At 62.7% G+C, this 52,416-nt stretch carries 50 protein-coding genes and 1 tRNA gene (1 of these 51 cut by a window edge); 35 read left to right on the top strand and 16 right to left on the bottom strand.

Annotation, left to right across the window (positions count from 1 at the left end; genetic code table 11):
• Positions 1–86: 86 nt before the first annotated feature.
• Together LQ956_RS10755 and grxD are read left to right on the top strand one after the other, a co-directional pair.
• Positions 87–1,868: an N-acetylglutaminylglutamine amidotransferase gene (locus LQ956_RS10755; RefSeq protein WP_238629939.1), complete on the top strand. Its 1,782-nt coding sequence runs from the start codon at positions 87–89 to the stop codon at positions 1,866–1,868.
• A gap of 189 nt (positions 1,869–2,057) precedes the next feature.
• The gene (grxD, locus tag LQ956_RS10750) at positions 2,058–2,378 is read left to right on the top strand and encodes a Grx4 family monothiol glutaredoxin (RefSeq protein ID WP_238622841.1); all 321 of its coding nucleotides are present in this window, start codon (positions 2,058–2,060) and stop codon (positions 2,376–2,378) included.
• A gap of 99 nt (positions 2,379–2,477) precedes the next feature.
• Here the strand turns inward: grxD and LQ956_RS10745 are convergent, their stop codons facing one another.
• Genes LQ956_RS10745 through pyrC form a run of 3 tightly spaced genes read right to left on the bottom strand, consistent with a single transcriptional unit; the run spans position 2,478 to position 5,176 of the window.
• Entirely contained in the window at positions 2,478–3,452 is a 975-nt protein-coding gene (locus tag LQ956_RS10745) for a GGDEF domain-containing response regulator (protein ID WP_238622840.1), read from the bottom strand.
• A 21-nt stretch (positions 3,453–3,473) separates the two neighbouring features.
• Positions 3,474–4,127 (bottom strand): ribonuclease T, encoded by a 654-nt coding sequence (rnt, locus tag LQ956_RS10740; RefSeq protein WP_238622839.1) that lies wholly within the window; start codon positions 4,125–4,127, stop codon positions 3,474–3,476.
• A gap of 5 nt (positions 4,128–4,132) precedes the next feature.
• Positions 4,133–5,176: a dihydroorotase gene (pyrC, locus tag LQ956_RS10735; protein WP_238629940.1), complete on the bottom strand. Its 1,044-nt coding sequence runs from the start codon at positions 5,174–5,176 to the stop codon at positions 4,133–4,135.
• Positions 5,177–5,484: 308 nt separating this feature from the next.
• Here pyrC and aceE point away from each other — a divergent pair, with 308 nt between their 5' ends.
• From aceE to LQ956_RS10695, 7 genes are all read left to right on the top strand, one after another.
• On the top strand, positions 5,485–8,148 hold the full coding sequence (aceE, locus tag LQ956_RS10730; protein WP_238622837.1) for a pyruvate dehydrogenase (acetyl-transferring), homodimeric type: 2,664 nt from the start codon (positions 5,485–5,487) through the stop codon (positions 8,146–8,148).
• Between the two features lie 105 nt (positions 8,149–8,253).
• Positions 8,254–9,582, top strand: a complete 1,329-nt coding sequence (aceF, locus tag LQ956_RS10725) for a dihydrolipoyllysine-residue acetyltransferase (protein WP_238629941.1) — start codon at positions 8,254–8,256, stop codon at positions 9,580–9,582.
• Positions 9,583–9,622: 40 nt separating this feature from the next.
• Positions 9,623–11,392, top strand: a complete 1,770-nt coding sequence (lpdA, locus tag LQ956_RS10720; protein ID WP_238629942.1) for a dihydrolipoyl dehydrogenase — start codon at positions 9,623–9,625, stop codon at positions 11,390–11,392.
• A gap of 57 nt (positions 11,393–11,449) precedes the next feature.
• Complete coding sequence (locus tag LQ956_RS10715; protein WP_238629943.1) at positions 11,450–12,298, top strand: OmpA family protein; 849 nt, start codon at positions 11,450–11,452, stop codon at positions 12,296–12,298.
• 68 nt (positions 12,299–12,366) lie between these two features.
• Positions 12,367–13,041: a methyl-accepting chemotaxis protein gene (locus tag LQ956_RS15015; RefSeq protein ID WP_274521514.1), complete on the top strand. Its 675-nt coding sequence runs from the start codon at positions 12,367–12,369 to the stop codon at positions 13,039–13,041.
• A 92-nt stretch (positions 13,042–13,133) separates the two neighbouring features.
• Entirely contained in the window at positions 13,134–14,348 is a 1,215-nt protein-coding gene (locus LQ956_RS10700) for an argininosuccinate synthase (RefSeq protein ID WP_238622833.1), read from the top strand.
• Between the two features lie 90 nt (positions 14,349–14,438).
• On the top strand, positions 14,439–15,194 hold the full coding sequence (locus LQ956_RS10695; RefSeq protein ID WP_238622832.1) for an MlaA family lipoprotein: 756 nt from the start codon (positions 14,439–14,441) through the stop codon (positions 15,192–15,194).
• 4 nt (positions 15,195–15,198) lie between these two features.
• Here the strand turns inward: LQ956_RS10695 and LQ956_RS10690 are convergent, their stop codons facing one another.
• Positions 15,199–16,422: a phospholipase D-like domain-containing protein gene (locus LQ956_RS10690; RefSeq protein WP_238629944.1), complete on the bottom strand. Its 1,224-nt coding sequence runs from the start codon at positions 16,420–16,422 to the stop codon at positions 15,199–15,201.
• 96 nt (positions 16,423–16,518) lie between these two features.
• Between LQ956_RS10690 and LQ956_RS10685 the strand changes: the two genes are divergently transcribed.
• From LQ956_RS10685 to LQ956_RS10675, 3 genes are all read left to right on the top strand, one after another.
• Complete coding sequence (locus tag LQ956_RS10685) at positions 16,519–17,040, top strand: hypothetical protein (protein ID WP_238622830.1); 522 nt, start codon at positions 16,519–16,521, stop codon at positions 17,038–17,040.
• A complete protein-coding gene (gene mpl / locus LQ956_RS10680; protein WP_238629945.1) occupies positions 17,037–18,398 on the top strand; it encodes a UDP-N-acetylmuramate:L-alanyl-gamma-D-glutamyl-meso-diaminopimelate ligase in 1,362 nt (453 codons plus the stop codon). The genes LQ956_RS10685 and mpl overlap by 4 nt, the downstream gene beginning before the upstream one ends.
• Positions 18,399–18,459: 61 nt before the next feature.
• Entirely contained in the window at positions 18,460–18,828 is a 369-nt protein-coding gene (locus LQ956_RS10675; RefSeq protein WP_238622828.1) for a hypothetical protein, read from the top strand.
• On the opposite strand, the gene cyaY is transcribed toward LQ956_RS10675, so the two are convergent.
• The gene (cyaY, locus tag LQ956_RS10670; RefSeq protein ID WP_238622827.1) at positions 18,812–19,141 is read right to left on the bottom strand and encodes an iron donor protein CyaY; all 330 of its coding nucleotides are present in this window, start codon (positions 19,139–19,141) and stop codon (positions 18,812–18,814) included. The genes LQ956_RS10675 and cyaY overlap by 17 nt on opposite strands.
• A gap of 243 nt (positions 19,142–19,384) precedes the next feature.
• On the opposite strand from cyaY, the gene LQ956_RS10665 reads away from it, so the two are divergent.
• Positions 19,385–19,867, top strand: coding sequence for a YajQ family cyclic di-GMP-binding protein (locus LQ956_RS10665; protein ID WP_238622826.1), 483 nt, complete (start codon positions 19,385–19,387; stop codon positions 19,865–19,867).
• Positions 19,868–19,869: 2 nt separating this feature from the next.
• On the opposite strand, the gene LQ956_RS10660 is transcribed toward LQ956_RS10665, so the two are convergent.
• Complete coding sequence (locus LQ956_RS10660) at positions 19,870–20,193, bottom strand: hypothetical protein (RefSeq protein WP_238622825.1); 324 nt, start codon at positions 20,191–20,193, stop codon at positions 19,870–19,872.
• Between the two features lie 53 nt (positions 20,194–20,246).
• On the opposite strand from LQ956_RS10660, the gene LQ956_RS10655 reads away from it, so the two are divergent.
• Both LQ956_RS10655 and LQ956_RS10650 read left to right on the top strand, forming a co-directional pair.
• Positions 20,247–20,825, top strand: a complete 579-nt coding sequence (locus tag LQ956_RS10655) for a Rieske (2Fe-2S) protein (RefSeq protein ID WP_238629946.1) — start codon at positions 20,247–20,249, stop codon at positions 20,823–20,825.
• A 310-nt stretch (positions 20,826–21,135) separates the two neighbouring features.
• Positions 21,136–21,915, top strand: coding sequence for a class I SAM-dependent methyltransferase (locus LQ956_RS10650; protein ID WP_238630375.1), 780 nt, complete (start codon positions 21,136–21,138; stop codon positions 21,913–21,915).
• Between the two features lie 15 nt (positions 21,916–21,930).
• On the opposite strand, the gene LQ956_RS10645 is transcribed toward LQ956_RS10650, so the two are convergent.
• The 3 genes from LQ956_RS10645 to LQ956_RS10635 form a co-directional block, all read right to left on the bottom strand.
• Positions 21,931–22,149 (bottom strand): SlyX family protein, encoded by a 219-nt coding sequence (locus LQ956_RS10645; protein WP_238622305.1) that lies wholly within the window; start codon positions 22,147–22,149, stop codon positions 21,931–21,933.
• Positions 22,150–22,157: 8 nt separating this feature from the next.
• On the bottom strand, positions 22,158–23,126 hold the full coding sequence (locus LQ956_RS10640) for a 2-hydroxyacid dehydrogenase (protein ID WP_238629948.1): 969 nt from the start codon (positions 23,124–23,126) through the stop codon (positions 22,158–22,160).
• 102 nt (positions 23,127–23,228) lie between these two features.
• Complete coding sequence (locus tag LQ956_RS10635) at positions 23,229–23,900, bottom strand: Bax inhibitor-1/YccA family protein (protein ID WP_238622307.1); 672 nt, start codon at positions 23,898–23,900, stop codon at positions 23,229–23,231.
• A gap of 239 nt (positions 23,901–24,139) precedes the next feature.
• On the opposite strand from LQ956_RS10635, the gene LQ956_RS10630 reads away from it, so the two are divergent.
• The 14 genes from LQ956_RS10630 (at position 24,140) to LQ956_RS10565 (ending at position 39,487) form a co-directional block, all read left to right on the top strand.
• Positions 24,140–24,227 (top strand) — tRNA-Ser (locus LQ956_RS10630).
• Between the two features lie 100 nt (positions 24,228–24,327).
• Positions 24,328–24,642, top strand: coding sequence for a quaternary ammonium compound efflux SMR transporter SugE (gene sugE / locus LQ956_RS10625; RefSeq protein ID WP_238622334.1), 315 nt, complete (start codon positions 24,328–24,330; stop codon positions 24,640–24,642).
• A 674-nt stretch (positions 24,643–25,316) separates the two neighbouring features.
• Positions 25,317–26,489 (top strand): methyl-accepting chemotaxis protein, encoded by a 1,173-nt coding sequence (locus LQ956_RS10620; protein WP_238629949.1) that lies wholly within the window; start codon positions 25,317–25,319, stop codon positions 26,487–26,489.
• Positions 26,490–26,502: 13 nt separating this feature from the next.
• Positions 26,503–26,871 carry a response regulator gene (locus tag LQ956_RS10615; protein WP_238622309.1) on the top strand — a complete coding sequence of 123 codons (369 nt, stop codon included), beginning with the start codon at positions 26,503–26,505 and terminating at the stop codon, positions 26,869–26,871.
• Complete coding sequence (locus tag LQ956_RS10610) at positions 26,868–27,263, top strand: STAS domain-containing protein (RefSeq protein ID WP_238622310.1); 396 nt, start codon at positions 26,868–26,870, stop codon at positions 27,261–27,263. The genes LQ956_RS10615 and LQ956_RS10610 overlap by 4 nt, the downstream gene beginning before the upstream one ends.
• Entirely contained in the window at positions 27,260–29,476 is a 2,217-nt protein-coding gene (locus LQ956_RS10605; protein ID WP_238629950.1) for a chemotaxis protein CheA, read from the top strand. Before LQ956_RS10610 ends, LQ956_RS10605 begins: the two co-directional genes overlap by 4 nt.
• Positions 29,460–31,115 (top strand): methyl-accepting chemotaxis protein, encoded by a 1,656-nt coding sequence (locus LQ956_RS10600; RefSeq protein WP_238622312.1) that lies wholly within the window; start codon positions 29,460–29,462, stop codon positions 31,113–31,115. The genes LQ956_RS10605 and LQ956_RS10600 overlap by 17 nt, the downstream gene beginning before the upstream one ends.
• A gap of 9 nt (positions 31,116–31,124) precedes the next feature.
• A complete protein-coding gene (locus LQ956_RS10595; protein ID WP_238622313.1) occupies positions 31,125–31,691 on the top strand; it encodes a chemotaxis protein CheW in 567 nt (188 codons plus the stop codon).
• Positions 31,692–31,714: 23 nt separating this feature from the next.
• Positions 31,715–32,539, top strand: coding sequence for a CheR family methyltransferase (locus tag LQ956_RS10590; RefSeq protein WP_238622314.1), 825 nt, complete (start codon positions 31,715–31,717; stop codon positions 32,537–32,539).
• Between the two features lie 73 nt (positions 32,540–32,612).
• The gene (locus LQ956_RS10585) at positions 32,613–33,695 is read left to right on the top strand and encodes a protein-glutamate methylesterase/protein-glutamine glutaminase (protein WP_238622315.1); all 1,083 of its coding nucleotides are present in this window, start codon (positions 32,613–32,615) and stop codon (positions 33,693–33,695) included.
• Positions 33,696–33,809: 114 nt separating this feature from the next.
• The gene (locus LQ956_RS10580; protein WP_238622316.1) at positions 33,810–35,456 is read left to right on the top strand and encodes a flagellar assembly protein A; all 1,647 of its coding nucleotides are present in this window, start codon (positions 33,810–33,812) and stop codon (positions 35,454–35,456) included.
• A gap of 122 nt (positions 35,457–35,578) precedes the next feature.
• Positions 35,579–36,154: an NnrU family protein gene (locus LQ956_RS10575; protein ID WP_238622317.1), complete on the top strand. Its 576-nt coding sequence runs from the start codon at positions 35,579–35,581 to the stop codon at positions 36,152–36,154.
• A gap of 114 nt (positions 36,155–36,268) precedes the next feature.
• Positions 36,269–37,849 (top strand): methyl-accepting chemotaxis protein, encoded by a 1,581-nt coding sequence (locus tag LQ956_RS10570; protein WP_238622318.1) that lies wholly within the window; start codon positions 36,269–36,271, stop codon positions 37,847–37,849.
• Between the two features lie 57 nt (positions 37,850–37,906).
• Positions 37,907–39,487 carry a methyl-accepting chemotaxis protein gene (locus LQ956_RS10565; RefSeq protein ID WP_238622319.1) on the top strand — a complete coding sequence of 527 codons (1,581 nt, stop codon included), beginning with the start codon at positions 37,907–37,909 and terminating at the stop codon, positions 39,485–39,487.
• On the opposite strand, the gene LQ956_RS10560 is transcribed toward LQ956_RS10565, so the two are convergent.
• The 4 genes from LQ956_RS10560 to LQ956_RS10545 form a co-directional block, all read right to left on the bottom strand.
• Positions 39,481–40,773 carry a RuBisCO large subunit C-terminal-like domain-containing protein gene (locus LQ956_RS10560; RefSeq protein WP_238622320.1) on the bottom strand — a complete coding sequence of 431 codons (1,293 nt, stop codon included), beginning with the start codon at positions 40,771–40,773 and terminating at the stop codon, positions 39,481–39,483. The two genes, LQ956_RS10565 and LQ956_RS10560, sit on opposite strands and share 7 nt — an antisense overlap.
• A 5-nt stretch (positions 40,774–40,778) precedes the next feature.
• Complete coding sequence (locus LQ956_RS10555) at positions 40,779–41,207, bottom strand: secondary thiamine-phosphate synthase enzyme YjbQ (protein ID WP_238622321.1); 429 nt, start codon at positions 41,205–41,207, stop codon at positions 40,779–40,781.
• Positions 41,208–41,278: 71 nt separating this feature from the next.
• On the bottom strand, positions 41,279–41,710 hold the full coding sequence (locus tag LQ956_RS10550; RefSeq protein WP_238622322.1) for a hypothetical protein: 432 nt from the start codon (positions 41,708–41,710) through the stop codon (positions 41,279–41,281).
• A 486-nt stretch (positions 41,711–42,196) separates the two neighbouring features.
• A complete protein-coding gene (locus LQ956_RS10545) occupies positions 42,197–43,567 on the bottom strand; it encodes an NAD(P)/FAD-dependent oxidoreductase (protein ID WP_238629951.1) in 1,371 nt (456 codons plus the stop codon).
• Positions 43,568–43,795: 228 nt separating this feature from the next.
• Between LQ956_RS10545 and minC the strand changes: the two genes are divergently transcribed.
• Genes minC through minE form a run of 3 tightly spaced genes read left to right on the top strand, consistent with a single transcriptional unit; the run spans position 43,796 to position 45,662 of the window.
• Entirely contained in the window at positions 43,796–44,551 is a 756-nt protein-coding gene (gene minC, locus LQ956_RS10540; protein ID WP_238629952.1) for a septum site-determining protein MinC, read from the top strand.
• 29 nt (positions 44,552–44,580) lie between these two features.
• The gene (minD, locus tag LQ956_RS10535) at positions 44,581–45,390 is read left to right on the top strand and encodes a septum site-determining protein MinD (RefSeq protein ID WP_238622325.1); all 810 of its coding nucleotides are present in this window, start codon (positions 44,581–44,583) and stop codon (positions 45,388–45,390) included.
• A 5-nt stretch (positions 45,391–45,395) separates the two neighbouring features.
• A complete protein-coding gene (gene minE, locus LQ956_RS10530; RefSeq protein ID WP_238622326.1) occupies positions 45,396–45,662 on the top strand; it encodes a cell division topological specificity factor MinE in 267 nt (88 codons plus the stop codon).
• Between the two features lie 32 nt (positions 45,663–45,694).
• Here the strand turns inward: minE and aat are convergent, their stop codons facing one another.
• Genes aat through trxB form a run of 3 tightly spaced genes read right to left on the bottom strand, consistent with a single transcriptional unit; the run spans position 45,695 to position 48,629 of the window.
• On the bottom strand, positions 45,695–46,426 hold the full coding sequence (aat, locus tag LQ956_RS10525; protein WP_238629953.1) for a leucyl/phenylalanyl-tRNA--protein transferase: 732 nt from the start codon (positions 46,424–46,426) through the stop codon (positions 45,695–45,697).
• 35 nt (positions 46,427–46,461) lie between these two features.
• A complete protein-coding gene (locus LQ956_RS10520) occupies positions 46,462–47,634 on the bottom strand; it encodes a GNAT family N-acetyltransferase (protein ID WP_238629954.1) in 1,173 nt (390 codons plus the stop codon).
• 47 nt (positions 47,635–47,681) lie between these two features.
• The gene (gene trxB, locus LQ956_RS10515) at positions 47,682–48,629 is read right to left on the bottom strand and encodes a thioredoxin-disulfide reductase (RefSeq protein ID WP_238622329.1); all 948 of its coding nucleotides are present in this window, start codon (positions 48,627–48,629) and stop codon (positions 47,682–47,684) included.
• 216 nt (positions 48,630–48,845) lie between these two features.
• On the opposite strand from trxB, the gene LQ956_RS10510 reads away from it, so the two are divergent.
• The 3 genes in view from LQ956_RS10510 to LQ956_RS10500 are tightly spaced (at most 22 nt apart) and all read left to right on the top strand, a layout consistent with a single transcriptional unit that may run on beyond the window.
• Complete coding sequence (locus LQ956_RS10510; protein ID WP_238629955.1) at positions 48,846–51,296, top strand: DNA translocase FtsK; 2,451 nt, start codon at positions 48,846–48,848, stop codon at positions 51,294–51,296.
• Between the two features lie 7 nt (positions 51,297–51,303).
• Positions 51,304–51,933, top strand: a complete 630-nt coding sequence (gene lolA, locus LQ956_RS10505) for an outer membrane lipoprotein periplasmic chaperone LolA (RefSeq protein WP_238622331.1) — start codon at positions 51,304–51,306, stop codon at positions 51,931–51,933.
• 22 nt (positions 51,934–51,955) lie between these two features.
• Positions 51,956–52,416 carry the start of a replication-associated recombination protein A gene (locus LQ956_RS10500; protein ID WP_238629956.1) on the top strand. 877 nt of this gene lie beyond the right edge of the window, so 461 of the gene's 1,338 nt are visible here — the first part of the coding sequence; its start codon is at positions 51,956–51,958; its stop codon lies off the right edge, out of view.

The following is a 52,416-nucleotide window of genomic DNA, read 5'->3' as shown; positions in this document are numbered from 1 at the left end:
TTGATCATGTTCCATTCGCCCCAATCTCCTGTATTGTGTGAAGATTGCGTCTGGCACCCCCACTCCAAGGACCCATACCGACCCCCATGTGCGGCATCTGCGGCGAACTGAATTTCAACGATTCCCTCCCCGATCTTGAATCCATCCGGCGCATGCTGGATCGGCTGCGTCGCCGTGGTCCAGATCATGAAGGCAGTTATTCCGATGGCCCCCTGGCCATGGGGCACCGTCGCCTGTCCATCCTGGATCTGTCCGACCGGGCCAACCAGCCCATGCTGGATCCCGAGCTGGGCCTGGCGGTGGTCTTCAACGGCACGATCTACAACTTCCGCGAACTGCGCCGAGAGCTTGAAGACCGCTACCGGTTCTTTTCCAGCGGCGACACGGAGGTCATTCTCAAGGCCTACCACGCCTGGGGCGAGGACTGCGTCAAGCGCTTTCACGGCATGTTCGCCTTTGCCGTCTGGGATCTGCGCCGGCGACGCCTGTTCATGGCCCGGGACCGCATGGGCATCAAGCCCCTTTACTACAGTCACACGGACCGGCGCCTGCGCTTTGCCTCCAACATCCAGGCCTTGCTGGCCGCGGGGGAGGTGGATACGGACATCGATCCGGTGGCCCTGCATCATCACTTCACCCTGCACGCGGTGGTACCCGCCCCCCGCACCCTCTTCAAGGGCGTGAGAAAACTCCAGCCCGGTCATACCCTCACCGTGGAGCAGGATGGCCGCACCCGGTTGCAACGCTACTGGCAGCTGGAGGCCACCCGCCCCGGCAAAGAGCAGACTCCGGAGGCATGGACCGAGGCCGTGCATGATGCCCTGCGGCGCTCGGTCAAGCGGCGCCTGGAGATTTCCGATGTGCCCGTGGGGGTGCTGCTCTCCGGTGGACTGGATTCCAGCCTGCTGGTAGCCCTGCTGGCGGAGTCGGGGGCCACGGGGCTCAAGACCTTCACCGTGGGCTTTGAGGACCAGCCCGAGGAGAAGGGCAGCGAATTCGAGTTTTCCGACCCGGTGGCCGAACGCTATGCCACCGACCATCATCGTTTTCATGTGCCCAACGACCAGGTTCTGGCCCGTCTGCCCGAGGCGGTGGACCAGATGGCCGAGCCCATGGTGGGGCAGGATGCGGTAGCCTTCTACCTGCTGTCTGAGCAGGTCTCGCGGCACGTGAAGGTGGTGCAGTCGGGGCAGGGGGCGGATGAGGTCTTTGCCGGGTATTTCTGGTATCCGCGGATGGCGGCGGAGACGGAAGGCACCTTGGTGGAGCGCTTCCGTCGACACTATTTCGACCGGGATCAGCCCGAGTTTGCCCGCATGGTGAATCCGGCCCTGGTGGGGGAGGACCATACGGCCCGGCTCATTGAGGCGGCCCTGAACGAGCCGGGCGCGGACACCTTCCTGGATGCGGTGTTGCGCCTGGATGTCACCACCCTGGTGGTGGATGATCCGGTCAAGCGGGTGGACAACATGACCATGGCCTGGGGGCTGGAGGCCCGGGTGCCGTTCCTGGATCATGAACTGGTGGAGCTGGCGGCCCGCATGCCGCCGGCGCTGAAGCTGGCCCAGGGCGGCAAGGGCGTGCTCAAGCAGGTTGCCCGGGGGCTGCTGCCGGATGCGGTCATCGACCGTCCCAAGGGCTATTTCCCGCTACCAGCCCTCAAGTACGTGCGGGGGGAGTTTCTGGACTTCATGCGGGACATCCTGGATTCCCGGGTGTGCCGGGAACGGGGGCTTTACCAGCGGGACTATGTGGAGACCCTGCTCAAGGCCCCGGAGCAACATCTGACCCGCATCCAGGGCAGTAAACTCTGGCATCTGGCCCTGCTGGAATTCTGGCTGCAGCGCCAGGGGATCCATGCCGGCTAGACGCCGTCGCCCGGGAACAAACCAATTTTCATGTTCTGATGTCCAATCACGTTGAATCGGTCAGTTGTGTTGAACCAAGTCATTTTTACGCTGAATTCACTTTCCATTTGAATTGAGTCACTCCCGCTTGCGCGGGCGTGACGGGATTTGCCCCGGCTGGGGCTTTTCATAAACACGAGGTCAAACGAAGTGGACGCTCTGGATCGTATCAGGCAGCAGGTCGAGGAAAACCCCGTCATCATCTACATGAAGGGAACGCCCCAGTTTCCCATGTGCGGTTTCTCCAACCGGGCTGCCACGGCACTCAAGGCCTGTGGGGCACCCTTTGCCTATGTGAATATCCTGGCAGACCAGGAGATCATGCAGGCGTTGCCCGGCTTTGCCGACTGGCCCACGTTTCCGCAGATCTATATCAAGGGTGAGCTGATCGGTGGCTGTGACATCACCCTGGAGATGTTCGAGTCCGGGGAACTGCAGACGCTGGTCAAGGAAGCCGCCGGGGAGGAATGACGCGGCAGCGTCCCGTTCGCCGGCAGGCCGGCTCCCACAGGCAAAGCCATCCCCGTGGGAGCGGCCCTCGGCCGCGAACAGGCCGCGGCACGTCGCCGGTCAGGTCACCACCACCCGGGCGCCGCTCTGACCTCGTGCCTGATTCAGGTTGCTCCGGGTCTGCTTCATCAGTTCCCGGATGGTCATCAGCGGCTGATCCGACCGATGGAAATGGGCGCCGATGGAGACCAGGATCGGGACCGACCCTTCCGAGGTCTGGATCCCGTCCCGGGTGATGCTGGCCAGGACCCGCTTGAAAAGATCCCGATTGAAACCCTCGGGAGAATGCACGTGCATCAACAGGGCAAACTCCTCTTCGGCAATCCTGGCGACCAGATCCGTGGGGCGTACGGCCAGGCGCAGACGCCTGGCAAAGCCCATCAGCACCTCCGAGCTTAGGTCCTTGTGCGGAGACACCTGTTCGTCGTCCTGCTGATCCAGGCTCACCAGGGCCAGGCAGAATCCACCCCCCCGGGCCTGGGTTTCCAGTACCAAGGCCTCCAGACGCTGATTCAGGGCCCGCTGGTTGGCCAGAGCGGTGATGGGATCCGTGGTGGACTGCTGTTCCAGCAGACGGTTGGCGGTTTCCAGCGCCGAGGAGGTTTCCATCAGGCGGTTCTGCAGCATGGCAACCCGACCGGCGGCATAGATCCGTGCCGCCAGCTGGACATCCTGAATCGGTTTGGTCAGGAAGTCGTCGGCACCCTCGTGGAAGGCCTGCAGCATGGCCTTGTCCTCATCCTTGGAAGTGAACAGGATGATGGAAGTATAGCGACCGGCCTCATCATCCCGCCGACGGATGGCCGCCGCGAGCTCCAGGCCGTTCATCTCCGGCATGACCCAGTCCGCGATCACCACGTCCGCACGTCTTTGCGCCAGCGCGTCCAGGGCTTCCGCGGCGGACCCCGCCAGCCTGACATCGTCATAGCCGATGCGCTCCAGGGTATTCCTGAGTACGGTCCGGCTGTACTGCATGTCGTCAACGACCAGAATGGACAGCGGCGGCGGCATCGGAGCTTCTCGTTGTTGATCCATGACCCGTTTCCTATAAGAAACTCATAAGGCCTTGTCCATGGCGGACCCTTCCGTCGGCAATATCCCGCGGTTCCAACGGTTCATGACGTCACAGAAGATGTCGGCCGTTTTTTCCGCATCATAGGTGGCGGAGTGGGCCTCGGCGTTGTCCCAGGGCAGGCCGGCCTCCTTCACCGCCTTGGCCAGCACGGTCTGTCCATAGGCCAGGGCCGACAGGGTCACGGTATCCAGATTGCTGAAGGGATGAAAGGGATTGCGCTTCACCTGGGCCCGCTCGGCGGTAGCGTTCACGAAGGCCAGGTCAAAGCCGGCATTGTGGCCCACCAGGATGGCTCGGGTGCAGTGATTGCGCTTGATGTCCTGGCGGACCTCGCGAAATACCCGCTGCAGGGCCTCGTCCTCGGGCAGGGCGATGCGCAGGGGGTGCCAGGGGTTGATGCCGTTCACTTCCAGGGACTTGGGGTCCATGTTGGCCCCCTCGAAGGGCTGGACATGGCAGGACAGGGTGTGGTCCCGCTGGATGAAACCGTCCTTGTCCATGCGCAGGAACACGGCCGCGATCTGCAGCAGGGCATCGGTTTTGGGATTGAAGCCGCCGGTTTCAACATCCACCACCACGGGCAGAAAACCACGGAAACGGTTGCCCATGGGGCGGAAGTTCAATTCGTCTGTCATGGGCGCTAGATTACCAGCTTCCAGTCCAGCGTGCCGCCGGCCCGCATGGGCACCACCGTGGCATCTGCAAAGGGATATGCCTCCGGCACCGTCCACGGTTCCCGCCGCAGGGTGACGAAGTCCTCGTTCACCGGCAGGCCATGGAAGGCGGGACCGAACAGGCTGGCAAACCCTTCCAGCTTGTCCAGGGCACCTGCCTGCTCGAAGGCCTCTGCATAGAGTTCGATGGCGGCCGGGGCGCTGAAGATGCCGGCGCAGCCGCAGGCGGATTCCTTGGCGCCCTTGGGATGGGGGGCGCTGTCGGTGCCCAGGAAGAAGCGGGGATGCCCCTGTGCCAGGGCTTCCATGATGGCCGCCCGGTGGGTCTCGCGCTTGAGCACCGGCAGACAGTAGTGATGGGGCCGCAGTCCCCCCTGGAACAGGGCGTTGCGATTCATGAGGATGTGCTGGGGCGTGACCGTGGCCGCGACCCGGTCCGGCGCCCGGCGTACGAAGTCCACCGCCTGGGCCGTGGTGATGTGTTCCAGAACCACCTTCAGGCCATGGAAGCGCTCCACCAGCGGTGCCAGGACCTGCTCGATGAACACCGCTTCCCGGTCGAACACGTCCACGCCCGGATCGGTGGCCTCGCCGTGGATCATCAGCGGCAGCCCCAGATCCTGCATTGCCTGCAGGGTGGGATAGATGTGGCGGATATCGGTCACGCCGGCATCGGAATGGGTGGTGGCACCGGCCGGATACAGCTTCGCGCCAAAGACCACCCCGCTGTCTACCGCCTTTTTGATCTCCTCCGGTGAGGTCTGGTCGGTGAGATAGATTGTCATCAATGGTTCGAATCTCATCTCTTTGGGAACGGCATCGAGAATGCGTCGGCGATAGGCGACGGCCTGTTCTACACTGACGATCGGGGGCTTGAGATTGGGCATGATGATGGCGCGGCCGAAACATCTGGCGGTATGCGGCACTGCACTATCAAGGGCGCTCCCGTCCCGAACATGCAAATGCCAGTCATCGGGGCGTCTGATGCGCAGTTCCTGGATTGTCGTCATTGTGTCGCTGTTTCCTGTTTTTATTGCAGAAATGTGTTGCAGTGAAGCATGAAAAGCCGCATTTCGATTCCTTGACCTGGTGATGCAAAAGCTAGAACATGATTCGGCAGATGGCGCCGCTCGGCGATGAGTTTCCTGCTCGATGTGAATCGGATGGTCGTGTTTCAGGTCGGGATTGATGTGGACATAAAAATAATAAAGTCCGGTCGGAATAATATCAGCAAGTATCCCGTTTTGTCTGAACTACACCCCCATGGGGTGCGCCTGTGTGCGCCCGCAGCGAAGGGGTCCTGGATGGAGAAAAAGTGATGACGGCGCAGCAACTGCCTCAAGACCTGGATACCCAGGAAACCCACGAATGGCTTGATGCCCTGGAAGCGGTCATCCAGGCCGATGGCCCGGAACGGGCCCATTATCTGCTGGAACGTCTGGTGGATCAGGCTCGGCGTTCCGGCGCCTTCCTGCCGTATTCTGCCAACACCGCCTACGTGAACACCATCCCGCCCCACCTGGAGCCTGAATTTCCCGGGAATGCGGAGCTGGAGCACCGGATCCGCTCCTACATCCGCTGGAATGCCCTGATGATGGTGGTCAAGGCCAACGGGATCAGTACGGAGCTGGGTGGACATATTGCCAGCTTCGCCTCCGCCGCCACCCTTTATGACGTGGGCTTCAATCATTTCTGGCGCGCCCCTTCCCATGAGCATGGTGGGGACCTGCTCTTCATCCAGGGCCATTCCGCCCCCGGGGTCTATGCCCGTTCCTTCCTGGAAGGGCGCCTCACCGAAGCCCAGCTGGATCGCTTCCGTCAGGAAGTGGGCGGCGGCGGGCTGTCTTCCTATCCGCACCCCTGGTTGATGCCCGACTACTGGCAGTTCCCCACGGTGAGCATGGGTCTGGGTCCCATCACCGCCATCATGCAGGCGCGCTTCATGAAGTACATGAACGACCGCGAGCTGGCCAGCAGCCGGGATCGCAAGGTCTGGTGCTTCATCGGCGACGGTGAGACCGACGAGCCCGAATCCCTGGGTTCCATCTCGCTGGCGGCCCGGGAAAAACTGGACAACCTGATCTTTGTGGTCAATTGCAACCTGCAGCGCCTGGACGGGCCGGTGCGAGGCAACGGCAAGATCGTGCAGGAGTTGGAGGCTGTGTTCCGCGGCGCGGGCTGGAATGTCATCAAGGTACTCTGGGGCAGCTACTGGGATCCCCTGCTGGCCAAGGACACCAAGGGTCTGCTCAAGCAGCGCATGATGGAGGCCGTGGACGGGGACTACCAGAACTACAAGGCCAAGGACGGCGCTTATGTCCGGGAGCATTTCTTCGGTAAATACCCCGAACTCAAGGCCATGGTGGCCAATATGTCCGACGACGATGTCTGGCGCCTGAACCGGGGCGGGCACGACCCTTTCAAGGTCCATGCCGCCTACCATGAGGCGGTCAATCATGTCGGCCAGCCCACCGTGATCCTGGCCCAGACCGTGAAGGGGTACGGCATGGGGACTGCCGGCGAGGGCCAGATGCGTGCTCACCAGCAGAAGAAGCTGGGCATGGACGAGCTCAAGACCTTCCGTAGCCGTTTCAGCATCCCGCTCACCGACGAGCAGGTGCAGCGGATGGAATACATCAAGCCGCCGGAAGACGCCCCCGAGATGCGCTACATGCATGAACGGCGCAAGGCCCTGGGCGGGTTTCTGCCGGTGCGCAAATCCTCGGTGGCGCCCCTGGAGATCCCCGACCTCTCCCTGTTCGACGGTGCCCTGGAATCTTCCGGGGACCGGGAGCTGTCCACCACCATGGCGCTGGTGCGCATGCTCACTCAACTGATCCGGGACAAGAAGATCGGCCGTCACATCGTCCCCATCGTGCCGGATGAGGCCCGTACCTTCGGTATGGAGGGACTGTTCCGGCAACTGGGGATCTACTCCTCCGTGGGGCAGCTCTACACGCCTCAGGACAAGGACCAGGTGATGTTCTACAAGGAAGACAAGAAGGGCCAGATCCTGGAGGAGGGGATCAACGAGGCCGGCGCCCTGTCGTCGTGGATGGCGGCGGCCACCGCCTACAGCGTGCACGGCGTGAGCATGATCCCCTTCTACATCTTCTACTCCATGTTCGGCTTCCAGCGGGTGGGGGACCTGATCTGGGCGGCGGGTGACATGCAGGCTCGGGGTTTCCTCCTGGGCGGCACCGCCGGACGGACCACCCTCTCCGGTGAGGGGTTGCAGCATCAGGACGGACACAGCCACCCGATGGCCGCCAATGTGCCCAACTGCATCAGCTACGACCCTACCTTCGCCTATGAGGTGGCGGTGATCCTCCATGACGGCCTGCGCCGCATGTACGTCAACCAGGAAAACGTCTTCTACTACATCACCGTCATGAACGAGAACTATACTCAGCCGGCGATGCCGGAAGGGGCGGCCGAGGGGATCCGCAAGGGACTGTACCTGCTCAAGGAAGGCGGGCAGGGCGAGCTGCGGGTCCAGCTCATGGGCTCGGGCACGATCCTGCGGGAGGTGATTGCCGCCGCCGATCTGCTCAAGGATGATTTCGGCGTGGAAGCGGACATCTGGAGCGCCACCAGCTTCAACGAACTGGCCCGGGACGGCCGTGATGCGGAGCGCTGGAATCTGTTGCATCCCAAGGCCGAACCCCGCCGGAGCTGGGTCGGCCAATGCCTGGGGGATCGCCAGGGGCCGGTGGTGGCCTCCACCGACTATGTCAGGGCCTTTGCCGACCAGATCCGGGCCTGGGTCCCCGGGCGTTACACGGTGCTGGGCACCGACGGCTTTGGCCGCAGCGATCTACGCGCCCGGCTGCGGCATCACTTCGAGGTGGATCGCTACTACGTGGCCCTGGCTGCCCTCAAGGCCCTGGCAGACGAAGGCCGGATCCCGGCGGAACGGGTCAGCGAGGCCATCGTCAAGTATGAGATCGATGTGGACAAGCCCAACCCTCTGCGCGCCTGAGGCGCCGGTCCGCATCCATTGTGACGTGCATCACCGGCCGGCGCGTCTGTCCCGTCCCGTCGCCTGCCGCCACCGGTGAACCCAATCTTTCAAAGGAGTTGCGCCATGGGCAACGTGGTTGAAATCAAGGTCCCCGACATCGGTGATTTCAAGGATGTGGAAATCATCGAGGTGCTGGTGGGGGAGGGGGATACGGTCAAGCCGGAGGATCCGCTGATCACCCTGGAATCCGACAAGGCTTCCATCGACATCCCTGCTCCCCGGGGCGGGACCGTGCGCGGCATGAAGGTCAAGGTGGGAGACCGGGTCTCCCAGGGGGTGGCCATTCTGGATCTGGAACCGGAAGAGGGGGGTAAGACGCCAACGCCTGACAAGGCCCCGGAACCGTCGCCGCAACAGGCAGCCCCCCCCCGGCCGGAAACGGCTCAGGCCCCGGCGCCCGAGCCGGAGAGGCCCCGGGAGGCCGTCCGGGACGAAGCGGTGCCCTCGCCCGGTCCGCGGCCTTCCCCCACGGCTGGGATGGTGGACGAGACGGCCTTTCGCAAGGCCTTGGCCTCGCCGGGGGTGCGTCGGTTTGCCCGGGAACTGGGGGTGGATCTGGGCAAGGTGGAGGGCAAGGGCCGCAAGGGGCGCATCCTCAAGGAGGACGTGCAGGCCTTCGTCAAGCACGCCCTGACCGCTGCACCGGCGGCCCTGCCGGGTCTTGCACCGCCGCCGAAGATCGACTTCTCCCGCTTCGGTCCGGTCAAGACCCAGGCCCTGACCCGCATCAACCGCCTCACCGGGGAGAACCTGCACCGCAACTGGGTGAGTATCCCTCATGTCACCCAGTTCGACGAGGCGGACATCACCGAGCTGGATGCCTTCCGCAAGTCCCTGGTGGCCGAATACAAGGACAAGGGGGTGAAGATCACCTTCCTCGTGTTCCTGATGAAGGCCCTGGTCTCGGCCCTGAAGGAGTATCCCCGGGTCAATGCCTCGCTGGATGCGGGCGGGGAAAACCTGATCCTGAAACAATATTTTCACCTGGGCATCGCCGTGGACACCCCCGATGGTCTGGTGGTACCGGTGATCCGGGATGTGGACCGCAAGAACCTGGTGGAGCTGGCCAATGAGATGGCCGAGGTCTCCGAGAAGGCCCGCAAGCGTCGTCTCAAGCCTGACGACATGCAGGGCGGGTGCATCACCATCACCAGCCTGGGGGGGATCGGCGGCACTCAGTTCACTCCCATCGTCAACGCCCCGGAGGTGGCGATTCTGGGGGTCTCGCGGGCCAGGATGCAGCCGGTCTGGGATGGCAAGGCCTTTGTGCCCCGACTGATTCTGCCCCTGTCCCTGTCCTATGATCATCGGGTCATCGACGGTGCCCTGGGCGCCCGTTTCACCAGCTGTCTGAGCGGTCTGCTGTCGGACATGCGGCGCATGCTGTTGTAGCAGGCCGACTCCCACCACTGCAGAAAGGAGTTTTGAATCCATGGCTCAGACACGCACCATCCAGGTCCCCGACATCGGCGATTTCAAGGATGTGGAAATCATCGACATCCTTGTCGCCCCGGGCGACACCGTCAGACCCGAAGACCCGCTTATCACCCTGGAGTCCGACAAGGCCTCCATCGACATCCCGGCCCCGGTGGGAGGGACCATCGGTAAACTGCTGGTGAAAAAGGGTGACAAGGTCTCCCAGGGTACGGCCATCCTGGAGTTGGAGGCCGAGTCCGCCGAGGCCTCCCGGCAGCAGGACACCGCCCCCCCGCAACCCCCCACACCGGATACCGAGAACGCATCCAGCGGTCCTGAGTCGGCTCCCGGGCCGACCCCTGAATCGACCGATGACGCGGACATCCGGTGCGGCCTGCTGGTGCTGGGCTCCGGTCCCGGGGGCTATACTGCCGCCTTCCGGGCCGCCGACCTGGGCCTGGACGTGGTCATGGTGGAGCGTTATTCGGAGATCGGAGGGGTCTGTCTGAACGTCGGCTGCATTCCCTCCAAGGCCCTGCTCCATGCCGCCCAGGTGATCGAGGAGGCGGAGACCTTCGCCCCGCATGGCATCCGCTTCGGCAGGCCGCAAATCGACCTGCCTGCGCTGGCCGCTTACAAGGATGGTGTGGTAGGCAAGCTCACCGGTGGCCTCAAGCATCTGGCTAAACAGCGCAAGGTGAGGGTGGTGCAGGGTGTGGGACGTTTCAGTTCGCCCCATCTCCTGACCGTGGCCGGGGAGGATGGTGAGCAGCGGATCCGTTTTGAGCAGGCCGTCGTCGCCGTGGGTTCCCGGCCCGTGCATCTGCCCGGTTTTCCCTGGGATGATCCGCGGGTGATGGATTCCACCGGTGCCCTGGAACTGCAGGATATACCCGGTCGTTTGCTGGTGGTGGGCGGCGGCATCATCGGGCTTGAGATGGCTTGTGTCTATGATGCGCTGGGTTCGAAGGTGACGGTCTGCGAGCTGTCGAAGGATCTGATGCCCGGTGCCGACCGTGACCTGGTCAAGCCGCTGGAAAAACGGATCAAGGACCGCTATGAGAATATCTTCACCGGTACCCGCGTGACCCGGGCGGAGGCCGTGGCCGACGGTATCCAGGTCTGGTTCGAGGGCGGTAATGCCCCGGTGCAGGATACCTTCGACCGGGTCCTGGTGGCGGTGGGGCGCCTGCCCAACGGCGGCCGGATCGATGCGGAAGCGGCGGGCATCGAGGTGGACGAACACGGCTTCATCAAGGTGGACCGGCAGATGCGGACCAACGTCGACCATATTTTCGCCATCGGCGACGTGGTGGGTGGCCCGATGCTGGCCCACAAGGCCAGCCACGAAGCCAAGGTGGCCGCCGAGGTGGCAGCGGGCCAAAAATCCCATTTCGATGCCCGTGCCATCCCCAGCGTGGCCTATACCCACCCGGAGGTGGCCTGGATGGGGCTCACCGAGACGCAGGCCAAGGCGGAAGGGATCGAGTACACCAAGGGGGTCTTCCCGTGGGCGGCCAGTGGTCGTGCCATCAGCGTGGGGGGCGAGGCCGGTCTGACCAAGCTGCTGCTGGATGATCAGCAGCGGGTGATCGGTGCCGGCATCGTCGGTCCCAACGCCGGGGAACTGATCGCCGAGGCCCTGCTGGCCCTGGAAATGGGGGCAGACGTGGAAGATCTGGGGCTGACGGTGCATCCCCATCCCACCCTGTCGGAAACCCTCTGTTTCGCGGCGGAGGTGGCCCACGGCTCGGTCACCGACATCCTGCCGCCGCGGCGGCGTTAGGGGGGAGGGGTGAGGGAAGTCCTCAACTTCCCTCACCCCCCGCCGATAAACCCAGGCATGAACGCTCGTTACGCCATCCTCTTGTTCTGCCTGCCGCCCATCAGCCTGTGGGCCGCCGACTATGGCCCTCGCATGGAACAGGCCCAGTGGATCGTGACCCAGGAGCCGGACCTGTGCGAACTGATCCAGCCCATCCCTCGCTACGGCATCGCCCGTTTCCAGGCCGGCCCGGGACGCACACTGAGTTTCCACCTGGATCCGCGTATCCCGCTGAATGCCCCCGATGTGGGCCTGTTATCCCTGCAGGCGCCGGACTGGCGCCACGATCTGGTTTCGCAGGACTTGGGGGCGGTGCCCGCCCTGGCCGGGGATAGCCTGCTGCGGCTGGGACGGGAGGAGGCCCTGACCCTCTACTATGGCCTGGAAACCGGCCATGAGGTCCTGGTGCAACACCCGGACCCCGGCCATGGTGCCCGAGACATTCGGGTGACCCTCTCGCCCCTGCGTTTCCGGGAGGTTTTGGCGGATTTTCGTGCCTGCCAGGGGGAACTCAGGGCACTGGACTTCGAGATCCTCGATGACTGGCGCATCCACTTCGATTTCGACGAGGCCCGTATCCGCCCGGATCAGTATGCCGAACTGGACCGGTTCCTGGCGGTGCTCAGGGACAGCCCTGCCGGCCGGGTCGTCCTTGGCGGTCATGCGGACGAGCGCGGCACCGAGGCCTATAACGACGCCCTGTCCCTGCGCCGGGCACATGCCGTGCAGGCCTATCTGCAAGGGCGGGGGATTGCGGCAGATCGGATAGAGACCCGTGCTTTCGGCCAGTCATGGCCCCTGGATACGGCCGGGACGGAAGCGGCCTGGGCCCTTAATCGCCGTGTGGACATCTGGCTGGCCCGGTAAGGGCTGAAATCCATCGTCTCTACAGGGCGCAGGGACTACACTACGATCCTTACTGCGGAGCCCCGAGCATGCCCACCCATACGGCCGATGAAAGCACTGAACTGGATGCCTTGAACAGCATCGCCAGTCGAATGAACGGATTCCTTTACCGGTGCCGCAACGATGACCAGTACACCATGCTGGTGATTTCCGGGCGTGCCCGGGATCTTACGGGCTATGGCCGGGATGAATTGCGACTGAACCGGTCGGTGTCCTACGCCTCCCTGATTCACCCGGAGGATTCGGCCGCCGTCGACGAGGCCATCAGCCAGGCCGTAGCCGCCGGCGGCCACTGGGACGTGGATTACCGCATTCGACACCGTGACGGCAGTCTGCGCTGGGTCAATGAACAGGGTGGCCCGGTGCTTGATCAGGAAGGGAAACTGCTGCATCTGGAGGGTGCGGTGACCGACATTCGACGGCGCAGGGAAATGGAATCCGCGCGGCATGAACAGATCGCCGCCGTGAACCGGCTGAGCAACTCGATCTTCGCGGAGTCCAACCAGATCCTGATCGTGCTCAAGGCCCTGCGCATGCTCAGCCTCAATGCCAGTATCGAGGCCGCACGGGCCGGAGAGCACGGACGCGGCTTTGCGGTGGTGGCCAAGGAAGTAAATCGTCTGGCGGATCAGACCGGCTTGTTCGCCGGCAATATCAGTGATCTCATGCTGGAGCTGGAGCAGGAGCTCAAGCGCAAGATCTGATCACCGAAGGTGTCGTCCATTCCTTACCCGGTCCCAGTTTCGTTATACTGCCCCCCCTGTACCACTTACGTCTTTCCCAGGGGTTGCCTTACATGGCCAATGATGTGAAAAAGGTCGTCCTCGCCTATTCGGGCGGGCTGGATACGTCGGTCATCCTCAAGTGGCTTGAGGATACCTATGGCTGCGAGGTGGTGACCTTTACCGCCGACATCGGCCAGGGCGAGGAGCTGGAACCGGCTCGAGCCAAGGCCCAGGCCATGGGCGTGAAGGAAATCTACATCGACGATCTGCGCGAGGAATTCGTGCGCGATTTCGTCTTCCCCATGTTCCGCGCCAATGCCCTCTACGAGGGTGAATATCTGCTGGGCACCTCTATCGCCCGTCCCCTGATTGCCAAGCGCCTGGTGGAGATCGCCAACGAGACCGGCGCCGATGCCGTTTCCCACGGCGCCACCGGCAAGGGCAACGACCAAGTGCGTTTCGAGCTGGGCGCCTATGCCCTCAAGCCCGGTATCCGGGTCATCGCCCCCTGGCGGGAATGGGACCTGAACTCCCGGGAAAAGTTGCTGGCCTACGCCGATCAGCATGGCATCCCGGTGGAGATGAAGCGAGGCAAGAAGTCCCCGTATTCCATGGACGCCAACCTGCTGCACATCTCCTACGAGGGTGGGCCCTTGGAAGATCCCTGGTTCGAGGCCGAGGAAGACATGTGGCGCTGGAGTGTCTCCCCCGAGGCCGCTCCGGACAAGCCGGAATACCTGGAAATCAGCTACGAGCGCGGTGATCCGGTAGCCCTCAACGGCGAGGCCATGAGCCCAGCCACCCTGCTGGCCACCCTGAACCGGATCGGCGGTGCCCACGGCATCGGCCGCCTGGACCTGGTGGAGAACCGTTATGTGGGCATGAAATCCCGCGGCTGCTACGAAACCCCCGGCGGCACCATCCTGCTCAGGGCCCATCGTGCCATCGAGTCCATCACCATGGACCGGGAGGCGGCCCACCTGAAGGACGAGCTGATGCCTCGCTACGCCAGCCTGATCTACAACGGCTACTGGTGGAGTCCGGAACGACTGATGATGCAGTCCCTGATCGATGCTTCCCAGGCCCATGTGAACGGCGTGGTGCGGATCAAGCTCTACAAGGGCAACGTCATCGTGGCCGGCCGCAAGTCCGAATCCGACAGCCTGTTTGATGCCCATATCGCCACCTTCGAGGATGATGCCGGCGCCTACAACCAGAAGGATGCGGAAGGCTTCATCAAGCTCAACGCCCTGCGCATGCGCATCGCCGCCCAGCGGGGACGGTAAGGGAAGGTACCCCTCTCCCCTCAGGGGAGAGGGGTTGGGGTGAGGGGAATAATACCCCCCACGTGTTCACCGTTGCCACAGGTATTGCCCGTGAAGCTCTCCAAGCCCCGTCACCCGATCTGGTTGTTGCTGCTGACCGTCCTGCTTCTACCCGCCTGTGCCACCGTCCCTCCGGAGTCCCGTGACCCGCGCGACCCCTGGGAGGGCTACAACCGGGCCATGTTCCAGTTCAATGACGCGGTGGACTCCGCCGTGATCAAGCCCGTGGCCGAGGGCTATGAGCGCTACGCCCCCCAGCCGGTGCAGACCGGTGTCACCAACTTCTTTTCCAACCTGCGGGACGTGGTCAACATGGCCAACAACACCCTGCAGTTCAAGTTCCACGATGCCGCCTCGGACCTGACGCGCATCATCATGAATACCAGTTTCGGGGTGTTCGGGCTGTTCGACGTGGCCAGTCCCATGGGGCTGGAAAAGAGCAACGAGGACTTCGGGCAGACCCTGGGGCGTTGGGGGGTATCCTCCGGGCCGTACGTGGTGCTGCCCTTCCTGGGACCCAGCACCCTGCGGGATGCTCCGGCCCGGGTGGTGGACGGGGTGACCCATCCGCTGTACTACTACGATGAGACCGGCGTTCGCAATGCCCTGCTGGTGGTGGACATCATCGATATGCGAGCGGGCTTTTTGCCCACCGAGCGTGCCCTGGAAGACGTCGCCACTGACCGCTACATGGCCTTGCGCAATGCCTACCTGCAGCGGCGGGAGTATCTGGTGCGTGACGGTGCCCCCGGCGAAGACCAGTACGACTTGCTGCGGGAACTGGAAGATTGGGACGACGATTTCTGAGCCGTCACCTCGCCCTGGAGGCGGGGTTCGACGCCGGCAGCGCATGGATGCCCCGGCGCAACGCCTTGTCCGCCTCCCGCACATCCCGCATGTAGCTGAGTTGCATCAGCCATTCATCCAGGGCACCAAACAGGCGCTCCATCAGACGATGCCAGCGGCCTCGTGCCTGCCACTCCTGCAGGGTCCATTCCCGGGCCTGCGCCAGATCGCCCGCAAACAGGCCGGCCAGTTCCGCCACGGTGTATGGGGCGGTCACCACCTGATTGGCTTCCAGATTCCAGCGCAAGGTCCAGTGATCCAGGTTGCTGGAGCCCACGCTGCCCCAGTCATCACAGACCACATACTTGGCATGCAGGCAGCGCGGTTCGTACTCAAAGATACGGACTCCCGACCGCAGTAGCCGCCCGTAGAAGCGCCGCCCCGCATGCCTGACCGCCGGCTGGTCCGTCTTCGGACCTGGCAGCAGCAGCCGTACATCCACGCCGTTGCGGGCGGCCCGGGCCAGCACCCGGCGCAGACGCAGGGTGGGCACAAAATAGGCCGTGGTGATCCACACTCGCCGCCGTGACTTCTTGACGGCGGCGATCACCGACCGCATCACCGACCGTCCCCCCAGGACGCTGTTACCCACTACCCGTCCATCTGCCGGGCCGTGGTCACCGGCCCGGGGGGCCGGCAACGTCAGGGGGTAGGCATGCCAGCGGGCCCAGGTTCTGGCGAACAGCTGTTCCCAATCCGACACGCAGGGTCCACGGATCTCCAGCATGACCTCATGCCAGGCCAGGTCGCCGGCAAAGCGGGGATCAAAATCATCGGTCAGCCCGGCACCGCCCACGAAGGCCACCCGGCCATCCACAGCCAGCAGTTTGCGGTGGTTCCGGAACAGGGACAGATGGAGTCGTTTCAGACCCAGCGGGTTATACATGCCCAGTTGCACGCCATGGGCCAGCAGGCGCCCCCGGTCGCCACCGGAGAGGGCCAGACTGCCGAAATCATCCAGCAGGACGCAGACCTCCACGCCACGGGTTGCAGTCAGGCACAGGGCATCGATGAAACGGGTGGTCAGTGCACCGGAGCTGCACAGATACATCTCCAGCAGCACCCGCTCTCGGGCCGATTCGATGGCGTCCACCATGGCGGGAAAGAAATCATCACCATCGACCCTGAGCCGATAGCGGTGAGGTCCCCGGGCCGGCGGGGAGCGGCGTGTCTTGAACGGCGTGTCCATGTCGGGTTCTGCTGTGTACCGGGAGGGACATGATATCCTTGCACGAATCTCAAACGACCGTCAGCGAATCATCAGGACGTCATCCAAGGGCCGTGCATGTACGCGTTGATCAAACCCTTCATCCAGTTGACCTTCATGCAGAAAGGCCCCGAGGACCTGCCGGCCTCCGCCATGCTGCTGTGGCTGTGCGTCATTGCCTACCTGCTGGTGGGCCTGATTGTGGCCCTGCCGTTCTACCCCTTCCAGCTGGCCATCCTGCAGACCGGCCTGGAACTGGCCCTGCTGGCGGGCTATACCGCCCTGCTATTGTCCTGGCGGGGGGTGCCGGGCCGGTTCAACCAGACCTTGAGCGCCTTGCTGGGTGTGGGTGTGATCCTGGGGCTCCTGATGCTGCCCCTGGTCTACAACCTGCGCGGGGCCGAGACTCCCACCGAGATCCCGGTCTACATCACCGTGGGCTATCTGGTCCTGCTGGGCTGGCTGCTGACCACCTACGGCAATATCCTGCGCAGCGCCCTGGGCCTGCAGACCGTGGCCGGGGGCGTGGCACTGGCGGTACTGTACCTGATGCTGGCGGCCATCGCCGGTGAAATGCTCTACACGGCGATCATGCCGTGAGTCACGTCCATATCCTGGGTATTTGCGGCACTTTCATGGCCGGCGTGGCCCTGCTGGCCAGGGCCGCCGGTCACCACGTGACCGGTTCGGACCAGCAGGTCTACCCGCCCATGAGCACGCTACTGGCGGCCCATGGCATCTCCGTCAGCGAGGGCTACGATCCCGCCCACCTGGACCCGGCGCCGGATGTGGTGGTGGTCGGCAACGTGATGACCCGCGGTAATCCGGCGGTGGAATACGTGCTCAACCGCGGCATTCCCTACACCTCCGGCCCCCGGTGGCTGGCTGAGCATGTGCTCAAGGATCGCTGGGTGCTGGCGGTGGCCGGAACCCACGGCAAGACCACCACCGCGAGCCTATTGGCCTGGATACTGGAGGATGCGGGACTGTCTCCCGGGTTTCTCATCGGCGGAGTGCCGGATAATTTCCAGGTCTCGGCCCGGCTGGGGGAGACGCCCTTCTTCGTGGTGGAGGCCGACGAATACGATACCGCTTTTTTCGATAAGCGCTCCAAGTTCGTCCATTACCACCCCAGGACCCTGATCCTGAACAACCTGGAATACGATCACGCCGATATCTTTCCGGATCTGGCCGCCATCGAGCGTCAGTTCCATCATCTGGTGCGTACCGTGCCGAGCGAGGGGCGCATCCTTTGCCAGGGCACCGATGCCGCTTTGGCGCGGGTGCTGGCCATGGGGTGCTGGACCCCGGTGGAGCGTTTCGGGTCTGATGGCGGGCTGGAGTGGCGGGGAGAGGCCCTGAGTCCCGACGGCAGTCGCTTTCGTCTCCATCACCGGGACACCCCGGTGGGCGAGGCCCGTTGGTCCATGCCCGGCCATCACAACATGAGCAACGCCGTGGCGGCCCTGGCAGCGGCCAGGCATGTGGGGGTGCCGGTTGAGGCCGGTTTGTCGGCGCTGTCACGCTTTGCCGGGGTCAAGCGGCGGTTGCAGGCGCGGGGCACGGTCGGCGGGGTGACGGTCCATGATGACTTTGCCCATCATCCCACTGCCATCGCCGCCACCCTTGAGGCCCTGCGTGGGCGGGTGGGGGAGGCCCGCATCCTGGCGGTGCTGGAACCCCGTTCCAACACCATGCGCATGGGTGTCCATCGACAGACCCTGGCGGCCTCGTTGGCCGGGGCGGATCAGGTGTTCGTGTTCGCGCCACCGGATCTGGGCTGGGACGCGGCGGCGGTGACGGGCGAACTGGCGGGGCGGGGGGAGTCCGCGGCGACCCTGGATGCCCTGCTGGCGCGCCTGGTGGCGAGCGCCCGGCCCGGTGACCATGTGCTGATCATGAGCAACGGAGGCTTCGGCGGGCTGCACGAGCGGCTGTTGGGAGCGCTTTCAGCCTGAATGAGCGCGCCGCCCCCATGGATTACACTATGGCCGCCAACCCAACCGGAAACCGTCATTCATGATCTCCCAGGAAGAATTCGCCACTCACCGCGAAGATTTTGCGTCCTTCGTCGCCACCATCCATCGCTTTGCCACCCTGCTGTTCATCATCAGCTTCATTGGTTACGGGGCGGCCGTCTGGGTCTGGTTCCAGGGCGCCACCTGGACGGCGCTGATCGTGGCCACCCTGTCCTACCTGTTCTTCCGCCAGTTCCGGCGCCTGTCCCTGAACATGGCCCGCATCAAGTACACCCTGCAGCCCCGTTATCATCCCATGCTGCTGCTGGTGGACCGGATGTTGGAAGACCACAAGCCCGCCGTGGTGGTGGGGCAGCTCGAATCCCTGCTGAAAAAGCCGGAAGAGACGCCGTCTAGTCCGGAATCCTGATCGCCTCACCGAGCTTCTGGCTCAGCACCCGGTTCAGGGTCTCCAGCAGACCTTCGCCGGTGCGGTCGTTTACCCAGCCTGCGCCGCCGGTGCCCTGATTGAAATGGGCCGGCCCCTCCGGTGAGGCCAGCCAGAGCTGGCGCACCGGCTCCTGCCGGTTGATGATCAGCTTGCTGCCGTCATCAAATTCCATTTTCAGCACCCCGTCCACCAGATCCATGTCCAGATCCGCCAGCGCGTCCACTTCGCTCATGCGTTCCACCAGGGATTCCAGGGCCTGTTCCGCCTGCACGGCAAAGGAGACTGGGTTCATGGCAAGGTTCCTCGGAAGAGATGGAAAGCCCGGACGGTATTGGATTGTCGGGCCAATAGCAAATCCTCCGGAACCGCCGGGCAGGGCATGCTCCCTTCGCGCCTGTGGGCCTGATTGGATTCCCGCTTTCGCGGGAATGACGGCAATGATGCTCCCTTCGTGCCCGTGGGCCTGATCCCGATGGAGGCGTCCTGCGCGCATTTTGATAGACTTGCGCGCTGATTCAGCAAAGCGGAGAAGACCATGCCTTCATTCGACGTGGTGTCCGAAGTGGACATGCAGGAACTGCGCAACGCCGTCGACCAGACCAAGCGCGAAGTGGAGAACCGTTACGACTTCAAGGGCAGCCCCGCCGACGTGGAACAGAGCGAGGCCGAGTTGACCCTGTTCGGCGCCTCCGAATTCCAGGTGGACCAAGTGATGGACATCCTCACCCAGAAGCTGGCCAAGCGGGGCATCGACGTAGGCTGTCTGGAATCCGGCAAGCTGGACGAGGGGGGCGGCAAGGTCCGTCGCGTGGTGACCATCCGGCAGGGCATCGACCAGGATCTGGCCAGGAAGATCATCCGTCTGATCAAGGACAGCAAGCTCAAGGTGCAGGCCTCCATCCAGGGCGAGAAGATCCGGGTCACCGGCAAGAAGCGTGATGACTTGCAGGATGCCATCGCCCTGCTGCGCAAGGCTGAGCTGGAGCTGCCCCTACAGTACGATAACTTCAGGGACTGAAGTTACTGTTCCATGCTGCCGTCCACATCCATGCCGGGGACCCAGCCCTCGGCCTTGGCGCGGGCTATGGCTTCATCGTGGATACGGGTATGGCGTTCCCGCAGCTCAGGTGGTAGCCGACTGACCAGCAGGCCATGCTGATCCCACGCGGCGGCCACTTTGTCATGGAGCATCTGGATCTGGGCATGGGTCCAGCCCTCGCAGGTCTCCGTCTCGGGGATCAGGCCGAACACCCAGGCATCCTTGATGATGCCGCCGATGGGCGTCATGCCGCCGTGAAGGTCGTTGTGGATGCCGACGTAGGCTTGTCTGGAAGGGGTGTTCATCGCATGTTCCCGGATCATTGTGAAATTCCTCATTATTCCCGGATGGATCGCTCATGACCACTGAAGAATCGGATGCTCGCGTCTACTACCGGGTTGCCCTCAAGCTCATGGCCCTGCTGGGGATACTGGCGCTGGTCTATGCCATGATCTCCGGCTTTCTGAGCGAGCCGCGTACCAGTCATGTCCTGACCAAGTCCGTGGACATCACCGCGCTGGCGCCGGGGGAGATGCTGGAGGTGGAATGGAGCGGTCGTCCCGTACTGGTACTGCGCCGGAGCGAGGCCATGGCGGCAGCGGATGCGGCCTTTGTCGAGCGCCTCTATGATCCGGGTTCCCGTTTCAGCCGCCAGCCCCGTGCCTATCGCAACGATCATCGCTCCGCGGCGCCGGACGTATTCGTGGCCTTTGCCATCGGCACCGACCTGGGTTGCCGCCTGGATCTGGTGGTCCCCGAGATCGCGACGGAGCAGGGCTGGGGTGGGGGGATTGTCGACCGCTGCCGGGGAGGGCGTTACGACTTCGCCGGCCGGGTCCATGACGGCCAGGCCGCCCGGCGCAACCTGGAGGTGCCGGATTATCGACTGCATCCGGATGGCCGGGTGATCCTGGGCGAAACGCCTGCTTCCGACTGAACCTTTCCCGTGAGTCATTTCTCGCGTTCGAGATCGTCCTCCGTCATTCCCGTGTCCAAGATTGTCCACCGTCATTCCCGCATAAGCGGGAATCCATTTTTCACCGGGGCAGTTCATGGATGGTTCCCCGTCATTCCCGCGTAAGCGGGAATCCACGTGCAGGCTGGGTATTCTGGATTCCCGCCTTCGCGGGAATGACGACAGGGGTGGGCAAATGACGCCGGGGGAGTTCCAAGCGACGCCGGGGCTTTCCAAACGACTTCAAATGACGGCAGAGCGGCTTTCCACTTTGGCAACCGAGACAGATCCTGTGAACGGCCTTTCCATCGACTACGACACACCCGACACCCGGGACCGGGCCGAGCACCTGGCTCGGCAACTGGGCCTGCCCCTGCAGGGACCGGAACACCCGGGGGGGCAGGTCCTGGTGGTCACCCCCGAGCGTCTGGAACTGCGCCAGACCGGCCCGGGCGCACCGGGACCCGTCTACGTGGATTTTGCCGGTGGACGCCTGGGCTATCGCGATCGCCAGTCCAGCCCGCGCAACGAGCCCTTGGCCCGTGCCGCAGGACTCAAAAAGGGTCATCGCCCCGACGTGGTGGACGCCACCGCCGGCCTGGGCCGGGATGCCTTCATCCTGGCCGGCCTGGGCTGCCGGGTCACCCTGCTGGAGCGCCATCCGGTTATTGCCGCCCTCCTGGCCGATGGTCTGGCTCGGGCCGCCCGGGTGCCCTCGCTGTCATCGACCATCGGGCGCATGACCCTGATTTCGGGCGATGCCGTTCAATGGCTGAGCAGCCATCGGACCGACGTGGTCTGCCTGGACCCCATGTACCCTCACCGGGACAAGCAGGCCCTGGTCAAGAAGGAAATGCGGGTGTTTCGTACCCTGGTGGGGGATGACAAGGACGCCGCCGCACTGCTGGAGGCCGCGCTGGGGGCGGCCCGGGAGCGGGTGGTGGTCAAGCGGCCGGCGAGGGGCGAGCACCTGGGGGGCAGGGCACCCAGTCACACCCTGCCGGGCAGCAGCACCCGGTTCGACGTCTACCTTACCCCCTTCTCCCCTCCGGGGGAGAAGGGCCGGGGATGAGGGGGCGAGTGGATGTCAGTAATGGGGCGGGGGCGGCTCCGGTAGCTGCGCTCCGGAGGACTGATGCTCCATCAACTCCAGCAGCCGCAGTCGCAGCCCTTCCACCTGCAACTGCAGACGATCGATCTCCTGCTGCTGCCTGGTCACCACGTCATTGAGATCCTGGCACAGGGCCTCCTGATGGGCCATGCGGATCTCCAGTTCCACCATTCTTTCGCTCACGGCATCCGACATGTCCGCCCTCACCCGTTCACCTGATTGATGATCTCACCGGCCACAAAACCGGCAATGTTCCGCGCCAGCGCATCCACCATCCGCTGCCGGGCCTCCACCGCCGCCCAGGCCACATGGGGCGTGATGATCAGATTCGGGATATCCCCCGCCAGCAGCGGGTGATCCGCCGGGGGCGGCTCCTGTTCCAGCACGTCGATGCCCGCTCCGCCCAGTCGTTTTTCCCGCAGGGCCTGCGCCAGGGCCTGGTTATCCACCACCGCACCCCGGGCCGTGTTGATCAGCAGGGCATCCGGCTTCATCCGGGCCAGGCGCCGGGCATTCATGAGTCGCTCGGTCCGGGGCGTGAGGGGGCAGTGCAGACTGATGATGTCCGAGTCGGCCAGCACATCATCCAGCGGCAGACGCCCCGATTGCGGTGGATCGCCCCGCAGACTCTCCGCTACCAGCACCCCCAGGCCGAAGGCCCTTGCGGCATCGGCGGTGGCCCGTCCCAGCACCCCGTAGCCGATGATCCCCAGTTGGCGTCCCGCCAGCTCACGGATGGGATGGTCGAGGATGCAGAACTGACGGCCGGCATGCCAGCGTCCCTCCCGAACATCCCGCTGATAGGCGTCCAGGCGGACGGTCAGGGCCAGGATCAGGGCAAAGACATGCTGTACCACGGAGGCGGTGGCATAGTCCCTGACATTGCAGATCACAATGCCCCGTTCAGCGGCGGCTTCCAGATCCACGTTGTTGGTGCCCGTGGCCGCCAGGCAGACCAGCTTTAGCCGCGGCGCGGCGGACAGGGCCTGCCTGTCCAGCACTACCTTGTTGGTGATGATCACCTGGGCCTCCCGGATCCGCTCGGCCACCTGTGCCGGCGTGGTGTAGTCATGGAAGTTCCAGTGGGGCAGGGCATGCTTCAGGGGGGAGAGATCCAGGTCGCCCCGATCCAGGGTTTCCAGGTCCAGGAATACGCCGTGTTCGATCTGCATGTGCACCGTTCCATTCTTGGGTCTTCAGGCGAGGCAAGCAAGAAGGCCCCGGGGCGATGCCCGGGGCCTTCGGTCACGTGTCCGCAATGGCTCGAACGGTGATCAGTTATCGCCGGTGAGCATGGCAAACAGGTTCATCAGGTGCAGGAACAGCACGTAGATGTTGGCGAACAGGGAGACCGTCATCACCACGTAGTTGGCCTCACCGTCGTGCACCATGCGGCTGGTGTCCCACAGGATGGCCGCCGACACCAGCAGCACCACGGCCGAGGAAATGGCCAGGGACAGGGCTGGAATGGCCAAGAACAGATTGGCCACGATGGCCGCCAGGACCACCAGGAAGCCCACGAACACGAAGCCGCCCAGGAAGCTGAAGTCCTTGCGGGTGATCAGCGCATAGGCGGACAGGCCCACAAACACCAGTGCCGTGCTGGCCAGTGCGCCACCCACTACGCCCGGACCGTTGGGCAGGCTCAGATACATGCCTACGATGGGGCCGAGGATATAGCCCATCACGCCGGTGAACACGAACACCAGCGGCAGGCTCCAGATGCTGTTGCGCAGATAATTGATCAGGAAGGGGAAGCCGATGAAAAAGGCCAGCATGAACAGCCAGTGAACCGGCTGGGCGCCCACGGCCATGGCCACGAAGGCCATCACGGCGCTGAAGGCCAGGGTCATGGACAACAGCATGTAGGTGTTGCGGATGACCTTGTTGGAGGCCAGGACGCCTTCGGCCGGACGGCTGACGGCGGTGACGCGCTCGGTTGACATGGTGGATGCTCCTCTTTGACGGGATGGAATGACGAACATCAAGTGTGTCCGTGATGGCGCTAAGGTACTTGATTGGCGGCGCAGGATCAAAACCGGCGACGGTCGCCGGAATCTGAGACCGGCAGGTTTCGTGCCTTGTTCCCGTGGGACCGTTGCGCCGGGTTGCCCGAGTTGTCGCTTTTTCTCCGGACGGTTAAACTAGCGCGCTTGAAGACCCCTCGCCTGCAAGGCATCCCCGCGGAAGGGTGGCAGAGTGGTCGATTGCACTGGTCTTGAAAACCAGCGACGGGCGACCGTCCGTGGGTTCGAATCCCACCCCTTCCGCCATCCCCTTGATTAAAAATGTCATTTCTCCGCGCAGGACGACCTGCGTGTGCCTGCCAAACCCGGGGACGACCCCGCCGATTCGTGGAGATTCATCATGAACATGGCGTGGATTGCCCTCACCATCGCCGGCTTGCTCGAAGTGGTCTGGGCCATCGGCCTCAAGGCCAGCGAAGGCTTTACCCGTCTGTGGCCCAGTGTGATGACCCTGACGGCCATGTCCGCCAGTTTTTGGCTGCTGGCCCAGGCCATGAAGACCATCCCGGTGGGCACGGCCTACGCCATCTGGGTGGGCATCGGTGTGGTCGGCACCTTCATCCTCGGCATCCTTTACTACGGCGAGACCCTGTCCCTGCTGCGGGTACTGAGCGTGCTGCTGATCGTCGCGGGATTAGTGGGGCTCAAATTGGCCGGGTGAATAAAGTCGGCTTTTCCCTCGTCTGAATCCGGTGAATGGAATCCGTCATTCCCGCACAAGCGGGAATCCAGTCTGAGTCTCGAACCTGCCTGTGAAATTGCCGAAGTCATTCCCGCGCAGGCGGGAATCCAGTCTTGAGACAGAGCGTGCTCATGGGCCTGGCCCCGTCATTCCCGCGTACGCAAGCGGGAATCCAGTGGCAGACTGGAAATTCTGGACTCCCACTTTCGCGGGAGTGACGGGGAGGTTTCGCGGGAGTGACGGGGAGGTTTTGCGGGAGTGACGGAGAGGTTTTGCGGGGGTGACGGAGAGGTTTTGCAGGGGTGGCGAAGAGGTTCCGTGGGGGTGGCACAAGGGGGGGGATGAGTGATGAGGGGCTTTTTGGGAGGGCGGAGAGTGGCTTTTCGAGGAATGAGGGAGAGGGACGAGGGAGCGACGGCAAAGCGCTTCTTCAATGGGTTTCCGGGTGCCAAATGTTGACGGTCTATGTTTTTTTCTGTATTGGATAGAGGCAAGGATGGTGGTCGATGCGCATCATTGAGGCTCGCCGCCCTATTTTTTTGCCGCCGGCCATCGGGCGATCCCATGATTTGCGGCATTAGGTGATGCCTGTCGTGTTTTGGTTTTCAGCTCAAGGTACGGGCGTCTTGCCTTGAGCTCCTCCGGAGAATCCTATGACTATGGACGTGTCTGGTGTTCAAGGAAAATGGATTGCTTTGATGCCGGCACTCACCGGTGGTCTTGGCGGTTTTCTCCTTGCCTTGTTAGGGGATGGTCCCTTCGTTCTCTGGGCGCTTTTACTCCTTTTTTTGATTTCGCTCCTGACGTCCTGGGCGCTCTTTATTTGGCTATCCAGGCTTGTGAAGGCCGAGGCGGCCAATCTCAAGGAGATTCAGGAAAATTCCTCGCAGAGGCCGGATTCCCGGCGTTTGTCTCCGGTGGAAAAGCTCAGTGCCTCGGTGGTTCCCATCTGGAGTCGCCAGGTTGATTCGGCTCGGACTCACACCGAAACCGCCATTCATGATCTGGCCCGTCGCTTTGATGATATCAATCAGCGTCTTACTCACGCATTAGAATCCTCTCATGATCACAGTGGTCAGCAGGGGGAGAGTGTGCTCGGCACACTGGGCAGCTGTCGACAGGAGTTGGACCAAGTGCTGCAGACGCTCTTCAAGGCCCTTGAAACCAAGAAAGACCTGCTGGCAAGGATCAGCGATCTAGCTGATTTTACGAAGGAAATGGAAGGCATGGCCGACTCCGTATCCGCCGTGGCGTCTCAGACCAATCTGCTGGCGTTGAATGCGGCGATCGAAGCCGCCCGAGCCGGGGAGCAGGGCCGAGGATTCGCGGTGGTGGCCGATGAGGTACGCGCACTGTCTTCCCAGTCGGGAACGGCCGGCCGCAGCATTGCCGAGAAGGTCCACGCCGTGAACGCCGCCATTCACGAAACCCGCAAGGCCGCCGAAACGTTCTCCACGCAAGACAAGCAGTTGGTTGAACAGGCCGAGCGCTCAATCCGCTCGGTGATGGATCGTTATCAGAAAGTCACGGAAGGTCTTGAGGCTTCCACCCGGTTGCTGCGCACGGAAAGCGATGAAGTGCGCGAGGAGGTCTGCGGCGTCATCGTATCCCTGCAATTCCAGGACCGGGTCTCTCAGATCCTCAGCCATGTCGTTGCGGACATGGAACGGCTTGCATCCCGTATCAAGGCTGGTGACTGCGATCAGGTGGATATGCAGAAATGGCTTTCTGCGCTGGAGCAGGGGTATACCACGCCCGAGCAATTGAGCAATCACCATGGACGAAAGTCCCGCTCACCGGCACCCACTGAAGTGACCTTTTTCTAGGAGATATTAGGCCATGGGCAAAACCGTCATGATCGTGGATGACTCTGCCTCCATTCGGCAAGTAGTCGGTATGACGCTGCGGGGGGCCGGTTATACCGTCATAGAGGCTTCTGATGGCAAGGATGCACTCGCCAAGTTGAATGGCGCGCGAGTCAACCTGGTGATCAGTGATGTCAATATGCCGGGGATGGACGGTATCAGTTTCCTGAAGGAATTCAAGGCTCGCCCGGAGTACCGATTCACACCGGTCATCATGCTGACCACGGAAGCCGGTGACGCGAAAAAGTCCGCCGGCAGGGAGGCTGGTGCCAAGGCCTGGATCATCAAGCCCTTTCAGCCGAATCAGATGCTGGACGCAGTGGCGAAACTCATGGGGCCGTGACCCCGGCCGATTCGGAAGGCGACGGAGACTACTGGCCGGGAGAGCTGCGCATGGAAATGGTACTGGAACAGGATGCAGGGCGTTGTCTCCTGAGGCTGGAAGGGGAGATGACCATTTATCATGCCATGGAGATCAAGCAGAAATTCATGGAGATCCTGCATGAATTTGAAGCGCTGACGGTAAGCCTGGCCAAGGTCACAGACATGGACACCAGCGGCGCTCAGTTGCTCATTCTGATCAAGAAAGAGGCCCTGGCGATGGGACGTCACCTGACCCTGGCTGATCACAGTCCACCCGTACTGGCATTGCTTGAGTTGTATGACCTGGCCGGTCAGTTGGGTGACCCCATGTTTATCCCGCATGACTGCAACGGTTCCGGAGGTCGGACATGAGCCTGTCCGATGCATTGCCCACCTTTCTGGCGGAAGCCAGGGGACTGTTGGAGGAAATGGAAGATTCCTTGCGTATTCTCAAGCAGATACCGTCGGATACGGATGCCATCAACGCCCTGTTTCGTGCGGCTCATACCATCAAAGGCTCCGCCGGGCTGTTCGGCCTGGATGTGATCGTCACCTTCACCCACCACGCCGAGAGTGTCCTGGACCGGGTCAGGGATGGCCTTTTACCCATGGATTCCGTACTCATTACCCTGTTCATGGACTGTCGGGATCATCTTGAAAATCTCATTGATGCCGTGGAGCGGGATGAATCCCCCGACGGTCCCACCCTGGGGCAGGGAGCCGCATTGGTCGCTCGACTGGCGCATTACTTGGGAAGTGACCTGGACGCCGAGCCGCCGCCTGGCGTCGGGGCGGTCCCGCTGGTCCTGGAAGATCCGGTGGTCAATCTGGGGCGGAACGGGGAGAGCGATGACGATGTCTGGCATCTGTCCCTGCGTTTTGGTCCCGATGTCCTGCGCCACGGCATGGACCCGCTCTCGTTCATTCATTACCTCACCAAAATGGGCGAGATCGTCCACCTTTTCACCCTCACCGACGCCATTCCGCCGGCCGCGGAGATGGACCCGGAGCAGTGTTATCTGGGATTCGAGATTCGCCTGCGCAGTGAAGCGGACAAGGCGACCCTGGAAGGCGTGTTCGATTTTGTCCGCGAGGACAGCCGGATTCGCATCCTGCCTCCCGGTAGTCGTTTGGCGGATTTCCGGAAGCTCATGGAATCACTGCCCGAGGGTGTCCAGCGTTTGGGGGAGATCCTGGTGGGTTGCGGTGCCATTACCCAGCGCGAACTGGAGGATGTGCTCGACTTGCAGGCCGGACAATCGACGGATCCACCCTTGTTGGGCGAAGCCCTGGTCAGGGAACAATGCATTCAGCCGGAGGTGGTGGCCGTCGCGCTGGATCGCCAGCAGGAGGTACGCAAGCGCCAGACCCAGGATGCTCGTCTGCTCAGGGTAAGGGCAGACAAGCTTGACCTTTTGATCGACCAAGTGGGTGAGTTGGTGATTGCCAGTGCCGCCTTGCGCGTCCAGTCCAAGGAGACGCAAGACAGTGTACTGATGGAATCCATCTACGAAGTTGCCCGTCTGGTGGATGAAATACGCGACAGCGCGATGAATCTGCGCATGGTGGAGATCGGTGAAACCTTCAACCGGTTCAGACGCGTGGTGCGCGATGTGTGCAAGGAAACCGGCAAGGACATCGAACTGGTTGTTCATGGCGCAGATACCCAGTTGGACAAGAGCGTGGTGGAACGTCTCTCTGATCCGCTGACGCACCTGATCCGGAACGCGGTGGATCACGGTATTGAGTCTCCGGCGCAACGCAGGGCGAAGGGAAAACCGGATCAAGGTCAGGTGCGTCTAAACGCTTTGCACGATGCAGGCAGTGTCCTGGTGGAGGTCTCCGATGACGGCGGGGGGCTGGATCGTGAGCGAATCCTGGCCAAGGCCCGGGAGCGGGGGGTGATCCCGGAGGATAGGGAACTGGACGATAACGCAGTATGGAACCTGATCTTTGAGCCTGGCTTTTCCACCGCCCACAAGGTCAGCAACCTGTCCGGCCGCGGGGTGGGTATGGATGTGGTCCGCCGTGACATTGATGCCCTGAGGGGCAGCGTTGAGATCGAGAGTCGACCGGGGGAAGGTACGACATTTCGTATTCGTCTGCCCCTGTCGCTGGCCATCATCGACGGCTTTCTGGTCAGCGTCGCGGGTAATGATTACGTGGTGCCGCTGGATACCGTGCTGGAGTGCCTGGAACTGCCGGCCACTGCTCAGGCAAGAGGGGATGACCAGCTCAGTCTGAGGGGTGAGATCCTGCCCCTGTTGCGGCTCACGGAGTTGTTCCGGCTCCAGGGGCCGCGCGGACGGCGTCGCAATGTGGTGGTGGTGCATTGGGCGGGGCGCAAGGCGGGCTTGCTGGTGGATGACCTCAAAGGGCAGTTACAGGCGGTCATCAAGCCTCTGGATTCCCTGTTTGCCGGACTGCCGGGTGTTTCCGGGTCCACCATCCTGGGTTCGGGGGAGGTGGCGCTGGTGCTGGATGTGTCAGGGCTGATGGACCTGGCGCTGAGGGAAGAGACGCAGAGCCGTACGGGTTCGCGCAGTCATAACAATGGGAGCAGGATACATGGCTTGGTTCAATAATCTGCGGGTAGGTGTAAAGCTGGTTTCAGCCTTCATCCTGATGGCGCTGTTCACTGCCACGGTCGGTTGGGTGGGGATCAGCAATATGAACCGCATCGACAGCCTCGCGGACCAGATGTACGAGGTCGAGTTGCGTGGGGTTTCCGAGATCAAGGAGGCCAACGTTCAACTGCTCAACGGTAGCCGGGCCATACGCAACCTGCTGCTTGCGGAGACATCGGCGGAACGCCAGCGTCATATACAGAATATCCGGGCTTTTGGTGCCGAGGAGGCTGCGCACATACAGCAGGTCCGAACGCTGTTTTACACCGATGAGTCACGTCAGTTGTTCGCCCGTTACGACAGCCTGACGGCCGAGCGGGCACGAATGATCGATACGCTGGTGGCGATGGTGATGAGTGAGGATGAACAGCAGCAGCTGGCTACAAGGCAGTTCGTTGCCGGGGAACTCCGTCCCTTGGGGGATGAACTGGATCAGTTGCTGACCCAGCTCAGTCGCATCAAGGAGTCCAATGCTGAACAGCTGAGTCTGGCCGCGAACGGCATCCATCAAAACACACTCCTGTTCACTTCCGTTTTGATCATTGTGAGCGTCCTGGTGGGGTTGGCCCTGGGGTTTTTCATCGCCCATGCCATTGCCGGTCCTTTGCGCCGCGTGGTGGGCATTGCCGGCCAGCTCTCCGAAGGGGACATGCGGGTCCATATTGATCCGCAGCCCCGCGACGAAACCGGTCAGGTGCTGACGGCCATGGGGAGGATGGTGGAGAAACTCTCCCAGGTCATCACCGAGGTGCGGGCGGCTGCCGATGGCTTGGCATCGGCTTCCGAACAGGTCAGTAGTACGGCCCAGTCAGTCAGTCAGGGCGCCACGGAGCAGGCCAGCAGTCTTGAGGAGACAAGTGCCTCGGTGGAGCAGATGAGTGCCTCGATCAGTCAAAATACGGAAAATGCCCGGGTCACCGATGGTGTGGCCGGTAAGGCGGCTCAGGAAGCCGTCGAGGGAGGGGAGGCGGTCAAGAAGACGGTGATTGCAATGAAGAGCATCGCCGACAAGATCGGCATCATCGATGACATTGCGTATCAGACCAATCTTCTGGCACTCAACGCCGCCATTGAGGCAGCCCGGGCGGGTGACCACGGCAAGGGGTTTGCCGTGGTGGCCACCGAGGTGAGAAAGCTGGCCGAGCGTAGCCAGGTGGCGGCCCGGGAGATCGGAGAACTGGCCGGCAACTCGGTGGACATGGCCGAGCGGGCGGGACGTTTGCTGGAAGAAATGGTGCCGTCCATCACCCGTACCTCCGACCTGGTGCAGGAGATCTGCTCTGCTTCCGAGGAACAGGCCAGCGGCGTGAGTCAGATCAACGTCGCTATTACCCAGCTCAACACGGTGGCTCAGCAAAGTGCCGCCGCTTCGGAAGAGCTTTCAGCCACCGCCGAGGAAATGAGTAGTCAGGCCGAGGAACTGCAGAGCAGCATGGGGTTCTTCCGACTGGGTGACGATCGTTCGGAGCGGGTTCAGAGTCCACGCAAGACCGCCCGCCCGGTGTCATCCTCGGGCAAGCCGCCCCGTTCCAAGGAATCTCGTCATCATCGTGATCTGGAGAAGCCTGTCGATGAAAACGAGTTCGTGCGTTTTTAGGGGGCCAGGATGAAGGCACTTAAACCAAGGGAACAGGCGCCGGATCCGGCGGGCGACGTCCTCAGGCAATATCTGTCGTTCATGCTCAAGGGGGACACCTACGCGATCGGCATTTTGCACATCAAGGAGATCATCGAGTACGACAAGGTGACCTCCGTACCCATGGTGCCGGACTTTATTCGCGGGGTGATCAATTTGCGCGGTGCCGTGGTGCCGGTGATTGATCTGGCCCGTCGTTTCGGCAAGAACGCCAGTCAGATCAACCGACGCACCTGTATCGTTCTGGTTGAACTGACGGATGCCCAGGAAGAGACCCATGTGCTGGGGCTGGTGGTGGACGCGGTCAACGAAGTGCTGGAAATCACCGATGCCGACGTCCTGGCGCCGCCGACTTTCGGGGCTCGGATACGGACCGATTTCATCCAGGGCATGGGCCGCGTGGGAGAGGATTTCGTCATCATCTTGCGGCTGGATCAGATTCTTTCCAGCGAAGAGATGCAGCTGCTGTCCCAGGTGGGAGAGCTGCCTTCTCTACCTTCCGGGGCTACTCATTTCGGGCCGGATAGCCGGGCATAGCCTGGTTATCCCCGGTGTTTGTCATGGCTGATATTGAACTTAAGGATCATGAGTTCGGCCAGTTCCGGCGTTTGATTTTCCAGTTGGCGGGCATCAGCCTGTCCCCCGCCAAGAAGGCGTTGGTGCAGGGACGGCTGTCCAAGCGGCTGGAGCATCATGGTGTGGCCAGCTTCACGGCGTATTATCGTTTCCTGCAACTGCATCCAGCCGAGCGCCAGTTGGCGGTAGACCTGCTCACCACCAACGAGACGTACTTCTTCCGTGAGCCGCGCCACTTCCATTGGCTCCAACAGCATGTGCTGAGCCCCCGTCGTGATCGAACCAGCCGCCCCTCGCCGCCGTTGCTGAGGCTTTGGAGCGCAGCGGCCTCCAGCGGCGAAGAGGCCTACAGCATGGCGATGTCCTGTGCGGACATCCTGGGCTGGCAGGGTTGGGAGGTGTTGGGTTCCGACATCAGTCACCGTGTTCTGGACAAGGCCCGTCGGGGACTTTACGAAATGACCCGTACCGATGGTATTCCCGAGCATTATTTGAAGACATTTTGCCTCAAGGGAACCGGGCAGTATGCGGGGCACTTGCTGGTGGACCCGAAGCTCCGTGAAAAGGTACGGTTTGTGCCGATGAATCTCAATGACGTCCTCCCTGATGTGGGAGAGTTTGATGTCATCTTTCTGCGCAATGTGTTGATCTATTTCAGCATGGAGACCAAGCAGCAGGTGCTGGACCGGTTGATCCGCCGTCTGCGCACCGGTGGATGGCTTTTTGTCGGTCATTCCGAAACCCTGAACGGTATCGACCACAAGCTGGTGCAGAAGGCGCCGGCGGTTTATCAGAAAGTCTCCGCATGATGATCACGAAAGAAAACGCCGGCATGCAGGATGTTTACGTTCACCCCGGTAAAGTACGCCTGGGATTCGAGAAATGATGAAGACAATCCGGGTGATGGTGGTGGATGACTCCGCCACCGTCAGACAGGTCCTCTCCGAAGTGCTGTCCGCCGCACCGGATATTCAGGTGATCGCCACAGCCGCCGATCCCATTTTTGCCCTGCAGAAGATGAATCGGGAGTGGCCCGATGTGCTGGTGCTGGACATCGAGATGCCTCGGATGGATGGCATCACCTTCCTGAAGAAACTGATGATCGAACATCCCACGCCGGTCGTGATCTGTTCGAGTCTGACGGAAAAGGGTGCCCGGGTGAGCATGCAGGCCATGGCGGCCGGTGCCGTTGAGGTGGTGACCAAGCCCACCGTTGGACTCAAACAGTTTCTGATGGGCGCGGGGGACTCCTTGATCCGCTCGGTGAGGGCGGCGGCCAATGCCCGGCTGCGCAAACCGATGGTGTCGCAGGGGGGATCTCAAAAGCCGCCCGTGGACGCGGCCATGCCCGCGAATGAGTCCGCTCATCTGTACAAGACCACCGACAAGGTGGTGGCCATCGGTACCTCTACCGGGGGGACTCAGGCCCTGGAATCCTTGCTCACACGTCTTCCCCGTACCACACCGGGTTTGGTGGTGGTCCAGCACATGCCGGAAAAATTTACCGCCGCCTTTGCTGCCAGGCTAAATAGCCTCTGTGCCATCGAGGTTCGCGAGGCGCAGGATGGCGACCGGGTCATCCCCGGATTGGCCCTCATCGCCCCCGGCGGTTTCCATCTGGCGCTGCAGCGCAGTGGTGCTCAGTACCGGGTCAGCGTGATCCAAGGGCCGGTGGTGAACCGTCATCGTCCCTCCGTGGATGTTCTGTTCCGGTCCGTGGCTCGCTGTGCCGGGGGCAACGCCTTGGGTATCATCATGACCGGCATGGGCGATGACGGGGCCAGGGGGCTGAAGGAGATGCACGAGGCGGGGGCGCTCACCCTGGCTCAGGACGAGGCATCTTGCGTGGTCTACGGCATGCCCAGAGAGGCGGTCAAAATGCAGGCGGTGGATCGCAGCGTATCGCTGCAGGCCTTGCCGGATGAGATCATGGAGTTCGGGCGCGGCCGGGTGCGCCGCTCCTGAGTATGCGAATCGATGATCATCTGGTATTCAGGTTACTACGTCCGACAGGTCATGGACACGTTGCCTGGAGGGTGTTAAGACTCATTCCATAAACACGGGCTCACAGGACAAGATATGACTTCGGCCGGACTGGCGTTTCGCGTGGACGATGCAACGGGTCGTCTCTTTGTGGGCGGGATCGATCCAGGGCGTTGGCACGATGGGGATGAATCCCGGCTGACCGCCGCCCTGGCGGAGGCCGGTTTTGGTGAGTGGGCCATTGACCCACGGGAAATGGCCGTGTTGCTGGAAGCCATGGGCGATGCGGAGGCTGAACTCACCGAGCGGGAGTTTCCCATTGCCCGCCGCATGGACGGCAGTTTCAGACTGACCCTGGACGCCCGCAAGCACACGGCCACCTTGCTGATTACGCCACCCAGGGGAGGGGCGGCGGTCAACGAGGAGGTTGTCCGCCAGGCCATCGCCCAGCAGTCCATCGTCCATGGCCTGGATGAGGGTGCGTTGGTTGCAACCGTGCAGGCGGGCCGCATGGAACGTAGCGAAGCGGTCATTGCCCGGGCCACGCCCCCGATCCATGGGCGCGACACGGAGTTTGAATCCCTGATCCCCGAGGCCCGCCGACGCATGCCCCATATCGACGAGCGAGGGCGGGCCGATTACCGGGACCTGGGCGAGGTACCCCAGGTCAGCCCCGGCACACCCCTGATGCGCAGACATCCGGCCACCTCCGGGACTCATGGCACGAACCTGCTGGGTCAGGTCATTCCGGCCCGCCCCGGCCGGGAGTTCCCGTTTGCTGCGGTATTGCGCAATGTCGCACCCACTCCCGATGATCCCGCTCTGCTGGTGGCCACCATCGCCGGGGCACCCGTGGTGGTGCCTCGTGGCGTCATCGTCGAAGAATCCCTTCAGGTCGACAAAGTGGACCTGTCTTCGGGCAATCTCAGTTTTGAGGGCAGTGTACTGATTCGCGGTGATGTGGTGTCCGGCATGAAGGTGACCGCCAGCGGCGACATCATCGTCAACGGCATGGTGGAAGGCGCCGTTCTGGAGGCCGGTGGGGATATCCAGGTCAGGCATGGCGTGGTGGGTCAGCTGCATCTGAACGAACAGCAGGACGGCAAGGCCGGACCCACGGCATCGCTCAAGGCCGGCGGCACGGTCACTGCCCATTTTCTGGAGAATGCCCGGGTCCAGGCAGCGCAGGTGGTGGTCCAGGAGCAGGTCTTTCATTGCCGGATCAACGCTACTTATTCCATCGTTGTGGGTAGCACGGCGGCGCGCAAGGGACAGATCGTGGGCGGTGTGGTGCGGGCCGGGGAACTGATCGAGTGCCGCCTGCTGGGATCACCGGCCGCCCCTCATACCCAGGTGGTGGCGGGGGTCGATCCTGAGTTGCGGGATCAGTTCCGTGCCCTGGAACAACGCATTGAGCAGCAGACCCACTTGGCGGAGGAATTGTCTCGCAGCCTGCACTTCGCCAAACTTCATCCGGAGCGGGTGGCGGCGGATTTCCTGCGCAGGGCCGACAATACCCTGGTCGAGGCCCAGGGTCATATCCGGGAATTGGAGCTGGGAAAGGAAAGCCTGTTGGCCCAGATGGGGCGCAGTGAGGGTGCCTGCATCCTGGTGAGACAGCGCATCTACCCCGGCGTGGAGGTCTGGATCGGAGACAGGCCGCGGCGCATTGAGTCGGAATCGGTCGGGGGCGTTTTCCATCTGCGTGAGGGCGAACTGTTTCTGGATCACACGCCCTCGTGATCAGGACCGTTTGATCACCCTTCCGTTTGGTGTCCACCGGGCATGGTCCCATGCCCGGTTGCCGTCTCGGTTAAAATACCCCGGCTTTCATCCGTCAACATCCAACAAAGGAAGGATTAACCGTGATCGTACTTATCCTGGGTCTGGTGATGTTTCTGGGGATTCATTCCCTGCGTATCTTTGCCGACGACTGGCGCACTGCCCGTGTCCAACAATGGGGTGAAAAGGGTTGGATGGCCTTTGCCGGTGCAGTCTCCCTGATCGGCTTCATCCTCATCATCTGGGGCTACGGCCTGGCCCGCCTGAGCCCCATCGTCATCTGGTATCCGCCCCAGTGGCTGACCCACGTGACGGCCCTACTGTCTTTGCTGGCCTTCATCATCCTGGCGGCGGCCTTTGTGCCGGGCAATCACATCAAGGCGGCCGTGAAGCATCCCATGGTCATCGCCGTCAAGGCCTGGGCCTTCGGGCACCTGCTGGCCAACGGCATGCTGGCGGATATTCTGCTGTTCGGTGCCTTCCTGGTGTGGTCCGTGCTGTGCTTCCGTTCCCTGCGCCGGCGTGATCAGGCTCAGGGTTCCACGATCGCTGCCGCTAACCTGAAAGGAACCGCCATCACGGTCGCGGCCGGTCTGGTGGGTTACCTGATCTTCGCCTTCTTCCTGCACGAGTGGCTCATCGGCGTTCCCGTCAAGTAATACCCGGTGTCATGGCATCGTCTCCGGCATCGGGTAGTACTCGACGGTCCCGGAGGCGATCCTTGAGTTGTACTGATTGTAAGCTGGTCTTCCGCTACGGAATCCGAACACACAATGAAAAAAAATTTCCCTATCACCGGCAGGGAACAGTCCTTCGGGGACAAGGCCAATATTCTTTCCACCACGGATCTCAAGGGTGCCATCAGTTACGTCAACGATGACTTCATCGCCATCAGCGGTTTTACCGAAGATGAGTTGTTGCGTAAAAACCACAACATAGTGCGCCATCCCGAGATGCCCCCGGAGGCGTTCACGGACCTGTGGTCCAGCCTCAAGGCCGGACGGGCGTGGATGGGGATGGTCAGGAATCGATGCAAGAACGGCGATCACTACTGGGTCAGCGCCTTCGTGATGCCGATCCTGCAGAAGGGGGTGGTGCAGGAGTATCAGTCAGTCAGGACCCAACCCCAACGGGATCTGGTGAGCCGGGCGACGGCAATCTATGCCCGTGTCCTGGCCGGCAATCCCCCCGTTGCCTTGAAAATTCCCGTGGTGGGTGTGCGTCTGCGCCTGCTCGTGGGCATCGCCCTGGCCGGCGTGATGGCACTGCTGGGTGCCCTGTGGCTGGGGACGCCGATGTCGATCGCTCTGTTCACGCTGGGGCCGGCCACGGTGCTGGCCCTCATGCTGGCCGGGTGGCAGGTGCAGCCCCTGTCGGCACTGCAGGAAAAGGCCCGGGCCATCGCCGTCAATCCTCTGGGCCAATATATCTACACCGGTCGCCGGGATGTCTTTGGTGAAATCGAATTTGCGCTGCGCATGCTGGCATCCGAGCGCGGCGCGGCGGTCGGTCGGGTGGCGGATGCCGCCACCCGCCTGGCAACTCAGGCCGACCATATGGTCAGCACCGTTCAGGCCGCCTCCGGACAGATCCTGCGCCAACAGGCGGAAACGGATCAGGTGGCGACGGCGGTGAACCAGATGGCCGCCAGCGTCCAGGAGGTTGCCCACAATGCCCGCAGCACCGCCGAGGCGGCGGATCGGGCGGACGGCAATTCCACTCATGGTGGGCAGGTCGTCGCTTCCACCGAGGACTCCATCCGTCATCTGGCACAGGAAGTCAAGCGCGCCACCTCGGTGATTCAGGCCCTGGAGCACAGCAGCAGCCAGATCAGTGCCGTGCTGGAGGTCATCCGGGGGATTGCAGAGCAGACCAATCTGCTGGCCCTGAATGCGGCCATTGAGGCCGCCCGTGCCGGCGAGCATGGCCGGGGGTTTGCCGTGGTGGCCGATGAGGTGCGCAGTCTGGCCACCCGGACCCAGAACTCCACCCGGGAGATTCAGGTCATGATCCAGAAGTTGCAGGCCGGTGCTCGTTCGTCGGTGAGCGTGATGCAACAGGGCCTTCATCAGGCGGAAAAGAGCGTGGATCAGGCCCGCGAAGCCGCCGTTTCGCTGGAGGCCATCAGTCGTGACGTGAAGTCAATCACGGACATGAGTACCCAGATCGCCACAGCGGTGAATGAGCAAAGCGTGGTCAGTGAGGAAATCAATCGCAGCATCACCCGTATCCGGGAGGCCGCCGACAGCAATGCCCGGGACAGCCGCAGCATTGAAGCTCTGGCGGTGGGGGTGGCGGGGCTGGCCTCGGAGTTGCGATTGCTTGCGGCGCATTTTTGGAGCAAGAAACAATAAACAGGCGATAGTTCCAGGTTTGCCGAGCCGACCTCCATTACATCACCGAGCGCTTCCATGAAGAAGAATCTACCGGTTACAGGAAGGGAGAAGACCTTTTCCAGTCAGGTCAATATCCTTTCGACCACCGATCTCAAGGGGATCATCACGGACGTCAACGCGGACTTCGTTGAGATCAGTGGGTACACCGAAGCCGAACTGCTGAACAAGAACCACAATATCCTGCGCCATCCCGACATGCCGCCGGCGGCGTTTCAGAATCTGTGGGATTCACTCAAGGCCGGCAAAAGCTGGATGGGGCTGGTCAAGAATCGCTGCAAAAATGGTGATCACTACTGGGTCAACGCCTATGTCACCCCGATCCTCAAGGATGGCCGGGTAGTGGAATACCAGTCCGTTCGCACCAAGCCCGGCAGAGACCTGGTGGAACGGGCGGAAGCGGTCTATGCCCAGGTCATGGCCGGCAGTCTGCCCCCGGCACTCAGGTGGCCGTTGCCCGGGGTGCGGGTACGTCTGCCGGCGCTGATTGCCGCCGCTGCGGTGGTGGGAGGGGGGCTGGGGCTTTCCCTGGGTGGGTCGGGCATGCAGGTACTGGCACCGCTGGCCGGATTCGGCGTGCTGGCCGGGGGATGGGCCTGGGTCACCTTTACGCCCCTGGCCCGTCTGCAGCAGCGTGCCCGTGCCGTGGTCCACAATCCGCTCTGCCAGTTTGTCTACACCGGCCGCACGGATGAATACGGTGAGATCGACTTTGCACTGCGCATGCTGTCGGCCGAGACGGGGGCGGCGGTGGGGCGTGTGGCGGAAGCCGCTAAGCGTTTGTCCGAACAGACCCGGGAGATGGTGACCAGTGTGGAGAAGTCCCGGAAAGGGATCATGGCGCAGCAGGCCGAGACGGAACAGGTGGCCACCGCTGTGAACCAGATGTCCGCCAGTGTGCAGGAGGTGGCTGCCAGTGCGCGCCATACCGCGGAATCCGCCGAACACGCCGATCAAGGCGCCGCCTCCGGGCGCCGATTGGTGGTGGAAACCGGTGCCGCCATCGGTCATCTTTCCCGTGAGGTGGACCGGGCAACCCAGGTAATTCTTGAACTGCAGGCGCGCAGCAATGAGATCAGCACGGTGGTGGAGGTGATCCAGGGCATCGCCGAACAGACCAACCTGCTGGCCCTGAATGCGGCCATCGAGGCAGCTCGGGCCGGAGAAGACGGGCGGGGTTTTGCCGTGGTGGCCGATGAAGTCCGCAGTCTGGCCTCACGGACGCAGAAGTCCACCCAGGAGATCCATGACACGATCGAGAAATTGCAGGCCGGCGCCGAGTCATCCGTACAGGCCATGGGGCAGAGCCGGGAGCAGGCTGAGCGCTGCGTGATCCAGGCCGAAGAGGCCGCCGAATCCCTGGAAGCCATTACCCGCAGCGTGGGGGCCATCACCGAGATGAGCATCCAGATCGCCACGGCGGTGAATCAGCAAAGTACCGTGAGCGAGGACATTAACCGCAGCGTCACGAACATCCGTCACAGCGCCGAAGAAAGCGCCGATGCCATCCTCAAGATCGAACAGGCCGCGGGGGAACTGGCGGACCTGTCACAGCACCTGGAGTTGCTGGCGATGCAGTTCTGGGACCGGATTCACTGAAACTGCTTGAGTGCCGCCGCCAGCTCCGGGTGTTGCCGGGCCTGCTCCGGCACGGGCATCCCCCGGGCCAGGGCATCCCAGGCCTGCCGGATGCTGGCGGCACCGCCGCGGGGTCCCATGGTATGGCCGAATACCCCGCGTCCCGGCACGAAGCCGAAGTCCACGCTGCCCACCTTCTCGTACACCCGTTGCAAGGTGGCGGCTGAATCGCTGCCGCCGGGTACCGGCAGGCAGGGCTTGATGGGTCCCATGTCCTCCAGACAGGCGCGGACATTGGCCATGACTTCCTCGTCGCTGGTCATCATCCGCGGCCCGAAGCCCGGCATGATCACCGAGTCATATCCTGCCAGCCGCTGCAGTCGGGTGATCACCCGGGAATGGATGCCGTAGTGGGGCAGACGGCTGAAGGCGGCGATGAAGGGGAAATGCCCGAACAGGGGCACTTGGGTGTGCTTGCGCAGCATGCGCACCGCGGACAGGCCCACCGGCATCGCATTCACCAGCAGGGCATTGGCCCCGCGCGCCACGGCGATGTCATGGAGTTCGATGAGGCGATCCACCTCGTCGGTGATATTGGCCATGTACATCTTCGGGGTGCCGGTTTCCTGCTCGGCCCGGCGCCGGGCTTCGCCCAAATGGCGGCAGCGCTCATCCAGGGGGGACCAGTCCGGATCGGCCAGCATCTCGTCGTCCTTGGCAATGTCCAGGCCGCCCAGCCAGGCTTCGCTGGCAATGGCCGAGAACGCCGCCGGCGGCAGTCCGATGTTGGGTTTGATCACGCCCAGGAAGATGGGCCGGTCATGGGCGTTGAGCAGCTCACGCAGCCCCTGCACTCCGAACTTCGGACCCTGGAAGGCCCTGAGGAAGACCTCCGGGAAGTGGATGTCCATCAACTTGATCAGCGGGATGCCCGGGGTGAAGAACGGGCCTTCGCCGCAGACCGCCGACAGCAGGTTGGGGATGCGGGGGCCGAAGTTCTCGTGGGGATGGGCGATGCGTACCCGGCAGGCAAAGATGCGCCCTTCGCCGGCATGGGTGACCGGGTAGCTCAGGGCCTCCCGCTCTTCCAGTACCTCCATCTCGATCACCTTGGCCGCGAACCGGGGACGCAAGTCCTCGTCCACGTCCACGCGCTTCCACTGGGCGGTGGACTGCTCGCTGCACAGGTGGGCCACGGCCGGGCGCGGGTCGCCCACGCATTCCAGTTCGTAGTCCAGGATCAGGTAACGATCCAGATCCAGATTGGCGGGATCGGCGAAGAAACCTTCAATGTCGGCGGGCTGCATCGGCTTTAGTCGGTTCCCATGAAATGTACGGTCAGATGGCGCTCGGGGCGAGGGCCGTCCAGTTCGATGAAGAAGATGGATTGCCAGGTACCCAACACCAGGGCGCCGTCCACGATGGGGATGGTCTCGGAGGCGTTCATGAACAGTCCCATGAGGTGGGAATGGGCGTTGTCCCTGCCGTCCACGGGGTTTTCGTTGTGAAGATAGTCGCCGTCACGGGGCACCAGGCGCTTGAGATGGGTGAGCATGTCCCGCTGCAGCATGGGTTCCTGCTCGTTGAGGTTTACACAGGCCGTGGTATGACGGGAGATCAAGGTGCAGATGCCGTTGCGGATGCCGCTGTCTGCAAACAGGTCTTTCACCTGCCGGGTGACATCAATGATCTGGATGGGGGCTTGGGTGCGAAGGCTGATGTCGTGGTGTGAGATCTTCATCGTCAGCGGACGGCTCTCGGTCTCGGTCGGGATGCCGAAGCGTAACCCGACCGAGGCGAGATATCCAGGTTTCAGTCCGCAGCCTTTTCCGCCATGGCAGCCTGGGGCTGAGGCGGCGTCTCGGTGCGCGTCGCCTGGCTGACGGGTCTGGGTCTGGAACGAATCCCCAGCAGGTTCAGCATGAAGGGGAAGGCCAGGATCGCAAACAGGGCACCAAAGCCGATGCTGGCACCGATCAGGGCCAGATAGTCAATGCCGGCCAGGGCCGCCCAGCTGGATTTGGTGATGGTCGGCAGGGTGATCATGGAGAGTATGAAGATGAAGACTCCGAAGCCGACGGTCACATAGGCCGGTAGGATCCAGCAGGTCTTGCAGCCCGTGGAGCGCTTGAGGAAATAGAAGGTCAGTGCAAAGTCCAGCAGCAGGAACAGCCCGATAAACCACAGCCAGCCGCGAAAGAACTCCAGCACCACGGCCAGTAACCCCAGGATTGAAAATGCCATTGTCGATTCCTCTATAAAAAGTTCTGAAAAAGTCATCCCCGCATGAGCGGGAATCCAGGGATGTCATGCCCCCGTTGCAGATCGTCCTGCCGTCATTCCCGCGCAGGCGGGAATCCAGGGATGCCGTGCCCTTGTTGCAGATCGTCCTGCGGTCATTCCCGCGCAGGCGGGAATCCAGGGATGCCGTGCCCTCGTTGCAGATCGTCCTGCGGTCATTCCCGCGCAGGCGGGAATCCAGGGATGCCGTGCCCTCGTTGCAGATCGTCCTGCCGTCATTCCCGCGCAGGCGGGAATCCAGGGATGTCATGCCCCCGTTGCAGATCGTCCTGCCGTCATTCCCGCGTAGGCGGGAATCCAGTCACGGACTGAAAATTCTGGACTCCCGCGTTCGCGGGAGTGACGGAAGGGGGCTTGCCCTGTGTTCCCCTCCGAATATGTGCTCAGGTGTAAATATGTATTCATCCGCGGAAAGTCGTACCGGGCGTCTCAGATACGGCCCCGGAGCATGGCTCGATAAGCGGCCAGCAACAGACGGTCCTTCATGACCCAGGGCACCCAGTGTTCCTGGTAGGGGCTGATGAAGGGGAAGGAAGGCTTCATGTTCAGATCGTAGTCGAATTCCACCAGGATGGCCTGACCCAGTTCGGTGATCAGGGGGCAGGAGGTATAGCCGTCGTAACCCGGATTGAGCTGACCGCCCTGGATGGTCCGGATCATGTTGTCCACCGCCACCGGCACCTGGGCCTTGACGCTGGCCGCGGTCTTGCCGATGGGGACGCCGTTGATGTCTCCGGCGCCGAAGACGTTGGGATAGCGCTTGTGCTGCAAGGTGAAACGGTCCACCTCCAGCCAGCCGGTGAAGGGGACCTCGCGGGCCGCCAGATCACTGTTGCGCAGGGAATCGGGGGCACTCATGGGCGGCACCACATGGATGAAATCATAATCCAGGGTTTCATCGCCCAGAGGGGTGGCAAAGGTGGCGGTCTTGCGCTCGGGATCGATGGCCCTCAAGGGGTGATCCCAGTGGATGTGGATACCCCGCTCGGGGAAGTTCTTGCGCAGGAAGTCGTCGGTGTGGGGCTGGGAGAACAGGCCGGTACCGGGGGGCAGATAGTGCATCTCGGCGCGATCCCGGGTGCCCCGTTCCTTCATCCGGCTTTCTGCGAGCATGGTGACCTTGAGTGGGGCGCCGGCGCATTTCATGTCGCCGCGCGGGCGGGTGAACAGGCCGACGCCGCCTTCATTCACGAACTGATCAATGAGTTGCCAGGTGCGCTCGGCCAGTTCCGGCTTGTCATAGACGCAGCCCACGCCCCGGTGACCGATCAGATTCTCCGACATGCCGTCAATGGCGGTGTAGTTCACCTGCAGACCGGTGGCCACCATGAGGAAGTCATAATCGACGGCACGGCCGGTCTCGGTCACCACCCGGTTATTGTCCGGGTCATACTCGGCGATCATGTCGTGAATCCAGTTGACGCTGGAAGGAACGTAGCGCCGGTTCCGATCCAGGAGCTTCTCCGTCTGCCATACGCCGGTACCCACCAGGGTCAGTCCGGGCTGATAATAGTGATCCTGACGGCGATCGATCAGGGTGATGTCCGCCCCATCCAGCTCCCGGGCCAGCCGGGTGGCGCAGGAGAGGCCGGCCGCACCGGCACCGACGATGACGATGCGGGCATTGGTGGGGACGGCCCGGGCGGCAGCCGGATACATCATGCCGCCGGTGCCCACGGCAGCCCCCGCCAGCAGGGCGCTGCCGCCGGAGAGTTTGAGGAAATCCCGGCGTGAGAGGCCGGATTGTTTCAGGGCGCGCTCAACCGCATCTTTTGCATGCTTGTCGTCTTGGTTGCTCATCTGTGCTTCATCTCCATTCCTGCTGGTGGCCGGCCGCAGTGCTCATCCGCTTAAGCCGGCAGGCCGGTGTGCTCGACTCGGGTCGATGCTTTATTGGATGGATTATAAGTATATTAACATGTTGTCGGCGCGTCGAATCTTCCGAACCGGTACAATGGCGCGTTAAATCCCAAACCCACGTCTTCAGAATCGGTAGGCCCTTTGGCCCGCCCTCGCGGAATGACTCCTATGAATGCTCATCCCAGTCCCATCCAGCCCATTGAGCTCAAGGGGCGCATGATCCTGGTATCCATTCTTCGCCTGCATGATGCGGATACGCATCGACTGAACGAGGCGCTGGATGCGCGCATGCGTGAGGCCCCTGAGCTGATGCGAGACATGCCGCTGCTGATGGATGTGGAGCACCTGACGGATATCTCGGAGGAGGCCCTGACACAGGTGATCGAGATCGTGCGTCGGCGCGGGTTCAAGCTCATCGGCTTGCAGCAGGGGGCGGCGGCTCAGTCCATCGCGGCAAGGACGGCCCTGCCGCTGATCGTCCTGGGCAGCAAGGGTGGCGAGCTCCCGCTGCGCACGACGCAGCCTCCCCAAGCCGAGGCTGCGAATGAGTCCCCCCCCGTCGCACACAAGGACTCAGCACCGATACAGGCGCTGCATACGGCCTCGCTGGTGGTGAATCAGCCGGTACGATCCGGCCAGCAGGTCTATGCCCGGGGCGGAGATCTGATCGTTCTGGGGACGGTCTCGGCGGGGGCCGAACTGCTGGCCGACGGGCATATCCACGTTTACGGCACCCTGCGGGGCAAGGCCCTGGCCGGGGTGCGCGGCCTGGTGGGGGCAAAGATTTTTTGTCGGCGTCTGGATGCAGAACTGGTATCCATTGCCGGACATTATCGGATCGCGGAGGATATCCTTGATGCCGAACGGGGTGACAACAGGCTGGTGACCCTGGCCGGTGAGACCATCGATATTTCGGAAATCTAGCGCAAAATCTTCAAGGAGATGCAGGCTATATGGCACGCATTGTAGTAATTACCTCAGGCAAGGGTGGCGTCGGTAAGACCACCACGTCCGCGGCCCTGGCCACCGGCCTGGCCCTGGAGGGCCGCAAGACCGCCGTCATCGACTTTGACGTGGGTCTGCGCAACCTGGACCTCATCATGGGTTGTGAGCGGCGGGTGGTCTATGACTTTGTCAATGTGATCAATGGGGATGCCAACCTGCGCCAGGCGCTGATCAAGGACAAGCGTACGGACAACCTGTTCATCCTGCCCGCCTCCCAGACCCGCGACAAGGACGCCTTGACCGAGGCGGGGGTGGAGAAGGTGCTGGATGAACTGAGTCAGGAATTTGAATATATCGTCTGTGACAGCCCGGCCGGCATCGAGCGGGGCGCCCTGATGGCCGCTTATTTTGCCGATGAGGCCATTGTGGTAACCAATCCGGAGGTTTCCAGCGTGCGCGATTCGGATCGCATGCTGGGTATCCTGTCCAGCAAGACCCGCAAGGCGGAGCGGGGCGAGGGCGGTCTGCCGGCGAGGCTGCTGCTGACCCGCTATGCACCCGAGCGGGTGGAAAGGGGTGAGATGCTCAGCATGGAGGATGTCACCGAGATCCTGTCCATCGACATGCTGGGTGTGGTCCCCGAGTCCCAGTCGGTGCTCAATGCGTCCAATGCGGGCATGCCCGTGATCCTGGACGAAGAATCCGACGCCGGACAGGCCTACCGTGATGCGGTGGCCCGTTTTCTGGGTGAAGACCGCCCGCACCGTTTTCTTTCCACGCAGAAGAAGGGGCTCTTCGGACGCCTGTTCAGGGGTTAGTGGCCATGAAAGGCATTTTCGATTATTTCCGTTCACCTCGACAGGGCAGTGCCAAGGTGGCCAAGGAGCGTCTACAGGTGATCGTGGCACGGGAGCGGAGCCACCGCTCCGGCCCCGACTATCTGCCGGCCCTGCACCGGGAACTGCTGGAAGTCATCCGCAAGTATGTGCAGGTCGGGGATGAAGCCGTGCAGATGAGTCTGGAAAATCAGGGGAACTGCGAGATTCTGGAAGTCAACATTACCCTTTCGGAACCGGAGCGGCAGGAGTAGGTGCCGCAGGAGCGGTTGGAACGGCCGCTCCCTCATCCCCCCAACGCCAACTCCACCGCCCAGGGTCCGGGGCGACTGGGCACGGAACACAGCTGTTGCAGTCTGGTGACAAAGCGTTGCCGCGACATGGACACGGCCCCCATGCGAGTCAGATGTTCCGAAGGGGTCTGGCAGTCCAGTAGCGGATACCCCCAATGGTCCAGGTGACGGCACAGGGCCACCAGAGCCACCTTGGAGGCATCCGGCACCCGGCTGAACATGGACTCACCAAAGAATACCCGCCCCATGCTTACCCCATAGAGCCCCCCCACCAGCGCGTCGTCTTCCCAGATCTCCACCGAATGGGCATGTCCGTTATGGTGTAGCTGGATGAAGGCCTGCTGCATCCCGTAAGTGATCCAGGTGCCGTGGACCCCGTGCCGGGGTCCCGCACATCCCTTGATGACTTCCGTGAAGGCCTGGTCGAATGTCACCCGGAAACGTTGCCGGCGCAGGATCTTGCCCAGGCTGCGGCTCACCTTCACCTGGGAAGGGTAGAGGATGGTACGGGGATCCGGTGACCACCAGAGAATGGGCTGACCCGCCTCGTACCAGGGAAAGATGCCATGACGATAGGCATTGAGCAGCCTGGGCAGGCTCAGGTCGCCGCCGGCCGCCAGCAGGCCATTGGGTTCACGCAGGGCGCGGTCCACCGGCGGAAAGGATTCATCGCTCTGTCCGGGGTGCAGCCAGGTGAGGGAATGCATATCATTGTTGCCAGACATGGTCCAGTGATCCCTTTGGGTGTCCGAAGCACAGCCTAACCCGAGCCGGAGTCTGCTTCCACCCGGAACGGCGACAGACGCATCAGCTGCTCGCATTGAATCGCCATGGCCGCCTGCTCCCGTTGACAGAATGCAGCGACCGCGCCTCTGAGTCCCGGATGGGCAATCCAGTGCCCCGACCAGGTCCGGGTGGGCAGAAACCCCCGACTGATCTTGTGTTCTCCCTGGGCACCGGGCTCAAACCTCGCCAGACCCTGTTGTATGCAGTAGTCGATGCCCTGGTAGTAACAGGCTTCAAAATGCAGGGCGTCGTAATCCCGAATGCAGCCCCAGTAGCGGCCGTAGAGGGTGTCCTTGCCCCGGTAGCACAGGGCCGCCGCCACCGGCTCGCCGTCTTCCTCCGCCAGGAACATGACCACTTGTCGTCCCAGGGTACGGCCGGTTTCCCGGAAAAAGCCCGGACTCAGGGTGGGAATCCCCATCTTGCGTTCGAAGGTGCTCACGTAAAAGCGATGAAACACGGCCCACAAGTCTTCACTCACCTGATCACCGTGCAGCACCCGGATATCCAGCCCCTGTTCCTGTACGCGCCGCCGTTCACGCCGGACGTTTTTGCGCTTCTTGGCACTGAAACGTTCAATAAAATCGTCGAAATCCCGGTAATTCTCATTATGCCAGTGGTACTGGCAGCCCATGCGCAGGGTGAGGCCGGCCGCCTGCAGTGCCCGGCTGTCACTGTGTTCCGGGAACAGCACATGCAGTCCGGACAACTCGCCGGCGTGGGTCAGCTCGATGGCCTGCTGGATCAGCACCTGTTGCAACGCCTCCCGGTCATGGTCGGGGTGGACCAGCAGGCGGGGGCCGGTGGCCGGGGTATAGGGGATCGAGCAGACCAGCTTGGGGTAGTAGTTCAGTCCCGAACGCTGCCAGGCCTGTTCCCAGGCCCAGTCGAAGACGAACTCGCCGTAGTTGTTGGTCTTGATGTAGAGGGGTAGGGCGGCGACCAACTCACCGCCCGGTTGGCGCAGGGTGACATGCCGGGGATACCAGCCGAACCGGCTACCCAGGCAGTCATGGCGTTCCAGGGCACAGAGGAAGGCATGGCTGAGAAAGGGCTCATCCCGCCCGCCCAGGGCATCCCACTGTGAAGCGGGCAGGGCGGACAGGTCATCGCTGATGCGGCATTCCAGCAATCCCGGGTTATCCATGATGAAGACTCCGAGCACAATGTGGGACTGCCTGTCCGCGAAAAGCCTCAGCTTTCCAGAAAACGCTCCGCATCCAGGGCCGCCATGCAGCCGGAACCGGCCGAGGTTACCGCCTGACGATAGACATGATCCATCACGTCCCCGGCGGCAAAGACCCCTGGCACGCTGGTGGCCGTGGCATTACCATCCAGCCCGCTTTTCACCCGAATGTATCCATTGTTCATCTCCAGCTGTCCCTGGAAAAGATCGGTATTGGGTTGGTGGCCGATGGCGATGAAAACCCCCTGCAGCTCCAGGTCTCGGGTCTGCCCGGACGGCACACCCTTGATCCGCATGCCGGTCACCCCCATGTTGTCGCCCAGGACCTCATCCAGTACATGGTTCCACTCGATGCTCACCTTCCCCTGGCGCTCCTTCTCGAACAGCTGATCCTGCATGATCTTCTCCGCCCGCAGCTTGTCCCGGCGGTGGACCAGGGTGACATGCTCGGCGATGTTGGACAGGTACAGGGCCTCTTCCACGGCGGTGTTGCCGCCGCCGATTACCGCCACTCTTTGGCCGCGATAGAAGAAACCGTCACAGGTGGCGCAGGCGGAGACCCCCCGGCCCTTGAAGGCCTCCTCGGAGGGCAATCCCAAGTACATGGCCGAGGCCCCGGTGGCGATGATGAGGGCATCGCAGGTATAGATGCCGGTATCCCCGGTGAGGGTGAAGGGGCGCTGTTTCAGGTCGGCGGTATGGATGTGATCGAAGATGATCTCGGTATTGAAGCGTTCCGCGTGGCGCTGCATGCGCTGCATGAGCTCCGGGCCCTGTACCCCCTGATCGTCCCCGGGCCAGTTGTCCACTTCCGTGGTGGTGGTGAGCTGACCGCCCTGTTGCAGACCGGTGATCATGACCGGCTTGAGGTTGGCACGGGCAGCGTACACTGCAGCGGTATATCCGGCAGGGCCGGAACCGAGAATGAGCAGGCGGCAGTGTCTGGGGGCAGTCATGGTGATCGTTTCTCCTGGGGGCAATCTGGGGGTAATGATGGTGCGGTCAAAATCCGAGCCGCCTAATCTACTTTGAAGCCCCGTCGGCGCCAAGTCCTCGGCAAGATGTAGAATACCGCGCGAAGTCCCAAAAAAGGGACTTGAAACCCTTCAAAGGGTTAAACTTGATCGCTTACCCTGAATCTCGCACTCAAGCCCCCTGACACGACCTGACCATTGGCCAGAGCAAAATCCAAGAAAACGGCGGACAAGCCCGCCCGCAAGCCTACTTCCGCACCGCGACCCATCAGCGCCCATCTGCGCCGTGCCCTGCGCGAGGGTACCCTGCTGGTGCTGACGGCGGCGGCCGCCTACCTGTTCATCGCCCTGGCCAGTTACAGCCCCACCGACCCCGGCTGGTCCCAAACCGGGACCGGCATGAAGGTTACCAACCTGGGGGGCAGGGCAGGCGCTTGGTTTGCCGATGTGTTCTTCCATCTCTTCGGCTACCTGGCCTACCTGGCGCCGGTGGTGGTGGCCTACAGCGGCTGGCTGGTCTTTCGCGGCCGCAAGGATACCGGTGAGCTGGATCTGCATGCCCTGGGGGTGCGCTGGCTGGGGTTTGTCATCACCCTGACGGCCGGCTGCGGTCTGGCGACCCTGCACTTTCTTCCTGGCGCATTGCCCATGAATGCCGGCGGCATCCTGGGCGAGGTGATCGGCGAGGGGCTGGTGCCGATCTTTCACCTGTTGGGCGTCACCCTGTTCCTGCTGGCCCTGTTCCTGACCGGGGTGACCCTGCTCACGGGGTTGTCCTGGCTGTCCCTGATGGACCGACTGGGACGTTACACCCTCCAGGGCGTGAACTGGACCCTGGAACAGATCGCCCTGGCCCGGGAACGTCATGTCGGGCGGCAGGCCCGCAAGGAACGGGAGGCGAGGGAGAACGCCGTCCGAGCAGCAACGCCAAGGGAGGAGGAACCCCGCCCCCGGTCCCAGCCCAAGGTGGAACCCCGGATCGCCCCTCTGCAGGAACCCTTGCAGCCCCGCGAGGCGGAAAAACCCGCGCCGAAGATCAAGGCCCGGGTGGAACCGGTCCTGGAAGCGGTGTTGCCCACGCCGACCACCCCGCCCAAGCCCTCCGCGCCCAAGCGACAGTCTTCCCTGTTTGCCGCCGGCGAGATCCCCCCGGATGCCTTTCCGACCCTGGACCTGCTGGACGTCCCCAAGCCGCATGAAGGGGGGTATACCGAGGAAGACCTGCATCACATGTCCCGGCAGGTGGAGGAAAAGTTGCGCGACTTCGGGGTCCAGGTGGACGTGGTCGAGGTCCATCCAGGGCCGGTGATCACCCGTTTTGAACTGCAGCCGGCGCCGGGCCTGAAGGTGAGCCGGATCTCGGGGCTGTCCAAGGACCTGGCCCGGGCACTGTCGGTGATCAGTGTCCGCATCGTGGAGGTCATTCCGGGCAAGTCCACCGTGGGTCTGGAAATACCCAACCAGAAACGGGAACTGGTGAGCCTGTCGGAGATCTTCCGGGCGCCGGTGTTCGAAAAGGCCGGTTCCGCCCTCACCCTGGCCCTGGGCAAGGACATCAGCGGCCACGCAGTGGTGGCCGATCTGGCCAAAATGCCCCACCTGCTGGTGGCCGGCACCACCGGCTCGGGCAAGTCCGTGGGCATCAACGCCATGCTGCTCTCGCTGCTGTTCAAGGCCCGGCCGGACGAGGTGCGGTTGATCCTCATCGATCCGAAAATGCTGGAGTTGTCGGTCTACGAGGGCATCCCCCATCTGCTGGCCCCCGTGGTCACCGACATGAAGGACGCCTCCAACGCCCTGCGCTGGGGGGTGGCGGAGATGGAGCGCCGCTACAAGCTCATGTCGCAGATGGGCGTGCGCAACCTGGCCGGCTTCAACCGCAAGATCAAGGACGCCGCCGCCGCGGGCGAGCCCATCCCGGACCCCTTCTACAACCCGCAGACCGCCTTCGACCCGACGGCGGCGCCGCCGGAACTCAAGCCGTTGCCCTTCATCGTCATCGTGGTGGACGAATTTGCCGACATGATGATGGTGGTGGGCAAGAAGGTGGAGGAACTCATCGCCCGCCTGGCCCAGAAGGCGCGGGCGGCGGGGATCCACCTGATCCTGGCCACCCAGCGGCCTTCGGTGGATGTAATCACCGGCCTGATCAAGGCCAATATCCCTACCCGCATCGCCTTCCAGGTCTCCTCTCGGGTGGATTCGCGCACCATTCTGGATCAGATGGGGGCGGAGCAGTTGCTGGGACACGGCGACATGCTCTACCTGCCTCCGGGCAGCGGTCATCCGGTGCGCCTGCACGGCGCCTTCGTGGCGGACCACGAGGTCCATCACGTGGTGGACTTCCTCAAGGCCCAGGGGGAGCCGGACTATCTGGACGATGTGCTGGAGGAACCGGAATCCGGCGCCGCGGTCGTACCAGGACTGGAGCCCGTGGACTCCGGCGAGGACAGCGACCCCCTGTACGACCAGGCGGTGGCCATCGTGCTGGAATCCCGCAAGGCATCCATTTCCTATGTACAGCGCCGCCTCAAGATCGGTTACAACCGGGCCGCCCGGATGATCGAAGACATGGAGGCCGCCGGCGTGGTGAGCGCGCTGCAATCCAACGGCAACCGGGAAGTGCTGGCACCGGCACCCCAGGACTGAAGACGAGATGCCAAGACCCATGCGAGCCCTGTTTGCCCTGATGCTGACTGCCTGCCTGAGCCTGTCGCCGGTGCTGGCGGACGATGCCCGTGCCCGACTGGATCATTTCTTCCAGGAGATGACCAGTTTCGAGGCGGTGTTCGAACAGATGGTCATCAACGAGCGGGACGAGGTCCTGCAGCATGCCCAGGGCAAGGTCTATCTCAAGCGTCCCGGCCAGTTCCGCTGGGACTACCAGACCCCCTACAACCAGCAGATCGTGGCCGACGGCCAGTACCTGTGGACCTACGACGAAGACCTGGCCCAGGCCACGGTACAGGAGATGGGTGCCGTGCTGGGGCGTACGCCCATCATGCTGCTGTCCGAGCCCCGGGCGCTGGAGGAGGACTTCGAGGTGGCCTCCGAGGGCAGTCACCAGGGCCTGAGCTGGCTGTCCCTGACCCCCCATTCCGGCGACACCGATTTTCAGCGCATCCTCATCGGCCTGGACGAACGCACCGTGCGAATGATGGTGCTCTATGACCAGTTCGGCCAGCAGACCCGCATCCGCTTTGAAGACATGCAGCTCAACACCCGCATCCCCGATGCCCGTTTCCGCTTCGAGCCGCCGGCCGGAGTGGATGTGATGAGGAACTGAGCACCGCGACTGTCCGGCATCCATGACGGATCTCTTTTCCACTCCGGAACCCGACCGTCCCCTGGCGGATCGCATGCGTCCCCGGCGGCTGGAGGAGTACATGGGCCAGCAGCACCTGCTGGCCCCGGGCAAGCCCCTGCGCCGGGCCATCGAGGAGGACCGACTGCATTCCATGGTCTTCTGGGGGCCGCCCGGCACCGGCAAGACCACCCTGGCCCGGCTCATCGCCAACTATTGCGGCGCGAGATTCATCACCCTGTCCGCCGTACTTTCCGGGGTCAAGGACATCCGCGCCGCCGTGGACCAGGCCCGGGAGACCCGCCGGGTCGAGGGACGGGCTACGCTGTTGTTCGTGGACGAGGTCCATCGCTTCAACAAGTCTCAGCAGGATGCCTTCCTGCCCCACGTGGAAGACGGCACCATCGCCTTCATCGGTGCCACCACGGAAAACCCCTCCTTTGAACTCAATAACGCCCTGCTGTC

Origin of the sequence: Ectothiorhodospira lacustris, assembly GCF_022227845.1 — a bacterium.
Lineage (GTDB): Bacteria > Pseudomonadota > Gammaproteobacteria > Ectothiorhodospirales > Ectothiorhodospiraceae > Ectothiorhodospira > Ectothiorhodospira lacustris.
The sequence above is the reverse complement of the archived record's forward strand: the minus strand, read 5'-3'. Positions and strand labels throughout refer to the sequence as shown.

What these genes read in the sequence shown, in the direction of transcription:
- LQ956_RS10755 (WP_238629939.1), top strand. Translation starts at nt 87, where the DNA reads ATGTGCGGCATCTGCGGCGAACTGAATTTCAACGATTCCCTCCCCGAT.
- LQ956_RS10745 (WP_238622840.1), bottom strand. Translation starts at nt 3,452, where the DNA reads ATGGATCAACAACGAGAAGCTCCGATGCCGCCGCCGCTGTCCATTCTG.
- rnt (WP_238622839.1), bottom strand. Translation starts at nt 4,127, where the DNA reads ATGACAGACGAATTGAACTTCCGCCCCATGGGCAACCGTTTCCGTGGT.
- pyrC (WP_238629940.1), bottom strand. Translation starts at nt 5,176, where the DNA reads ATGACGACAATCCAGGAACTGCGCATCAGACGCCCCGATGACTGGCAT.
- aceE (WP_238622837.1), top strand. Translation starts at nt 5,485, where the DNA reads ATGACGGCGCAGCAACTGCCTCAAGACCTGGATACCCAGGAAACCCAC.
- aceF (WP_238629941.1), top strand. Translation starts at nt 8,254, where the DNA reads ATGGGCAACGTGGTTGAAATCAAGGTCCCCGACATCGGTGATTTCAAG.
- lpdA (WP_238629942.1), top strand. Translation starts at nt 9,623, where the DNA reads ATGGCTCAGACACGCACCATCCAGGTCCCCGACATCGGCGATTTCAAG.
- LQ956_RS10715 (WP_238629943.1), top strand. Translation starts at nt 11,450, where the DNA reads ATGAACGCTCGTTACGCCATCCTCTTGTTCTGCCTGCCGCCCATCAGC.
- LQ956_RS15015 (WP_274521514.1), top strand. Translation starts at nt 12,367, where the DNA reads ATGCCCACCCATACGGCCGATGAAAGCACTGAACTGGATGCCTTGAAC.
- LQ956_RS10700 (WP_238622833.1), top strand. Translation starts at nt 13,134, where the DNA reads ATGGCCAATGATGTGAAAAAGGTCGTCCTCGCCTATTCGGGCGGGCTG.
- LQ956_RS10690 (WP_238629944.1), bottom strand. Translation starts at nt 16,422, where the DNA reads ATGGACACGCCGTTCAAGACACGCCGCTCCCCGCCGGCCCGGGGACCT.
- LQ956_RS10685 (WP_238622830.1), top strand. Translation starts at nt 16,519, where the DNA reads ATGTACGCGTTGATCAAACCCTTCATCCAGTTGACCTTCATGCAGAAA.
- LQ956_RS10675 (WP_238622828.1), top strand. Translation starts at nt 18,460, where the DNA reads ATGATCTCCCAGGAAGAATTCGCCACTCACCGCGAAGATTTTGCGTCC.
- cyaY (WP_238622827.1), bottom strand. Translation starts at nt 19,141, where the DNA reads ATGAACCCAGTCTCCTTTGCCGTGCAGGCGGAACAGGCCCTGGAATCC.
- LQ956_RS10665 (WP_238622826.1), top strand. Translation starts at nt 19,385, where the DNA reads ATGCCTTCATTCGACGTGGTGTCCGAAGTGGACATGCAGGAACTGCGC.
- LQ956_RS10660 (WP_238622825.1), bottom strand. Translation starts at nt 20,193, where the DNA reads ATGAACACCCCTTCCAGACAAGCCTACGTCGGCATCCACAACGACCTT.
- LQ956_RS10655 (WP_238629946.1), top strand. Translation starts at nt 20,247, where the DNA reads ATGACCACTGAAGAATCGGATGCTCGCGTCTACTACCGGGTTGCCCTC.
- LQ956_RS10645 (WP_238622305.1), bottom strand. Translation starts at nt 22,149, where the DNA reads ATGTCGGATGCCGTGAGCGAAAGAATGGTGGAACTGGAGATCCGCATG.
- LQ956_RS10640 (WP_238629948.1), bottom strand. Translation starts at nt 23,126, where the DNA reads ATGCAGATCGAACACGGCGTATTCCTGGACCTGGAAACCCTGGATCGG.
- LQ956_RS10635 (WP_238622307.1), bottom strand. Translation starts at nt 23,900, where the DNA reads ATGTCAACCGAGCGCGTCACCGCCGTCAGCCGTCCGGCCGAAGGCGTC.
- sugE (WP_238622334.1), top strand. Translation starts at nt 24,328, where the DNA reads ATGGCGTGGATTGCCCTCACCATCGCCGGCTTGCTCGAAGTGGTCTGG.
- LQ956_RS10620 (WP_238629949.1), top strand. Translation starts at nt 25,317, where the DNA reads ATGACTATGGACGTGTCTGGTGTTCAAGGAAAATGGATTGCTTTGATG.
- LQ956_RS10615 (WP_238622309.1), top strand. Translation starts at nt 26,503, where the DNA reads ATGGGCAAAACCGTCATGATCGTGGATGACTCTGCCTCCATTCGGCAA.
- LQ956_RS10605 (WP_238629950.1), top strand. Translation starts at nt 27,260, where the DNA reads ATGAGCCTGTCCGATGCATTGCCCACCTTTCTGGCGGAAGCCAGGGGA.
- LQ956_RS10600 (WP_238622312.1), top strand. Translation starts at nt 29,460, where the DNA reads ATGGCTTGGTTCAATAATCTGCGGGTAGGTGTAAAGCTGGTTTCAGCC.
- LQ956_RS10595 (WP_238622313.1), top strand. Translation starts at nt 31,125, where the DNA reads ATGAAGGCACTTAAACCAAGGGAACAGGCGCCGGATCCGGCGGGCGAC.
- LQ956_RS10590 (WP_238622314.1), top strand. Translation starts at nt 31,715, where the DNA reads ATGGCTGATATTGAACTTAAGGATCATGAGTTCGGCCAGTTCCGGCGT.
- LQ956_RS10585 (WP_238622315.1), top strand. Translation starts at nt 32,613, where the DNA reads ATGATGAAGACAATCCGGGTGATGGTGGTGGATGACTCCGCCACCGTC.
- LQ956_RS10580 (WP_238622316.1), top strand. Translation starts at nt 33,810, where the DNA reads ATGACTTCGGCCGGACTGGCGTTTCGCGTGGACGATGCAACGGGTCGT.
- LQ956_RS10570 (WP_238622318.1), top strand. Translation starts at nt 36,269, where the DNA reads ATGAAAAAAAATTTCCCTATCACCGGCAGGGAACAGTCCTTCGGGGAC.
- LQ956_RS10565 (WP_238622319.1), top strand. Translation starts at nt 37,907, where the DNA reads ATGAAGAAGAATCTACCGGTTACAGGAAGGGAGAAGACCTTTTCCAGT.
- LQ956_RS10560 (WP_238622320.1), bottom strand. Translation starts at nt 40,773, where the DNA reads ATGCAGCCCGCCGACATTGAAGGTTTCTTCGCCGATCCCGCCAATCTG.
- LQ956_RS10555 (WP_238622321.1), bottom strand. Translation starts at nt 41,207, where the DNA reads ATGAAGATCTCACACCACGACATCAGCCTTCGCACCCAAGCCCCCATC.
- LQ956_RS10550 (WP_238622322.1), bottom strand. Translation starts at nt 41,710, where the DNA reads ATGGCATTTTCAATCCTGGGGTTACTGGCCGTGGTGCTGGAGTTCTTT.
- LQ956_RS10545 (WP_238629951.1), bottom strand. Translation starts at nt 43,567, where the DNA reads ATGAGCAACCAAGACGACAAGCATGCAAAAGATGCGGTTGAGCGCGCC.
- minC (WP_238629952.1), top strand. Translation starts at nt 43,796, where the DNA reads ATGAATGCTCATCCCAGTCCCATCCAGCCCATTGAGCTCAAGGGGCGC.
- minD (WP_238622325.1), top strand. Translation starts at nt 44,581, where the DNA reads ATGGCACGCATTGTAGTAATTACCTCAGGCAAGGGTGGCGTCGGTAAG.
- minE (WP_238622326.1), top strand. Translation starts at nt 45,396, where the DNA reads ATGAAAGGCATTTTCGATTATTTCCGTTCACCTCGACAGGGCAGTGCC.
- aat (WP_238629953.1), bottom strand. Translation starts at nt 46,426, where the DNA reads ATGTCTGGCAACAATGATATGCATTCCCTCACCTGGCTGCACCCCGGA.
- LQ956_RS10520 (WP_238629954.1), bottom strand. Translation starts at nt 47,634, where the DNA reads ATGGATAACCCGGGATTGCTGGAATGCCGCATCAGCGATGACCTGTCC.
- trxB (WP_238622329.1), bottom strand. Translation starts at nt 48,629, where the DNA reads ATGACTGCCCCCAGACACTGCCGCCTGCTCATTCTCGGTTCCGGCCCT.
- lolA (WP_238622331.1), top strand. Translation starts at nt 51,304, where the DNA reads ATGCCAAGACCCATGCGAGCCCTGTTTGCCCTGATGCTGACTGCCTGC.